This window comes from Bifidobacterium sp. N5G01 (genome assembly GCF_002742425.1).
Taxonomy (GTDB): domain Bacteria; phylum Actinomycetota; class Actinomycetes; order Actinomycetales; family Bifidobacteriaceae; genus Bifidobacterium; species Bifidobacterium hominis.
On record NZ_NJNP01000004.1, the window covers coordinates 1 to 57,671 of the forward strand.

Genomic DNA, 57,671 nt, shown 5'->3' on the forward strand with positions numbered 1-57,671 from the left:
GACTGGCAATCATTGACTATAAAGAAGTAGTACAAATACGCTTTTGAGTTCTCAAACCACCACCACTCACCCACCTCAAGGAACCCCAGCCGGGGAACCACTCGCTGAGCGGCAGCAAGAGATAAACCTACAGCACAACGGCCGGCAACGCAAATCGGACATCCACGAACACCACGAAAACCATTGCAAACACTGGACTCCACCGGCGTGTCGAAAACACGGGAAAAGCAGGCAAGGAACACCATCGCGCGGCAAAAGACCGTCGGAAAAACCTCAAAACACCTCACCGCAAGCCAACACCCGGGCGTGTCGCAACCGCAGTGAGTGAATGAGCGTGGTCGAAGGACAAATACACGACATCCAGCGGGCAAGACATCCAGCGGGGAAACAACACGACTACGCGTGGCACACATTCAGCAGCGTCAATTCGCCCATCCAACTTGCGCTACGGCATCCAACTTGCGTTGCGCCATCCAGCTTGTGTCTTGCCGCCCAACTTGCGAGACACTCCGCCCACCAGCACCTACCGTCTACCAACGCTTGCCGCACCGTTTGCCGCCATTGCCTGGCCTACCGGCCGCGCTCCATGGCCCACGCCCCTCGGCATGCAGCGCACCAAGATGATGCTTCATGGCGACCAGCATGATATGCGCATCTTCCAAGCCAAGATGCCGCTCGCTTTGGGAAGCGTCCAACGCGCCCTGGCGTTTGGCATACGCATCCAACGTGTTATTGCCATACGGATGCTCATCATCGGGAATCGACCCCTCATCCCAACGACGGCTCATCGGCAACGTGTCGATGATCGTAATATTGCCGGCACGATAGCTTTCCGCATATCCGGCGACGTTCAACATAAAAAAGCTGTGCTCGAACCGGGCGTTGTGCGCAACGTACGGCTGCTGTTCAAGCCGTTGCAGCAATCCGACCTGCGCTTCGGGCCATTCGTCAAACAAGCGAAAGTCAGTGCCGGCGCGATCGCGTACATCAATACCAGTAAGGTCGAGGATCAAAGGATTGCCGAGCAGCGCGTTCTGTGCAGGCACTCCGAAGGAAAGACGCGCCTGACCGTACGCGTCGCCGGCCTCGTAATAGCCCTGTTCGTAGCAGTAGCCCGAAGGCTCACCGGCCGGACGCGGCGAGATCATGTTCATGAATTCGAACCCGGCGTCGATGATATACACGCGGGCCGGATCCGTGCCTGTGGTTTCAATATCAATGCCCATCACCGTGTCGAGGTCACGGCCAGGGAGGTAGGCGTCACGCCAATCCGACTTTTTGTAATCCGCCAAACGTCGAGCTTGCGCGGCCTCCGCCGAGTCAGCGGAACTTTCAAAAGAACCAAAAGAACCGACTGCACCCGTGCCAGTAGAGTCACGGTCCCCATAATCGAATACACGCGAACCTCCCGGACTCGTCACCCCGCTCAAGTTCGCGCGCGACATGGCGTAATCGCTGGCACGCTTCTGCTCACGCTCTGCGGCACGCCGTTCGGCACGACCATTGACGATCTGTGAGGTGCGATCCTGAATATCGTCGAGATTCACACGGTTGCCCGCTCCGGCAACAGGCTGTAGCACGGGCACCGTCACCCGTTCCCGGCGTTCTTCGGCAATAGTCCACAAGCCCATCGCAACGCCAATCCGACGCAACATGGCAATTTCGTCACACAACCGACGGTTCGCATATGCGAGCGCGCGAGGCAAACGGTAAGAAGCGATCAAACGGTCGAAATCCGTCATGAAAGCGGTGTTGCATTGCGAGATGATGGATTCGAGACGGTCTCGCACCGTCAGATCCTTTTTCAGCAGATTATGCAGCTGTTGGGCGGATAATGCCGAATCCTGCATGGAATCCGTTATTTCCGGAGTCGGCAAAAGTGCGGTATCGGCGGCGTCCAAAACGGCAATCAGGTCGATGTCTTGGCTTTGCGCGGCTCCAATGCCGTGTTCCAAGTCGAGGGATGCGACCCACTGCCAGTCGATAAGCTGGTTGTCGGCATTTTTCGGCATCGATGCCGACCATTGGTTGATGTCTTGCTTGGCTTCAGTAAGCCAGGAACGGCCCGTCTTTGCTTCGTTCATACTTTGCATGGTAGCCGAGAGGGGGTGCAGTACACGTCGACGCCCACGAAAAACATGCTACTTCTCGGATAGCGCAATCTCCTTTTTTCAAGATTCGAAAGCGTATCTTAAATTCGTTTATTCCGCAGAATTCAATACAGGAAAGAAACTAATGTTGCGAAAAACTATTATGTTCACCAAAAATACCTTGTTTGACTGTGTCCATGCGCGTTGCGCGCGTAGTACGACGTCGCGTACGAAATCGTTTCGCCATGATGATGACGCAGATGGTGCTGGAAATATCACGCGATATAACGCTGCGAAAGATAATCTTGCGAAATGCAAACATGGTTACGTGCATACGTGCGTGTGCCGTGGGGAATACGATGCGTGCGCGCATTACACGGGACATACAAACGATGGCATGACGAAAAAATGATGGCATAACGAAAAAAAGGGAGAGGCTCGTAGGCCTCTCCCCCTTGTTAGGTATTCACGGATTTCCGCAACGATCGGATTTGTAACAACCGGATTCCGTGTTGATTGGATTCCGCAATGCCTTTGCCGCACATTATGCGCTTACAACGGCGCTTACCCCTAAGTTACAGTTCGAATCCGAGTTCGGCTGCGGCTTCGTTAGGAACCGGATCGTCGCACCAGAAATCCTCAAGATTCTCGTTGGTGACGAGGCTGCGGATTTCCGCCTTGTCGATATACAGTTCGCCGCTTAAATGGTCGGTTTCGTGCTGGAAGATGCGGGCTGGCCAACCATGCAGATGCTCCTCATGCTGTTTGCCGTCTTCATCTTGCCAGCGGGCGGTGATGTCAAGCCAGCGCTTGCGTACCGCCTGATAGCCGTCGAAGCTCAGGCAGCCTTCGTAGAAGCTGCGGGTTTCGGTGCCGATCGGCTCATAGCTGGGGTTGATGATGACATGGAACGGGAATTCGGCCGCTTCACGCGGATCATCGTCATCGTCGTCACGCACATGGTCTTCCACCACGGCGAGGGCCAGTCCAAGACCGATCTGGGTTGCGGCGAGGCCCACGCCCGGCGCTTCGATCATGGTGACGCGCATGGTTTCGATGAGTTTGTCGAGCGTTTTGCGGCTCAGCTGGCCTTCGTAGGCCGCGGTCTGCTGGCGCAGTACCGGTTCGCCTGCTTGCACGATGGGGAGCAGTTGTTCCTTGCCGCCGGTTTTTATGAGTTTTTCAACCTCGCGGTTGAGTTCGAGGTTGACTTTCGAATTGCGTCCAAACATGGGTTTCCTTCGCGTATTGGTTCAGGATTTTGGATTGCCGAATGATGTGTATCGGCAGTGTGGTTACAGGGCGAGTTCTTCGGCTACGACTTTGGCGAGACGGTCGCAGACCTCGTCGGCCTGCTGTTGGGTTTCCGCTTCGGCCATGACGCGCACGAGCGGTTCGGTGCCGGATGGGCGCAATAGCACGCGGCCGGTGTCACCGAGCATTTTCTCTTCGCGTTCGACGGCCGCCTGCACTTTGGCATTGGTTTTAGCCGCGAGCTTGTCGACGTTCGGCACGTTGATGAGGGTTTGCGGCAGTTGCGGGAAGTCGGATGCGAGTTCTTTGAGGCTTTTGCCGGAGTTGACCACTTCGTTGCATAGGGTCAATGCTGTGAGGGTGCCGTCGCCGGTGGTGGCGAATTCGCGGTTGATCACGTGTCCGGACTGTTCGCCGCCGAGCGAATAGTCGCCGCGCAGCATTTCTTCAAGCACGTAACGGTCGCCCACGCCGGTTTGCACGGTTTTGATGCCCATGGAACGCAGGGCGAGTTTCAGGCCGAGGTTGCTCATCACGGTTACCACGAGGGTGTCATGGTTGAGCTTGCCCGCGTTCTTCTTGGCGCGTGCGAGAATGCCCATGATTTGATCGCCGTTGACCATGGTGCCGTCTTCGTCCACGGCGAGGCAACGGTCGGCGTCACCGTCGAAGGCCACACCTAGATCGGCGCCGGAAGCCTTGACCATGGCCTGCAGCTGTTCGGGGTGTGTGGATCCGGCGTTCTTGTTGATGTTGTAGCCATCTGGCGAAGCGTTGATTACGATCACGTCTGCTCCGGCGCGGCGCAACGCTTCCGGCGCGACCACGGAGGTGGCGCCGTTGGCGCAGTCAGCCACGACTTTCAATCCTTTCAGCGGTGTCGGCTGGGACTTGTCGGGTCCGATGGGAGCGATGGTGGACACCAGATGGTCGATATACAGGTTGGTTGCGGTTGCCGTGTCGTGGCTGATGCGGCCCACGCCGGCACCGGTCGGGCGTTCCCAATCCTGGCCGAGCACGCTTTCGATTTCGTCTTCTTTGGTGTCAGGCAATTTGAATCCGCCACGTGCGAAGAATTTGATGCCGTTGTCGGGCATGGGATTGTGGGATGCGGAAATCACGGCACCCATTTCCACGTTCAGCACGGAAGTCAGGTATGCGACACCCGGAGTCGGAATAATGCCCGCGTCGATCACGTCGAATCCGCCTGCGGACATGCCTGCGGACAGTGCTGCCGCAAGAAAATCGCCGGAAACGCGAGTATCACGGCCGACCAGTGCACGGCGACGACCGTCGAATTCGCTTTTGCCTTCGTCATCGCCAAGCACACGCACTGCAGCATCGCCCAAATCCAACGCAAGCTGTGCGGTCAAAGCCCTATTCGCCAATCCTCGAACACCGTCTGTTCCGAACATACGTGGCATGAGTCTCAAGTCCTCGCTATCTCAAATTATATTGCCGTGCACCATCGTACTCAACGGGTTCACCATTCAACGAAATAGTCGACAACATGTTGCGATACCTGCATACTGCAACATGGGACCGGCCTTTGTTTGGGATGGCTTGTCTGGAAGCAAACAAGCCCGGACTGGCAGCGAGATAAGTCACGCCGCCAGTCCGGGCTTATGATGCGATATCACAGAGTGATATCAAAAGTAGCTACTAAAAACAGCTACTGCAGTGGTATCAGGAACGGCATCAGAGGGACGCGTTGAAATCGCGCACCTTGAGCGTGCGATGCGACGATTCAACATTGCCGCGCACAATGCGCTGCAACGCGTTGTCGGCGTCCGCATGTGAAGCCAGCCAAGCATCACCGAGCTCCACCAGCGTGGCCGGATCGGCATAGCTCGGGTACAGGCCTTCCAGCAGAGCCTCAGCCATGTGGAAGGTCTTGTTCTTCCAAATCCAGTCGGCAACCTCGAAATACTTGGCCGCATAAGGTTCAGCCAAATCGACACGTGGAGTGGATGCAAAGCCGCGGGCCACGGATTCCAACTGCATGTTGGTCAGCTCGTCGTTGTGCAAAGCCTCGTTCCAAGCCCATTCCTTGGCTTCCGCAATGCCTGCGACCGCACGTGCACCCAATGCGAACTCACGGTTCTCAGTGGTTTCACGCTTGGCAAGTTCCGCGTCGATGTCGCTCTGGCCGATGGCGTTGATCGTGCTCAACGCGTTGATGATGGTCCAACGGAAATTATTGTCGATTTCCAAGCCGTCAAGCTTCACGGAACCATCGAGCAGACCCTTCGCATTTGCTTCGAACGCAGCATCGCCCGGCTCACCATAACCCAGATAGGCGGTGATCAGCTGGAACTGCTCGTCGGAACCGGCTTCGGCATCCTGAGCCAGTTTGAACAGTTCGGCAGCCACATGCTCCACCACTTCGGCACGGTCGGCCGGAGCGGTGTAATGCCATGCGGTGGTGCTGATCTGCGCCAAAGCGTAACGGAACGTGGTGGACTCATGTTCCGTGGCGAGCGCAGCCAAAGAGGTTTCGATGAACTGCTTTGCCGGCAATTCGCCGTCACGAGTCATATCCCAGAAGGCAAGCCAAATCACGGAACGAGCCAACGCATCGTCGAAACGATACAGGTTCTCCGCAGCGAACTTGAGGCTCTTCTCATCGAAGCGCAGCTTCGTGTATGTCAAATCGTCGTCATTCACCAAAATCAGCGACGGGCGTGCCTTGCCGGCAGCCGCTTCGACAATCGTCAGTTCGCCGTCAACATCAAGTTCGAACTGGTCGGTACGCACGATCTTGCCGGTTTCCGGATCCTCATTGTAGAAGCCGACAGCCAAACGATGCGCGCGCAGCACCGGATGCTCAGCCGAAGCGGACTGGCGCAACGCAAGCTGGCGAATCGTACCATCCTCGTTTTCCTCAACTTCGGTGGCGATGGTGTTGATGCCGGACTGTTCAAGCCACTGGGCGCTCCACGCCTTGAGATCGCGTCCGGACGTCAGCTCGAGTTCGGCCAGCAGATCGGCGAGCGTAGCGTTGGAGTACGCATGCTTGTTCAAATAGTTGTTGATGCCCTTGAAGAACTTCTCACGCCCCACATAGAACACGAGCTGCTTCAACACGGAAGCGCCCTTGGCGTAGGTAATGCCGTCGAAGTTGACATACGTGTCGTTCAGATCGTTGATCGGCGCGACGATCGGATGGGTGGTGCTCAGCTGATCCTGGCGAAGTGCCCAGCTCTTTTCACCGGAGCTGAACGTGGCCCAAGCGTCCTTCCATTCCGTGGCTTCGGCAGTGGCAAGGGTGGACGTGAACTCAGCGAAAGACTCGTTAAGCCACAAGTCGTTCCACCACTTCATGGTCACGTAATCACCGAACCACATGTGTGCAAGCTCGTGCAGCACGGTGACGACGCGGCGCTCGGCATACGCGTCGGTGACCTTCGATTCGAACACGTACTGGTCGCGGATGGTGACCATGCCAATGTTCTCCATAGCGCCGGCATTGTATTCCGGCACGTAGATCTGGTCGTACTTGGCGTACGGGTATGGCACGCCCCAAGTCTTCGCATAGAAGGCAAAACCCTTCTTGGTGATGTCGAACAGGTAGTCGACATCCTTGGCGAACGCTTCGGCGAGCGCCTGACGGCAGTACATGGCCATCGGCACGGTGCGGCCGTCTTCGTTGGCGTATTCGGTATGCCATTCGGCGTATGGGCCTGCGCAGATGGCGGTGAGGTAGGAGCTCATGGTCGGCGTGGATTCGAACACCCACAGCTTGGTGGTTTCGGCTTCATGCGTGCCGAGCGTGCCTTCTTCGGTAACGGTTTCGTTGTCGGTTACGGAGGCGGCGGGCATGTTGGAGGTGACGATCCATGACTTGGCTGCGAGCACGGAAAAGTCGAACACGGCCTTGATATCGGGCTGGTCGAACACGGCGTACACGCGGCGAGCATCCGGCACTTCGAACTGGGAATACAGGTAGATGTTGCCGTCGGACGGGTCGACGCTGCGGTGCAGGCCTTCACCAGTGTTGGAATACTGGCACAGCGCCTTGACGGTCACTTCGTTGTGCGCTTCGAGGTTCTTCAGTTCGATACGGCTGTCGGCGAACGCTTCGGCCGGATCGAGAGTTGCGCCGTTGAGCACGATTTCGCTCACTTCGGTGGCGATCAGGTCAAGGAAGCTGGTAGCTCCCGGCTCAGCGTCGAACGTGATGGTGGTTTCGGAACCGAAATTCTTAGCTCCACGGGTCAGATCAAGTTTGACCGTGTAATGAACCGGTGCTGCGATAACGCTTTTGCGTTCTTCCGCTTCGATTCGGGTGAGATTTGCTCCTGGCATGTCACTCCTTTTTTATTGTGAAATTCCTATTTATGGAATAGGAGACGGCGCAACCGGTTGTGCCGGTTACGCCGTCCTTCTTTTGATTATGTAATCAACAATTATTGACGATCTGTCGATATTTCAATATTATTCCAATATTAATTTCACCGAAATCAGCGATATTGCGAAAATATTGACTATCTATCGATTCATCATTGCGCTGCATTCAATCCCATCGCTTCGTCAACATCCTGCGCGATATCGGCAACGACCGGAACGATCATAGGCTTGCGATGCAGCTGACGTGCGACCCAGCTACCCAACGTACGACGCATGATTTGCTGAAGCTTGTACGTATCGTGCGTGCCAGTCATCATCGCATCCTGCAATTGCTCGACGATCTGATGACGGACCTTGTCGAATTCGCTCTCGTCTTCGGCAACCGCGTTGAGATAGATCTTCGGGCCGGCGACAACGTCAGCCGTTTCCGTATCGACAACAACGAAGCTCGACACGAAACCTTCCGTGCCAAGAATACGACGCTTCTCAAGCTCTTCCTCGGTAAGTTCACCAACGGAATCGCCGTCAACGTACACGTAACCGCATGGCACGGAACCGACAACGGCAGCCTGGCCGTGGTACAAATCGACCACATCGCCGTCTTCAGCAAGCACCACGTTCTGCGGATCGACACCCGTCTTAACCGCGATCATGCCGTTCGCCACCAGATGGCGGTTCTCACCATGAATCGGCATGGCGCACTTCGGCTTGACGATGTTGTACATGTACAGCAGTTCGCCCTCATTGCAGTGGCCGGACACATGTACGGCGGCATTGTCTCGATTGACCACGCGGGCACCAAGCTGCACCAGCTTGTTGATGATCTTGTACACGCCATGCTCGTTGCCTGGAATCAGGGAGCTCGCAAGAATGACCGTGTCGAATTCGTTGATGGTGATGTCGCGATGGTTGCCGTCGGCGATGCGGCCAAGTGCGGCCATCGGTTCGCCCTGGGAGCCAGTGCACATGTAGACGAGCTTATCGTCTTGCACGTCATGAGCCTTCTTCAGGTCGATGACCGTGTCTTCAGGAAGCCTCAAGTAGCCTAAATCCGCAGCAATGGACATGTTGCGGACCATGGAACGGCCCACGAACACCACCTTGCGGCCATACTTGTGAGCGGCATCAACAACCTGCTGCACGCGGTGCACATGGCTGGAGAAGCTGGCCACGATGATCTTGCGCGTAGCTTGGGCGAACGCCTGATCAAGCGCTGGACCAATGGTGGTTTCCGGCTTGACAAAGCCCGGAACCTCAGCGTTGGTGGAATCCATCATCAGCAGATCCACGCCCTTTTCACCAAGCTTGCCGAACTCTACCAAATCGGTGATGCGATGGTCGAGCGGCAGCTGATCGAGCTTGATATCGCCGGTATCGATGAGGCTTCCGGCCGGAGTCTGCACAAACACAGCCAGAGCGTCCGGAATGGAATGCGTGACGTTCACAAACTCAAGATTGAACGGACCAACCTTCAGCTTGTCGCGCCCCTTGACCTCAACCAGTCGCGGATTGATGCGATGCTCATTGCACTTGGCTTCAACGAAAGCCAACGTGAGTTTGGAACCGATCAGCGGAATATCAGGGCGAAGCTTCAGCAGGTACGGCACGCCGCCAATATGATCCTCGTGGCCGTGAGTGAGCACCAGAGCCTCGACCTTGTCGAGTCGATCCTTGATGTAATGGAAGTCAGGCAGGATCAAATCAACACCCGGCTGCTCCTCTTCAGGGAAAAGCACACCGCAGTCGATGAGCAGCAGGTGGCCGTTGTATTCGACCACGTTCATGTTGCGGCCGATTTCGCCAAGGCCGCCAAGGGGCACGATACGCATGGAACCCTTGCGGTACTTCGGCGGAGCGATCAACACGTCATCCTGCTGGGGTGCGGTGGTCTGCGGGGCAAGACGGGAATTGCGGCGGCTACCGGCGGAAGAGCTTGCCGCATTGGAATTCTTGGAGTTCCTAGAAGTCCTGGCGCTTTTCACATTCTTGACGTTCTTCACGCTCTTCGTGCCCTTGGAGGAACCGCTGCCATTGCCGCGGGAACCGCCACGGGCGGAACCGGACGCATCGCCAGCGCGAGTGCCACGACCACCGCTACGGCTAGAAGACTTCGTCTTCTTGGAAGTCGTTTCGGCCTTGTTGGGCTTCTCGGAGCTCACAGACTTCGCGGATTTCACATCCGAGGTCTGGGGGTTTTCAGTGCGCTTGGCAGCTTTGCTGCCGCGCTTGTGCGTAGTCACTGTTTTGGTTTCTTCTATAGCCATTTCCTAGTTGGATTTCTATTACTAATTGTCTCCGCCTGTGCGGAAACGAGGAATTCAGTAGGTTTGCCGCATTACGGCAAACGTATTACGGCAAACCGGTAGTCGCAATGCTTGCCGTAATCGTCGAGATTGATCACCATGATTGCTGTAATCGCCATTGCACATCAGTGCTGCAAACATCGCTGCTGCAGGTATGGCAATAATCGCAATCACAGCAAGCCGGAAGCGCGCATGCCATCCTCCGCGCGCTTAATCTCAGCTTCGTCCGGACCGACGTTCGGCAAACGCATCGTCGTGGAATCGAGAATGCCACGCACCTTCAGCGACGCCTTCGCCATAACAGCTTGGAAGCCGCTTCCATTCATCGCTTCGACCAGCGGGGCAAGCTGCACGGCAATGCGCTGCGCCTCATGAATGTCACCGCGATCGAACGCAGCAGCCAAATCACGCATCGGACCGGATGCGGCATGCGCGATCACGGAAATAATGCCGACCGCACCAACCGAAAGGAATGGCAGGAACAGGCCGTCATCGCCCGAATACCAAGTCAAACCGGTTTCCATACGCTTACGCACGGCACCCGCGATATCTCCGGTGGCGTCCTTGACTGCCTTGACATGATCAAGTTCAGACAAACGACGGTATGTTTCCAACTGAATATGCAAACCGGTACGGCCAGGCACATCGTAAACGATAATCGGCTTGTCGGCGGAATCATTGACCGCCTTGTAGTGGCGGAACACGCCCTCCTGCGACGGGCGCGAATAATACGGAGCAACCACAAGCACCGCATCGGCGCCCGCCTCCTGGGTCTGCTCCACCATGCGCACGGTGTGGGCGGTATCGTTGGAACCCGCGCCGGAAATAACGGGAACGCTCACCACATCTTTGACGGCCTGAACCAGCTCGACCTTCTCCTCCATGTGGGTGGTGGGAGACTCGCCCGTGGTGCCATTGACCACAAGGCCATCGGCGCCATCGGCAACAAGCTGCTTCGCAAGCTTCTGCGCGGCCTCGAAATCAACGGAACCGTCGGCCTTCATAGGGGTGACCATGGCCGGAAGAATACGTCCGAAAGGAGCAGGATCAAGAAGATGCATAGTACCGTCAGTCATAGTGTCAACGGTACTTCCCGCCACGGACGCCGAAGCATTCACGTTCGTGACCATACCGCAATATGAACTGCCTCACCGAGACCAAAATCCCCCAGTCACTGGAAGAATCCTCCCGCTGCCAAGCCTCCCACAGTCCAAAAACTCCCAGTCACTGGAAGAATCGGTACGCTCAACAACCTCCCACAGTCCAAAATCGCCCAGTCACTGGAACAATCGGTACGCTTAGCCGCATACTCAGGCGGATTCAATCCAAATGACCTCACGACTTTGCTTTCCTGACCGCACAATACTCCAAACAGTGCGGCCAGAAAGAGGGAAACGTGCGGCCACCAGAACAAACTCAGTCGAGGTATTGGGTGGGGTTCTGCTCGAACTTGGCGGCGCAGCCCGGATTGCAGAAGTAGTAGGCGGTGCCGTTGTATTCGCGGGTTGCAGCGGCAGTGGCCGGATCCACGCTCATGCCGCAGACCGGATCCTTGGCGAGCGCGCTCTGATTGTCGTTGGCAGCATGGCCGCCACAGCAAGAGTGCATGCCTTCCATACTCTCGTGGGCGTTTTCCTTCTTGGCTTTGTGATCACTGAACAGTCCCATGATGAATCCTTTCTGACTGTGGTTGTTGTGATTATTATCGTTCGGGTTCGGCTGACGAACCTGATACGTCTTACGAAGCGCCTTGTCTGGATCGAACAGGCGCAGTCGGCTCGCGTTCGTTACCACGCATAGCGACGAGAATGCCATGGCCGCGCCCGCAATCATCGGATTAAGCATCATGCCGGTGAACGGGTACAGTACGCCCGCCGCAATGGAAATGCCGACGCTGTTATAGCCGAGCGCAAATCCAAGATTTTGCGCGATATTGCGCATGGTGGCGCGGGTCAAGTCGAGCGCATGCACCAAACCCATCAGCGAGCCATTCATCAATGTCACGTCCGCGGACTGGATCGCCACATCCGTGCCCGTTCCAATGGCGAATCCCACATTCGCGCGGGCAAGCGCCGGAGCATCGTTGATACCGTCGCCCACCATCGCCACCGTATAGCCTTGCGCCTGCAGTTTTGCGATTTCGTCCGCCTTGTTTTCCGGTCGCACTCCAGCGATCACATTGCTGACGCCAACTTGATTTGCCACGGCATGTGCCGTCGTTTCGTTGTCTCCGGTGAGCATCACCACGTTGACGCCATGTGATTTCAAGGCTGCGATAGCCTGCTGCGAATCGGCTTTCACCGTATCCGCAACGGCCACGATTCCCGCAAGCTCGCCGTCGATCGCTGCAAGCATCGGCGTTTTCCCCTCCGCCGACAGCCGTTCCATAGTCTCGATAATGTCATCGAGATCCTCATCGCCGACGCTCGGCATGGCCACGTCAAGATCGTCGATCAGATCAGTATTGCCAACAGCGACACTATGTGACGCGACATGCGCAGTGACTCCCTGCCCGGAAATCGCATGGAATTGCGTTGCCTCACCTAACGTAAGATGCTTCTCTTGCGCGCCTGCAACGATCGCGGCGGCAAGAGGATGTTCGGAATCCCGTTCGGCACTAGCTGTGATCGCCAGCAAATCATCTGTCATTTCACGCCATTTTCCAAGCGGAAGCACGTCGGTCAACGACGGTTTGCCAGCGGTGATCGTACCTGTTTTGTCAAGTACGACAGCATTGATTTTGCCACACGTCTCCAGCGCTTCGGCGGAACGAATCAGCACGCCCATTTGCGCGGCGCGACCGGTCGAAACCGTTACGGAAAGCGGTGTGGCAAGACCCAATGCGCACGGGCATGCGATCAGAAGCACCGAAACCGCCGCCACCAGCGCATGCACCACGCGCGGTTCCGGCCCGAACGCAAACCACAATGCGCACGACCATACGGAGATCAGCACCACAATCGGCACGAAAATACCGGAAATCTTATCCGCCATGCGCTGTACCGGAGCTTTGGAACTTTGCGCGGATTGCACCAATCCAATGATCTGCGCGAGCACCGTGTCTTTGCCGACTTTTGTGGCACGATACCGCAACGATCCGGTACCGTTGATCGTGGCACCGGTCACACTGCTGCCAGCCTGCTTCAGCACCGGCATGGATTCGCCGGTGATCATGGATTCGTCGACAGACGATGAACCGGAAATAACCGTGCCGTCAACGGGAAGTTGTTCTCCCGGACGAATCGCAATAATATCTCCGGCCAACACCTGATCGACCGGAATTTCCTCTTCGATTTCATTGCGCACCACGCGAGCGGTTTTCGGCTGCAGTTTCACCAATGCACGCATGGCTTCTCCCGTACCGACGCGGGCGCGCGCTTCAAGCAATTGCCCGACCAGCATCAGCGTGATGACCACACCAACCGCTTCAAAATACGGTTCTCGAGCATTCTCAGGCAGAATCTGAGGCACAAACGTGACCACACACGAGTAAGCAAACGCGAATACCGTACCCAAACTGACCAATGCGTTCATTTCCGGAGAACGGTGAATGATCGCAGCGAAACCGCTACGGAAAATCGGCAGTGCGGCATAGCACATCACCGGCAGCATCAGTATGAACTGCACCCAATTCGGCATCGGATACAGCATCAACATCGTAGAAGCGAATACCGGAATCGTAACGATGGCAGACACAATAAGCCGCGTAATCAATGCTCGCATTTCACGAAATGCGGAAGACTCGTCTGAAGAATTAGCAGAAATAGAAGAAAAATCAGAAGAAGTATCAACGGATTCATGCGATGTTTCATCAACAGCGGTTTGTTGTGATTGCGCAGGAACATGAGATTCTGCATTATTCGGATTTTTTTCCGACGCTGAATGCTCGTCCTGCATTGCAGCATGATGCTTTCCCGGCAGCACACGTAACGTGCCATGCAGCATATTCATACCGCATGCAAAACCGTACTCCCCCGGCTCATCAGGATGAATCGTCAACGTCGTCGTACGGAAAGGAGGCAGCGCAAGGTCTACGCCGAAATCGGAAAACACCACATGCGACGAGCATTCGCCATCTTCCTTGCGATCGAAAATCAATCGCAAAGGCAAGCCAGCCTCGGCTTCGATGACCGCCGGACTGTACCCGCCTTTGACTTCGACGACCGCCTCTTGCACACCGTTGCCGACGCGGGCTCGGAACGCTTTGCGCGGCGCGAAAAAGAACCACAAAACGGCTGCCGTCACAGCCAATGCGACGATGATGGCGATCAGAGCCTGCATGTTTCACCGGTTTCCATATTGCATTCGTTTTCGATTCGGACAGTCACACTGTATACCAGCATTTGAGCTGATTGCCAAGAGTCAGCGCACAGCTTTATTACGTAGGCACAGATGTATTGCGTAGATATAAGACGATACAAATAATCCCCAAATCGCCGATGCTTGGAATAAGCCAACATCAGCCGGTTTGGGGACTATTTACCGTTCAACCGTAAGGATTTACAGGTCGAGGAAGTTGTCGAGGCCGACGGTCACGCCCGGATATGAACCGGTGGCGACCTTGCGTACGGCCAACAGCACGCCCGGCATGAAGGAAATGCGGTCGAAGCTGTCGGCACGAATGGTCAGCTGCTCGCCGTCGTTACCGAACAGGGCTTCCTCATGGGCATTAAGGCCACGTAGACGCACGGCGTGCACATGAATGCCGTCAACCACCTGGCCGCGGGAGCCGCCATCGGTTTCGGTGGCATCCGGAACAGGGCCAAGACCTGCGGCCTTACGAGCTGCGGCAATACCCTGCGCGGTATGGAATGCGGTGCCGGACGGAGCATCTACCTTGTTCGGGTGGTGCAGTTCGATCACTTCGGCGGATTCGAAGTACGGAGCCGCAACCTTGGCGAAATAGTCGGCGAGCACGGCGGAAATGGCGAAGTTCGGCGCAATGAACACGCTCTGGCCTTCGCGAGGCGCGGCAGCGAGCGCGGCACGCACCTGATCGAGCTTCTCTTCGGTCCAACCGGTGGTGCCCACCACCACATCAACGCCTTGCGCCACGAGTGCGAGCACATTGTCAAGAGACACGCTCGGCACGGTGAACTCCACCACCACGTCGGTGTTGTCGGGGGTAATCTGGGCGAGGTCGTCGCCAGCGTCAAGCGCGAGCGCCAGTTCGGTGTCGTCCGCGTTGTTCACAGCGTCGACCACGTGAGAACCCATGCGCCCTTTGGCGCCAACTACAGAAACCTTGATCATTGCAACTCCTTCAAGCGTTCTGGCTGCATCTATCTGCAACAGCTTTCTACGATTCCAACGAATCCAACAATAGAATACAATTGCCCGAACATAATCCTTACGATCATTTTCGGGCAATTTTTGGAATGCTTAATTCGCATAGTATCTATGAATCACAGATCATCTATGAATGTTGCGAAACACTTCGACGCGTGATCACCCAGCCGAGCAGGGCAAACGGAATCGAGGCGAGCACGAAAATCCATGGCAGCATCAGGCTCACGTCGGGCGTGGCGTGATCCAATATGATACCGGTGATCATCGAACCGAATGATGCGCCGACGGTTCCTGCGGTGCTCACCCAGGAAAGACCTTCGGTCAACGACTCTTCAGGAACGGTTTCCTTCATCACGAGGTTGCCCGATGCGAACACCGGCGAAACAGCCAGACCGGTGATAATTTCCATAATGCCCATTACGATCAGATTGCCTTGGCACAGGTGAATTACAAAGAAGCCGACGGTGATCATCGCGAGGAACATGATCATGTAACGCCAACGGGACCCTTTGAGCTCGAGCGTTCCGAAAACCAGCGCGCCCATGCATGAACCGACCGCTAGCATCGCCAGCTGCACGCCGAGCACGGAATCAAGATGCAACGATTTCATGACGGCCGTCATGGACGTGTCGAATGCGGTGAAACTCATGTTGAATATGATGAAAACCAGTAGCAACGGAATCACGCCAGCATAAGTGAATACGCTACGTTTCTTGCGATTGCCACTCGTCTTCAATTGCGCAATGGTCAGCCTGTCGCGCGGTGCGGAACCCGAATCGCCAGTATTGCTGGCATCGCCATCGATAGTCAATCGCACATCAGCATCGTCGGAAGAGGCCGAAACGACCTTGACTTCATGCACGACCGGCGGCTGCGTATCCTTCAATGTGAAGAAAATGGTACCGCCAAGGGCGCAGGCAATCGTTGGCACGAACAATTGCGAAACGGGGTGCACGGAAGCCGCAAGGAACGCTGCGAGAATCGGTCCGAAAATGAATACGATCTCATCGATGGCGGATTCCAGCGCGTATGCGGTGTTCAGCAGTTCGCCGTTGCCGGTGCGGTCGAGCACATACGCCCAGCGCGTACGCACGAGCGCGCCGAACGAGAATTGCGTAAGCCCCATCACCACAGCCAGCGCAAACAGCAGCGGGATCGGCACGCGCACCAATGCGGAGAACGCGAAACCAAGCATGGTGATGATTTGCACGACAAGCACCATCGAACCGACCTTGCGCTGTCCGAGTCGGTCGAACAGTCGCGCGTACAGTGGCGTGACCGCTGCGGTGGCGAGCACATACGCCGCGCTCATCACGCCCGCGATCGTCCAATTGTCGTACAGGTGGTTGAGTGCGAGAATAATGCCGAGGCCCATCATCGACATCGGCAGTCGCGCCAAAGCTCCGGAAGCGCAGAACGCTTTGGTTCCCGAAATGGAGAACAATACGGAATATGGCGACTTCGGGGTTTCGGTTGCGCTGGTGGCAGCCATGATTATCGCTCCTTAACTTTCGTTGCGTCCGGCACGTGTGCCCGCCCACACATGCTGCACGAGGGTAGCGGCGCTCCTCCACAACGCTGCCCGCAGTGCGTTACCCTACGGACAGGCTGGAAAGCGCCGCTTTCAACGATGATCAAGAACAAGCAGGATGCATACACGCATCTCTTGGCGCACCAGCACTAGTCGTTGTCGGATTGTTTCGGAATTCCGTAGCTCAACTCGGCAAGGATCTCTTCTTCTGTTTTATCGGCGGCGTTCAGCTGCCGATTGCCCTCAACAGGCTCACTCAGATAGTAGAGGCAGGCGTCGATAGCATCAAGCGGCACACCTTCCATTGCCGACAGCAGCATCCGATACATATCCAACTGTACTAATTTTTCCTGTATTTCTTCTTTTTTTCTAGGTTTTTTTCCAGTTTTCCAATCGACTATTGTATATTGTTTTGATTGGTCCTTTTCATTGAGACCCCCAAAGAACACCGCGTCAAGCTTGCCATTGACGATGGTGCCCAATTGCGGCACATTGACGACAATCTGCCGCTCCGCCCACGCAGGCTTACGTTGCGCCCATGCCGACGCCGCAAGACGCTGCTGCCAATCGAACAATACATTGTTTTCCATTGCATTTTCCATTGCATTTTCGACCGTATTTTCGACAGTATTTTCGACCACCGCATTATTTTCTTGAGATTGCATCCTATTGTTGCGTTCGATTTCGGCAAGCATCGATGATCTCGATTCAGCTACGCGCATATTTCCGTTGCCTTCGGTACCGTCGACGATGCAATCAATATCCACGTCGGCCATAATGAACCGTTCCGCCCACGCATGGAACTGCGTGCCCAGCTGCGCGGCCGGCGAGGCAACGTTCGGAATCGGACGCACAAGCCCACGCCAGTAGGTGCGGGCGCCACGATCGTTCATCATGCCCGCGCGCGCCTGCAGGGAAGTGACGTTCTGACGGCCGGACGCAAGAATCTTCTCGCCTTGCGCACGCACCGACCGGTCGAACGCATCCTGCGATGCGTCGGCCAGCATGTCGGGCATGAGATTGTCATCATCGACCAGCAGCTGCGCGCAATGCAGCAGCGAACCGGCCGAACCGAGCGCAACGTCATCAGCAACAGCATCCGCCCCCACGCCGGCATCCAAGTCCGCAGCGGTGGCGGCCATCGCATCACGCACCTGATCGGCGGACGAACGCAACATTTCGCAAGTCGCTTCAGTCAAATCGCACGGCCATGGCAGGAATCGCTCACCTTCCAGAGGCTCAAGCGGCGCGTTCCAAGCGTCGCCGACCACTGCATCCTCGAAATCGCAGGCATGCTCGCCCACGAAATATCCGTCTGGCAATGGCGCGCCAATCGAATGCAAGCTGGAAATGCCATTTTCGGAAAAATCATCTCCAGAAAAATCTACCCTCGTGGCGTCCTCAACTTCCGCAATATCGTCCAAATTGCTCGGTTCATTCGCCTTGGAAACGATATTGAGCATGGAGTCATACACTTCCTGCCAGAAATTCGACGGTTTGGCCACTTGTCTGCGCTCACCCACGGCACGCGGATCACGGCTTTCCACATTCGTTTCGCTATAGGTGAGCAACGCCTCATGACGGGCGCGGGTCAACGCCACGTATGCGAGACGACGCTCGTCGGCATGCAACCGGCGGCCATATTCCTCGCTCTGCGTCAAATACAGTCCATCAGGATCGACGCCTTCCATGTCGTCGACATTCATGGTGCGCAGGGTGCCGAACACTTCATCGTCGATGATTTCCGCATCTTCCAAGGCCTCCAAGGCCTCCAGCGGATTCCAGCCGACGAGCGCGTCATGGGGGAATCGCGGCAGAATATCCGCATCCACGCGCACAGGAACAGGCACCGCGGCGGGATTCGTCAGCCACGTTTTGGCGTTTTCATGGTATTCGGGAGGCGTCCATACGCCATCCCGGAAACCATTGAGATGCGTTTCATCAACGGCCACGCTCAGATTGTCGCCCTTGTTACTGGGAAATCCGCCATCGGTCATGCCGACCACGGCCACGGCATCCCATTCAAGCCCCTTCGACTGGTGCACGGTCATCAACACCACGTCGACGAGCATATCGGGGGCCACCGCGTTCTCTTCGGAAGCGTCGCGCAGCGAATCCACCCATGAGATGAACGCGCGCAGACTCGGCACGCCTTGCGATGCGATCTCCTGCATATACGTGTCGACGAGTTTCATCACAGCGTCTATCGGCGACTTGGCGAACGCCACGTGGGAGGCGTCAAGCGTGGCCTCGGCATGATCGGCACGCATATGCCGAGCCAGTAGCATGTCGATGTCAAGATTCAACGCCGTAATAGCTTCGCGAACCACCTCCGGCAGCGGGTGGCCGAGCACGCGCTGTACTTGGCGGAGCATATCCGCGGCACGCAGCACCGCCTGCACTCCCCTGCGGCTCAGCCTGCCATCGATGAGTTGTTCAAGATCGTCGCGCAGCATGAGATCCACCAGAAAAACAGCATTTGGCACTTGGTCGCGGTATTCGCGCACAGTGGAGCGGATTTCAGCATTCGACAGACCAGAGTCGGAAATTGTTTCGCCATTTCCGAAATCACTGGTTTTCCCGGAAGTACCGGAATCACCGGAATTTATAGAATCACCGGAATTCCCGGCTTTCGTAGCATGCGCAGGAACAATTCCCGCCGATACGAGCGCACGATACCGGTACACCGTATTCACTCGCTCCGCCGTGTCCGCAAGCGCCTGCAGATCGTCGGCTTCAACGGCGAATCGTGGCGTCGCCAGCAGTCGCATAAGCGCCGCACTGTCGGTATGGTCGCTGACTACGTGCAGCAGGGCGAACACATCCTGCACTTCCGGACGTTCCAGCAGGACCGCCTGTCCCACGACCAGCGTGGTCAGTCCGGCCTGCTCTAGCGCTTCCGCGTATTTCGGCATGGTTCCTTTGGATCGGAACAGCACCGCTACATGCGGGCGATTGTCTTTCGCACCATGGTCGAGGTCACGCGCAGAGGGCGTATGCAGGGCGATCGCATGTTTGGCGAAGCGCACGACCGCATCGACTTCCTGGCCGAATGTGGCAAATCCGAGCACGCCAACCGTGCCTTCGGGTGCTTCTTCGATGTTGGCGAGCGCAGGCACGTCAACTTCGCGCATCAGCGAGCTGCTGAGGCGTCTGGCTGGCAGGCGCAACGGTTTGGTGAGATTGTTCGCCGCTTCGAGCACCATGCGCGAATTACGCCGCGTCACCGTCAATGCGAACGGTTTTCTGTTGGCATCCATGCCGAAATCGTGTTGCAGCATACGGAATGCGCCCGGACTTGCGCCTCGCCATGCGTAGATCGATTGGAAGGGGTCACCGACCGCGTTGACCGCGCTGCGATGCATATCGTCAGCGTGGAACAGCGCGCTCAGCAGTGCGGCCTGCGTGGTGGAGGTGTCTTGGTATTCGTCGAGAAGCACATGCGAGTAGCGTTTGCGGTACGTTGCGCCGATGGATGGGAATCGGGAGACCAGTTGGAATGCCGCGATGGTGAAATCGCTGAATTCCGCCATATTGCAAGCTTGTTTTTCGGCATGATAATCAAGCACGAGGTCGAGCAGCAAGTTGCGCTGCTTGGCGACGGATGCGAGTCGCGTACTGTTGAATACGCACATGCTGTGCCCGAGTTCGCGGTATTTCTCCAGTTTCTTTTCGTAATCCGCATCGGAATCCTTTTTCAGCCGTTTCGGCGGTTTTGGGGATTTCGGCTGCTCAGTTGGCACGGTTTCGCCGTCAAGCGCCTTATCAACCTGTCTGATGAACGCTTCATCCCAGTCGCGCACACGTTGCACCGCCTCGTCGAAGCTGGTGCAGCCGCTGCCGATCATAGCTCCGGAAATGGCGTTAGACAGGGCGAATACGTTGCCCGCTATGGTGTTGAACGATTTCAGATCACCGTCGAACGCCATGAGATCGACCATATGCTTGTCGAGCACGGTGTGGATGAGCTGCATGGCTCCGGCCTCGCTCAATGGCTGCGTGTTTTGGTCGAAGCCGACAAGCAGTCCGTATTGACGCACAATGGATTGGAAGAAAGCGTCGTACGTGGAGACTTCCGGTTTGAGGAACGTCATATTCGCCGATTTCAGCCCACGTTCACGCTGGTTGCGGCTCACGGCCGCGGACACGCGCGACAGCAGTTCCGAAGCCGCTTTGCGCGTGAAAGTCAGTCCGAGGATTTTTTCGGGGCTCACGCCTTGTTCGATCAGCGTGATGATTCGCCTGGTCATTGTGTAGGTTTTGCCCGATCCAGCACCGGCGACCACCACCACATCCTCATAGGAGGGCGCTTGGATAACGGCGGCCTGCTCCGGACTGTCGGTGAATTTCATGGTTCCGCTCATGCCGTTCTCCTTTCGAATACGGTGTTCTGTTCGCCCGCGCAGGCCGGGCAGACCGCAGTGTTCCTGCAATATTTCATATGTTCCGATGTTGGCCTTGCCGTGATTTCGTTTGCCCTGCTGGCTGCGGCCGCGTAGAAGACCCTGGCGATCATGGTGAGAGACCATACCGCCATGGTGTTTCGCAAGCCGACGAATTCACTCCAATGCTCGTCGCTCACTTCCATCGGTGGAAGCATCTCGTCGAGTCCGTCTTGGAAATCCTTGTCAAGTTTTTTGACGTAGTAGCGCGGCACGAATGCTCCCGTATTTAGGCTTCCGTTCGCGAACAACGACTGCTGCATATGCGATTCGGCGGCGGTGTTGCCATATGGTGCCGGGAATGCATGCTTCGTTACGTGGAACAGCGCGCTTTGCGTGATGTTCGGCGCAGCAGCCACCGCCTGTGCCCCATGCAGACCGCTTCCTTCGGGGAACACGAGTCCCAGCTGGTAGCAGACGAGCTGCAGATCATTGAACAGGCCTTCGCCGTTCGGACTTGCACCGGTTTTGTAGTCGATCAGACGCACTTGCTGCGTGCCGTCCGCCATATCACGACGTTCCACACGGTCGATTCTGCCGGTCAAGCGCACGGTGAGATGTTCGCTCATGCCTGTTTGAGGCCATCCTCCGACCAACGTTCCCATAATGGCGATCAATTCGTTTCGTGAAATCGCATGAATGCCGTCCATCGCATTGTAGGCTGCGAGAATATCGTCGAAATCGAATTTTGCGGTGAATTTCAGTTCAGGTTCTGCTTTCGTGAGTTTTCCAACGCTGAACGCATCATTGTTTTTAATTGGATAATCACCATGATTCGATTGCACGAAATACGTGGCAATGTTACGCAACGCATCTCGCGCCTTTTTATCTTTTTTCAATGCCTGATATCGTTGCGCGGGATCGGTGATACCGTTCAGATCGCCGCGTAGACGCTCATATTCGGCATACATTTGCTCGGTGATCGCGTCGATGTTGTCCATATCGCTGATGGCGGTGTGCTGTTCCGGCATGTCAAGTCCGGCTTCGGTGGCCTTCTGTGCCACCATGTGGATCAGCGAACCGAAACTCGTGGCGGCGCTGCCCATGCGCGGGCCGGAGAAACGGTTTTCAAGCATCCAGCACACCGGGCACGCCCACAGATCGTCCACCGCGGACGGAGACAGGGTTACCACGTCGGATTGCCGTGTCTTGCCATCCTGAATCGTTTTCCGCGCAGCGGACGAAACAGGTTCCTCCACGAACGGCCAACAATCGGGATTAGCCGCCCTAATGCCTCGCGAGGACAGCAATGCCAATGTTGCAGCGGCGTCACGCGCCTTCGGGCTGTCCGGCGGTTCCATCGCAAGCACACTTCGCGCGGCCGCGATCAAACCACGGGGATCGGATTCAAGTCCCGCATAATCGCCCTGACTGCCGATCGCCGCATATTCGCGCCGTTCCATATCGGCGTCTCTATCGCGGTCAAACCATTCCGGCACATATCCGTACAGAAAATCAGATGGCACGTGGTCGTCGTTCAGCACGGCGCTCATCACCGCACGCTCATCGGCACGGGTCAATGCTACCAGGAAGCTTTTCTGCTCGGATGCGAGCACGGCAGCCAATTGCGCATCCCGCTTGCCCGCCGAAGTGGTGACGGTATCGGACAGTTCGCCATGCAACATCACATCGGCGAGTTCCTCACCGCCGAACAATGTGTTGCGTGGCGTAAGATTCGGCCATTGCCCTTGCTGCAAGGACGGCAGAAACACCAGGTTCCAATGCCTTCCCGCCGCGCCCGCGGGCGTGGTCAGCGTCACCGCCTGGTCGATGGGCGCGGTATGCGCCAACGAATCCGCCTCGATGGTCAGCGAGCGCACCTGTTCCATGAACGCTTCGATGGTGTGCGCGGCGAACTCGCCGCTTGATTCGCCGCCGGAAGCGTAGTCGAACAAGCGCATCGCCGCATCAAGTCGGTCGTTTGCGGCACGGCCGGACGCCGAATTTTCCAAGGCTACGCGCTGCCAGATTTCCGCTTTTCCACAGGCACGCCATGCGCAATCCAATACGTATTGCGGTTCGCGCAAAACCAGCTTGCGTTCCGCCTCGCACGTTTTGTCAAGCACCTTCCACAATGACGCGAAAGCCTTGACCTGTGGATCCGAGCCCGTCACGGAGGAGATCGTGTCGATCACACGATCGGTGTTTCCTTCCAGAAGAAGCACGTACAGCGCGTCCATATCGAATACGGGATCATCATGGTCTCCATCATGTTGACCATCGTCGGAAATCGCATGGTATTTCGCCATGTATTCATGCCAATCCGCCATCAAACGCGGCAGCGACGATTGCCGTTCAACGTCCGTCTTCGCCATGTTCGCAGAATCCTGCGCGCGAATCTCATCATCGCCCACAATCTCAGCGAGCGAAGCCAACGCATGCATCGCGGATTCCACGGACGCGAGACGGGCCGGACGCCCTTCATGCCGCTTGTCGCCGCCGACCGTAATCAGTGGGGATGCCATGATCAACGCCACACGTGAGCGAATATAGGACCCGGCCGACTGCGGATCCATGCCCGAAGCCGCAATCGTCCGCTTCTTCAATTCCGCCAATTCGATCAGCGCGAACAGGCCTTGCACGAACGGTTCGTCCTTCAACGGTCGTGTCACGCTCGAATAGCGCACGGGAACGCCGTCGGCACGCAAACGCTCGCCAAACGTGCGTACGGTGGCATTGTCGTGTGCAATCACAGCCATGTCGTTCCATTCGCGGGAACGCTGCAAATGCTCGGTTTTGATCTTCCACACCACGTCGTCGAGCTCTTCGGATGCGGAACGGTACAGAGCTGTTTCCACGCTGCCATCAGCGGGCGTGATGCGAGCATTCGTATTGCCGGACGGCAACGCTTCGATAGGCATCGCGCCCGGTATGTTCCGCATTTTGCCCGGACGCTCAGGCAGGGGCACGTCAGTCGGTTCCATGCTTGCAATCGACAGGCTTACGCGGGTCGCGACAAGCGTCCGATAGTCGTCATGCGCGTTTTGCATGGTTTGCGCACTATCGTTTTCGCATGCAGCATACAGGTTTTCGACGCGCTCCAATCGCGCTCCCATGCGCGCCTGTGCCTCGTTGAACAGATATTCCGGATACGATCCACGGAACGTCTGCACGGCTTCGTCGGGATTGCCCACCAACAGCAGACGCGTCCCGCGATTATGCAAAGCCTCAAGCAGGGCGAAACCAGCCAACGTCGCATCCTGGAAATCGTCGACGATCAGCATGTCTGGAATATCGGCATCCCATATGTCAGGCACGGCCTCGGTAGCGTCGATCATCAGTTGTGACGCATCAAGACGGTATTCGCCGGAATAGGCTGCGCGAATCGCCGCATTGTATTCCTCACGCAGCGCGAAGGCGAGACGCCACTGGGTACGCAGGCGTTCACGACGCGCGTCAAGCTCGCCATTCCTGCTGGCCGCACGGGCGATGAGCATGTCTTCAAGCTCCGGTTTCGCACCGATTTCATTCATGCGCGCAAGCATGTCTCGCAATTGGCTGGCGAATGCGTCGGTGGAATCGTCGGCCACCAGTCCGGACCATTCGGAAACAGCGAAATATACGCGCAGCAGATCGCAGATAGCGCACTCGTCGCCATGCTGCCTATGTTCCACATGTGATGCAAGCACCTTGCGGATGATCACATCCTGCTCGGCGCCGTTCAACAGTTTCGGCAACGGTTTGCCCTGTGCGGATCTTGCGGCCGCCAGCAGGCGGAATGCGATGGCCGACAATGTGGTGACCGGTCGAGCCTGCGAAACCACAGACAATTCACGGATCGCGCGATCGCCCAACATGTCGGCGATCTGTCTGCCGGACACCGTCATCACGGCATTCGCATCACCATACCGCTTCATCGCGGCGATCAGCATGTCCAACGCAAACTCGGTTTTTCCACTGCGTGGCGCTCCCGCAACCAACGTGACGTGAGCCAGATCTTCCAAATCCATCATGCCTCCCAACACTACTAGTCTCATCCTCCCTTACCTGACAGAATCCGGCAATGGGAAAACTTATGCCGGAAGGCTCGATGGCTGCGAAAGGGGCGGAAGACATGGGAACAGCCTCGAACGCCCGTCTTTGCATGCGAATATTCAACCCCTTACTGGTAGGTTTTTGGGTTGGTCTTCGGCTAACATGGCCTTTGGAGAGAGCGGCTGAAAACATACGCACTACGAGGAAAGAGAGCATATGGAAGCCATGGACGGCACTCCCCCTCAAATCCCTGGGTACGCATTCGCCCAGAAGTTGGGTTCAGGTTCCGAAGCGAATGTGTACTTGTACCAGCAGCTTTCCCCCAGCCGTCAGGTGGCCATCAAAGTCAGCAGGGGAACGCTCGACCTGCGCGCGGCGGCAAGATTCCGTTCCGAAGCGAACTTCATGGGCAAGATCTCATCACACCCTTACATTCTTTCGATGTATGAAAGCGGAGTCACCACCACAGGCAACGGCTATACCGTGTTCGAATACGCTCCGGGAGGCAATTACAAGACCTTCCTGGAATCCAACCGTCTCAGCGCAGACCAGATGCTCACCGTCGGCATCAATCTGGCAAGCGCCCTTTTCACGGCGCACCGCGAAGGCATCATCCACCGCGACATCAAGCCCAGCAATATTCTTATCAACGCGCATGGCATGCCCATGCTTTCCGATTTCGGCATCGCGGGAACGATTTACGGGCGCCCCGGCATCGGCTACACCATCGCGTGGGCTCCGCCGGAAGTGCTTGCGAAGAACGGCGGAGGCAACGAATCCTCTGACATCTATTCTCTGGGGGCGACGCTGTTCGCCATGCTGACGGGCCAGTCGCCGTACGAATACGGCTATTCCGCAGCTCTTGGCGCAACCCGAGGCAAAAATCGCGGCGCTCTGCTGCGAAACATCATTCTCACCAATCCGCTGCCCAAGCTCAACAGGCCGGATATTCCCCAGCAAGTGGAGCGGATCCTGCGCAAGGCGTTGAATAAAACTCCGGAGGACCGATATTATTCCGCATACGATTTCGCACGTGATATGCAGCGTGCGCAGCAGGAATTGTATGGCCATGCCACGCCGACCACGGTTGAGGGTGAGCCGCCGTTCCCGCAGAACCTGTACGCACAGTCGCAGGCGAACGTTCAGGTTTCGCCGACTGCCCCAAAGCAGCGCAGCACTTGGGCCAAGCCTCTTGCGATCATTGTTTCGGTGGTCGTCGCGATTGCAGCCGTCGCGCTGGTGTTCACGTATGTGATCATGCCGAATATGGATTCCGCTTCCGACAACAGCAGCGTGCAGATCAAGAATCCAGGAACACGCGATCAGGAGAACGATTCACCGGATTCGGCCATCACCACCGGCAGTGTGCCCAGTGTCGAGAATATGACCGGGTCATATTCCGCCGATGGCAGCAGCGTGCAGTTCACTTGGGTGAACCCCGACCCTCAGGATGGGGATTCGTACGTGTGGTCACTGGTCGGCGATGCCGGCATCGATTCGAACGCCCAGGGAACCACCACCACCGACACTCATATCAGCATCGAACCCGCCGACGGCTCGCAGACCTGCATTCAGGTGAGCCTCATCCGGACCGACCGTCAGATGTCGCAGAATCCTACGATCGCGTGCGCAGCTAAACCATAAGCATCGCAGCATTTCGCAACAGGGTCGGCCGACGGCATTATTCAATCGCAGGCGACGTCGGGAACGAACACAACGACAATCGGAACATTCAGGGAAGAACCGGAAATGGGCAAACGCAAGAACGCAGCCAATCAGTCGGCACAATCGCATGAACGTCAATTGCGCTTCGGATCGATGATGCGCAAACTGCTGTTGCCGTCGGGAAGCAGACGGTGGATCACACCGATCATCATGCTGCTTCTGCTGCTGGGCATCATCGCAGGCGCGTTCATCGTCCGTTCGGTGACGCAACGGCATGTGCAACTTGACGACGGCACCGTGTGGATCACTTCGCTGAAGGACCGCAAGGCCGCACGATTCAATGCGAAAAACAAGGATGTGAACGCTGGAGTCTCATCCGCGGCCTCCCGTTTCGACGTGGCCCAACATAATGGCAGCACCGTGATTTCCGAAGGTACGAAAGCCAGCAGCATCGCGGCTTCCACCATCAGCGAAACCGGCAACACCGCCATCAAAACGGATATCGAAACCATTGTCGGAGGCGACACCGCAGCGTTCATCAATGTCAAAACCGGCAATGTGTGGGTGGGATCCGCTTCCGATGTGAAATCCGTCAATCCAACCACCGACAAGCCGAACATGAAGCTGGGATCCGGTGGAAAAATCGCGGTGACACACGACGGAACCGTATACGGATACCGTGCTTCCGATGGTGCGGTGCTGAGCCTCGACGGGCCGCAGGGCACGAACGAGCAAACAGACACAATCAAAGGCGCACCGCATGCCGAATCGTTCACCGTTATCGACGCAACCCCGGTCGTGGCGGCGAAAAGCACCGTGTACTGGCCGCAGGGAAGCGCAGCCATCAATCTGCAGGGCGACATGACCTTGCAAGCCCCTTCCACGGACGGCAAACAGAACGGATGGGTGGCCGTGGCGACACCACGTGGACTCGCAACGGTGAACCTCAGCACCAAGAAAACCTCTGAAACCCCGAATTCCGGCAAAGGCGAGGCCGCCCAGCCGGTATCCACAGGAGGATGCGTATTCGCCGCATGGGCACAGAAAGCCAACAATTACGCCAAAGCATGCTCCGCCGACGGTTCGGACACGACATTCGATACCCTGACCAACATCAACGCCACTTCGGAACTGATATTCCGCACCAACCATCGTCTGGTCATACTCAACGACGTGGTCAACGGCAACGTCTGGAATCCGCAGGAATCCACCAAAGTCATCAAAATCCAATGGAACAAGGTGGAAACCAAACAGTCGAAGCAGCAGGAACAGAACAACGACAGTGCCAACAACCAGCATAATTTCAGCAAAACCTGCTCGTCACAATCCGGGCAGATCAAAGCGGAAGACGATTTGCTCGGCGCGAGAACGGGATCGCAGCAGATTCTCGACGTGCTTCGCAACGACGAGCAGACCGACTGTTCCGTGCTGCGCATCACCTCGGTAAGCGCCCCGGACGGAGCCAACATCAGCGTCTCACCCGTATATGACGGACGATACCTGCAGCTCGACGCATCCGCGGCAGCCGAGGGATCGGTATCGTTCAGCTATGAGATTTCCGACGGACGCGGGCAGACATCCAACGCCAACGTGAACCTCACCTTGGTCGGAAACGACGACAACGCGCCCCAGCAAACCGATACGCCACCGGAAATCGACGTGGAGCAAGGAGCCACCTACACCACCAACGCTTTGGGCAGCTTCTCCGACCCCGACGGCGATCCGCTCACGCTCGTATCCGCAACCCCTCAGAACACCGACCAGGTGACCGTCTCCACGCGAGCCGACGGGCAGCTCGTATTCAACGCGGGATCCATGTCTTCCGGCAGAGCCAGCATCGAAGTAACCGTTTCCGACGGACAGCAGACCGGCACCGGCATGGTGTATTTCTCAGTGAAACCGGCCAACACGTTGGCCGCGGTGATTGATCCGGTAGTCAAGCAGACCACGCCAGACGCACGCACCACCGTCTCGCTCAAACAATACGTGCACGGCACCTCGGCCGAACCCACGCAGCTGACCGCCGTGGAAACCCCATCCGGCGCATCCACAGCCATGAACGCCACCGACATGTCGTTCACCTTCAGCGCGGCCAACCCCGGCACCTACTACGTGCCCTACACCATCACGCAAGGATCCATTCCCACGACCGGCCTGGCCCGCATCGAAGTACAGGCTGCGACCGGAGACTCCGCCAAACCCATCGCCGCCAACGACGTGGCGCTGCTCGGCGCCGACAACACCGCGATCGTGGAGCCCCTGGCCAACGACGTCGACCCGATGGGCGGCGTATTGTCCGTGACCAACGTGACCGCCGACGCGGCAAGCGGCATCAAAACCGGCGTCGTGAGCAACAAGCGCGTCTACATCACCGCACGACAGGTGCCGACCGAACCCGTGCAAATCAAATACAGTGTAGCCAACGCAGCAGGCACGTCGACCGGCGTGATCGTACTGCAGCCGCCGGCATTGACCACCTCCAACTCCATACCGAAAGCCGACAACATCACCACGCAGGTACGCACCGACGGCATCGTCTCCATCGACGTGCTCGACCACGTTACCTACTCCGACGGCACCACGGTAAACCTGCAAAACGACCTGCAATACGACAAGAGCACGTTCAAAGGACTCGTATTCGTATCAGGCAACACCGTACGATACCAAGCATCCGACCAAACCGGATCCTTCCCCGTAACATACACGGTCAAAGACAATCTCGGCAACGCGGCATCTGCCACAATCACCATCAACGTGCATCAAAAAGACGCCGAAAACAAGGCGGCGCCAACACCATCCGACGTTGAAGCACAGGTTGCGGCAGGGCAGAAAGTCCAAATCCCAATCACCTTGACCGGCATCGACGCCGATGGTGACGACGTGCAGCTGCTCGGCCTTGGCAACAAGGCTCCGACGCTCGGACGCATCAGCGAAGTCGGAGCCACCTACCTGGTATACGAGGCATATGCCGATTCCGCAGGAACCGACACCTTCTCATACGCCGTCGAAGACTGGACCGGACAACGATCCCAAGCGCAAATCCGCGTGGGCGTGTTCACATCCGGCACCGACTCGGGCGTGTACGCACGCGACGACGAAATCACATTGCGCCCCAACACTGCAGCAACCGTACCCGTGGCACAAAACGACATTTCCGGAGACAACACCGACCTGACCGTCAGCAAAGACGTCGAATCGCAAGACATCAGCAATGTGAACGTAGTGGATAATGCGCTCGCCTTCACCACACCGCAGCAGACGGGCACCTATTACGTGGTGTATACGGTCAAAGACAAAGCGGGATTGTCCGACACAGCAACGCTGACGGTGAACGTCGATGGCAACGCCACCATCGAACCGCCGACCGCATACGACTACCGTGTGCCTTCTTCGGCGACGATCGACAAGAAATCGGTCGACGTGGACGTTTCGCAATGGATTGCGAACCCTTCCGGCAGCGCCGACGAACTGCACGTGGCCGTTGATGATTCGGCCACCGACCATGCGCATGTCAAAGGCGGAGACAAGTCCACGACCATTACCGTGGAATTGACGGACGAGGCGCGAGCCGTGCCATACACCGTGATCAACACGACGTATGACATCACGTCCACGGCGTTCATCCAAGTGCCCGCATATGGCGTGTTTCCGCCGGCCCTTCGGCCGAAAGCGCCGGCTTTGAAGGTGAACGCGCGAGAGACGATCACCATCAATATCGCCGATTACGTGCGTGTGGGCGCAGGCAAGACCGCGTATGTGGACGGCGCCGATTCGGTAAGCGCCACGAAAGCCGCGGACGGCGACCTGTATGGGAACGACCAGACGTTGAAGTTCACCGCGCCGAAGGACTACTCCGGCCCTGCATCCATCACTTTCACCGCGGTGGATGGCAAGCGCGACAAGAACGACAAGGTGAAAATCATCAATTCGGCAGTGTTGACGTTGCCGATCACCGTGATCGGGCGCGACGTGCCCGCGCCGACGTTCTCTTCGTCCACCATCGACGTGGTCGCCGGCGAGAGCGCCACCACCATCGACCTGACCGCGTTGACCCATTCGGCGTCCGACCTATACGACGACGAAAAACAGTACACGTATTCGGGTGGCGCTGATTCCGACCAGGTGAGCGCCAAAGTGAGTTCTAACGGCAAACTGACCGTGTCCGCCGACAAAACCACGTCGCCGGGAACCACGGTGAGCGTGCCCATTTCAATCCAATATTCGAAGGGCACGGTGAACGCGGGCGTCACGGTTCGTGTGACGACCTCCAACAGGCCTTTGGCACGCATCAACGCGAAAACCGTGAAGGTCAAGGCGGGAAGCAGCGAGGAAGTGAACCTGCTTGCCGACGCGTACAATCCGTTCCCCGATTCCGCATTGACCGTGACCGGATGTACGTCCGACGGCGCGTCGAAGCTGACCGTGGACTGTCCGTCAAACGGTGTGGTGTCGATCAGCGCAGCTTCCGACATCGGCGCGAGCACCAACAAGGTGATCGTCAACGTGCGTGATGCCACCAATACGAAGGAACGTGAGATAACAGGCACCATCAACGTTTCGGTAATGGACAGGCCGGATGCGCCTCTGCTCTCCCCCATCGCGGGAGACCCGCAGGATGGCGCGGTGAATCTGAGTTGGACGGCCGGTTCTTCGAACGGCAGCCCGATCAGCGAATACAAGGTGACGTGGAACGGCGACGGTTCCGGCGAGAAATCGTGCGGTTCCGTGACCTCCTGCCAGATTACCGGCTTGAAGAACGGCAAGACGTACTCGTTCAAGGTGCAGGCCAAGAATGAGGTCGGCTGGTCGAAGGAGTCGAACAGCGTGGAAGGCACACCTGACAAGCTTCCGGACGCGCCGACCGATGTGAAGGCCGAAGCCGGCAGGAACACCGTCGTTGTCACATGGAAAGCTCCGGAAGGCAATTTCTCCGCCGTCGACGGCTATGAGGTGACGTTAAATGGATCCAATATAGCGAATCCGACGCAAAAGGTTGAAGGTACAAGCTTCACGTTCAAATTCGACGACAATGCGATTACCAATGGCGCATCCTATACCGCCACGGTCAAGGCGCATAACAAAATGAACTGGAGTCAGCCATCCGCCGTATCCAATGCCGTTTCGCCTTGGAGTAAGCCTGACAAACCAACCATCTCCGCAGTGCAGAATGGCGACAAGATTGTGGTGAGCGGGCGGATCAATGACGCCCGTAACTCGAAATACCAGTCGATTACGGTAAGTATCAGAGACGAAGACAGATCCGTAGAGACCAATGCCACGGACTATTCCGTCGAATTCGACATCAAGAACGAGTGGTATTACAAAGAGATTAAGCCAACGATTACCGTGGTCACGGAACGCAGTGGTTCGTCGAGCAGCGAAACATCCGTTTCGCCCTTCACAGCAGTCGACCCTCCAACCAATGTGAAGCTGGAACTCAGCAACAATACATGTGTGGCGACCTGGTCCAAAAAAGGGCGCGTCACAGGCTTTGTTGTAAGGGCCAAGGATTATTACAATGCTGATCTTCACGAGAACAGAGCAGAATGGCCGCTTTCCGGTAACTGGAGCACCTGCGATACGGTAAATGTTCAGCAATACTTCATTGATACGTCACATATCAGCACCCCTGAAACTGCCAACAGCAATACCGTCGGCAACAAAATTAAAGCGGAAATCACTACCATGCCGACCCTTTCCTGGGATGCCAATGACACGAATCTCATCAAGGTCGCCGGCGGATCGGTGAAAACATGGAATCAAATTGGCAGCTACTCTTTCGTATTCACCGGAGGTGGCAAAACATACGAAATCCCTTGGGCCCAAGGTACCAGTCAGTTGAACGCCGAAAAGCTACCAACGGGGGTTGACTACACATGGAAGTTTAAAGTCACCGGTCCAGACCCGGCACTCAACAACGAGGCAGACGGATCAACGATCAAAGACTCCGACCGCTATAACGAACCGACCCCCGATCCTAAGCCTGATTCCAATCCGGACCAGTCGGGATCAGGGCAAAGTGACGCCCCTACGGCTTCATCCGTAGCTCTTTCCACCATCGATGGAAAAAGCAAGCCGTGGGTGAGAGGCCTGGCCTATTACGCCAATCGCTAGCCGGTATGGCAATCTCGACGAACAATCCAATATCGACAACCAATCATCAATACGACCAATAGAAGCAAGCAAGGAGCACCCATGAGCAACGAAAACGATGACGACGCCACCCAGCTGGGTTCCATCGGGCACCATATGAACAAGCCGCAACAGCCTGGCAATCCGCAGATGCGCCCCGCATTCCAAGTTCCAAACCTGCCGACGCATCGGCAGAAGCAAAGCGGCGACGATGAAGACACCGTGCTCAGCGCATACAACGCAACGCCCTCCAGGCCTGCAATGCCTACGGTTCCAACAACGCACCCCATGAAGGCGCAACCGGCACAGCCGGTGCAGATGCAACAACCGTTGCCGCAATCGCAGCCAATTCCGGCAGCGGCACCACGCCAATTCCCGCAGGCCACGACATCGCAAGCCAAGCCCGCGCAGCCAGCCGCAACCTCGTCCATGATGTCCGCACCACAGGCCGACATCACCGAATTCCACAACCAGTTCGCCAAACTGGTCGACAGCGTCTCCCAGGTCGTGGTCGGCAAGGAACAACCGATCCGCCAATGCGCCACCGCCATGATTGTCGGCGGCCACATTCTGCTTGAAGACAACCCCGGAACAGGCAAGACGCAGCTGGCCCGAGGCCTCGCCAACTCCATCGACATGTCGTTCAAGCGCATCCAGTTCACTCCGGATCTACTGCCTTCCGACGTGGTCGGCGTAACCTACTACGACCAAAAAAACGGCGAATTCGAATACCGCGAAGGCCCGATTTTCGCATCCATCGTGCTTGCCGACGAAATCAACCGAGCCTCGCCGAAAACACAGTCCGCGCTGCTCGAGGTCATGGAAGAGCAGAAAGTCACCGTCGACGGCGAAACCCACGCGGTACCGCAGCCTTTCATGGTCATCGCCACCCAGAACCCCATCGAACAGCTCGGCACCTACAAACTACCGGAAGCGCAGATGGATCGTTTCCTCATCAAAACAACCATCGGCTATCCGAGCCATGACGTGAGCGTAAGCATTCTCAAGCAGGTCAACGTCACCGACCGTGCATCCACTGTGCATGCGGTGCTCACCGGCAACGACGTGCTACGCATGCGTGCCATCAGCGAAACCGTTCATCTTGACGACGCGATCCTCGAATACATCGTGCGCTTGGTGGAAGCGACGCGCCACAACGAACGCATCCAAGTCGGATCGTCCATGCGAGGCGCACTCGCGCTGACCCGATGCGCCCGCGTGTGGGCAGCGTCCAACAATCGCGGATATGCGGTACCCGACGATGTGAAGCAGCTGGCGGTCGCCGTGCTCGCGCACCGCATCACGCTCACCGCAGAGGCCACGTTCGCCGGATACACCCCCGAACAGATGATCGAACAGATCCTCGAAAACGTACCTGCACCGACCGTAGGCGCCACCGTCTGAAACGTATACCCGACACAGCTGCACGCGCAGCACGACAGAAGCGCACAACCGCACGAAACGTTCACAAACCCCCGAAAGGTCAAGTATGCGACAATCCAAAACCATGCAACGCAGGAGAACCATGCAACGATCCCTGCGACGCATCAAGCATCGCATCAAACGACTGGTCACCTCATATGTGTCACCACTCGGATGGGCAGTGGCCGGACTCACCATCGCCTCGCTCATAGCGTTCACGATCCTCGGATGGCATGAACTGCTGGCCATGGCGATCATATTCGTCTGCATGATGGTCGCCGCCATCATGCTGTCGCTCGGCAACACGTCGTTCACTGCCACCATAGACGTGTCCAGAAGGCGAGTCACCGTGTCAGACACCGTGAAAGTCGACGTGTGCGTCGACAATCCGGGACACACGCCAACCACATCCGCACGAGGCGACCTGTCCATCGGCGACAATCACGAACGATTCTCCATCCCCATGCTCACCGCTGGCCAATCACACCAAACAACCGTGGAATTCACCGCCGTCTCCCGCGCGATGTTGCCGGTCGGACCGCTTTCCATACGCAAAGGCGACCCATTCGGACTCGTACGGCACGAAAAGAAACTCGCCGACCAAATCAACGTGTTCATCCACCCGCAAACCGTCATGCTGAACACACTCAACGCCGGAATTCCGCGAGACTTCGAAGGTCAGCCCAGCGGCGAAATCGTCGACGACGACCTCGACTTCTACGGACTGCGCGAATACGAGCCGGGCGACGACGTGCGCAACGTGCACTGGCTCAGCTCCGCAAAAACGGGAGCACTGATGATCCGCCAATACGAAGCAACCCGACGTACCAACACCGCATTGACCATCAGCGTGAACCCAGACGACTACCTCAGCTCCGACGAATTCGAACTGGCGGTATCCGTCCACGCATCCATCGGCGTGCAATGCCTGCTCCAAAACCGCCCGGTAACCTCCCATGCGGGAAACGAACACGCCACGCCATGCAACTCCACGGAATTCCTCGACGGATGCAGCGCCATTACCCCCGACATCAACGACAATCCGAACCTCGCACAAACCACCCTCACCCACACCCCCGACTCATCGTTCTACTACATCACCGTCGGCAGGCTCAAAAGCATCGACGAGATCAAACACATAGCGCTCGCGCTCCCCCGATCAGCAACCTGCGTGGTACTGCAAACCGCCATCGGGCAACCACGCGCCATCAAACAATACGCCGACTTCACCCTGGCGACCGTAGGAAACCTAGACGATCTTCCAATGATCATGAGGGTACTGGCATGAGCACCGCAGGATTCAGCAAACACAGCATCAACGCCAATACCGGCGAAACCCGCGCCGACCACACCACCGGATTCGGCAACACCTTCACCGAATCATCCACCGGCACCTTCACGGAAACAGGCACCGGAACAGGCTCATGGGCCGACTCCACACACTCCGCCATCTGGATGTCACGAGACGGCAAATCGCAAGTCCTTCCCTACTTACACCGACCACGCGCCTCGCAATACGCAAGCTTGCTCGTAGCAGCCCTGCTCACCCTCGCCGCAGCCAGCAACCTCATCGACGTCTACGGATCAGCCGCATCCTGGGCCCTCGCCGCCATTCCAGCCACCATCATCGGATCACTCGTGGCGCTCGCAGGCACGGTTCCCGCGCTCCGCCTCTGGTGGCAGATACTGTTCACGGCCGTCGCGCAACTGGTTGTCGGCCCGGTTCTGTTCCTCAACGACACCACCATCACACACTTCATCCCAACCCTGCGTACGCTTACGCAAGGATGGATGCAGACGCTCGGCTCCTTCAAATTCATCCTGTCGGTCGAACCTCCAACCGGCACCACGGACGGCTGTCTGCTTGCAGTATGGACCATCTGCCTGTGGTTCGCGCTGCTCACCGGCATTTTCGCAGTGACGGAAGATGGCAGATTCACCATGATCGCCATCGTTCCCGTCATCGCCAATCTTGCGATCTGCGCATTGCTTGGCTCATCTTCCGGCTATTACCGCATATTCGTCGGCATCGCAATGGCGCTTGTGCTCGTGATTTGGATCAGTGCACGTTGGAAATTACTGGAATTGGGACGTTGGATCAGTTCCGTGGTAATCGTGGTTATTTCCATCGCATTGGCGATCGGAGGATGCCTTGCCGTCGGCCAGGACCGCACCATTCTGCGTGACCATTACGATCCGCCGCTCAGCCCGTACGATTACACAAGCCCGTTGAGCGGCATGCGTTCGTACATCAAAAACAGCAAGGACGATGTGCTCCTCACCGTTCAAAACCTGCCCGCAGGATCGGGCGTGCGGCTAGCGGTCATGGACCGTTTCGACGGCAACGTATGGAACCTGTCCGATTCCGCCAGGTCATCGGACTCCTCCAATTACCATCGCGTCGGCACCTCCATCACCAACAACGCCGAAGGCAAGAAATTCACCGCAACATTCACCGTGAACAAAGGCCTGAGCGACTACTGGCTGCCCATTGCCGGAGCCGCATCGAGCGTGACCTTCGACAACAGCGAAAACGCCGACTCGTTCTATTACAACAGCGACACCATGTCGGCCATCTACCCTTCACGCACCTCCGAAGGCCTCACCTACACGGAAACCGGCATCATGCCAACAGTTCCCACCGACAAACAGATCGTCAAAGCCAATGCAGCCTCCATCAGCCAGCCAAAAGCCGAAGACGTGCCCGATTGTGTGGACAAACTCGCCACAGCCATCGCCGGCGGCCAATCCAAAGGCGGCGAAGCAGCCCAGGCCATCGCCGAAAAACTCAAGGAAGCAGGCTGGTTCTCGCACGGCTTGAGCGGCGATTACCCGTCTACCGCCGGCCACGGCAACTACCGTATCGACCAGCTGCTCGCCGGAACGGCCATGGTCGGAGACAGCGAACAATACGCCTCCGCAATGGCACTCATGGCACGCAGCCTGGGACTTCCAAGCCGAGTGGTGCTTGGATTCCTACCAAAAGATGATGAAGGCGACATCAGCGAAAACCGCACCGAAAAACAAGGGAAAAACACCGTCATCGAATTCACCGGCAACGACGTGACCGCATGGGTGGAAATCAAACTGGACGGCTACGGCTGGGTGGCGTTCTATCCGACGCCAAAGGAAACCAAAGTCCCCGACGAAAACCAGAACCTCACCCCACCGAACCCGCAGAATCTGGTGCGCCAGCCCCCAGTACCCCTCACCGACCCGCTGCGCGACGATAACCAAGCCAAAGGCAGGTCCTCAATCGGCGGAAGCATGGCTGACGAAACGTCAACCAACCTCTTCTGGCAGCATTTCGGCAGAATCGCAAGAAAAGTAGCCATCTACGGAAGCCCCCTGTGGACGCTGCTCATCGTATGCGGCCTCCTGCTCGCCATCAAAGCGATCGCATTGGCACGGTCAAGAAAACACGGCAGCACGCAACAGCGAGTGGCAGCAGGATGGCAATCCGTGGCGGCGCTCGCTCGACAAAGCGGACTTGACATTCAAGGCACGCGCAGCGAACAGGCGGTCTCCATCGCAAGCCAGATGGATATTTCCAGTGAAACGTTGCTTGCCTTGAGCACACAAGCCGATTACGCAACCTTCTCCGGTAATACCGTCAACGAGGAGCATGTGCAGCAGTATTGGCGCGATATTGAGCAGGAACGCCAGTACATGCTCAAGTCATTGCCGACATTGCGCAGATGGCGCGCCAAACTTTCGCTTGCCGACGTTTTCCATTTTCGAGGCAAACGCGGCGCGAGCAACGATTCAGCGAATAACGCAGCGGATACGGCAACCAATATTTCGGATGACAACGATTGAAACGTCAGCAAAATCGGAGATCATGAGGATATCGTCGATTTGCAGGAAGGCACATTGCAGACGTTGCGAACCGTTCAATAACGCGCATGTTCCCGCAATGGCAAGCGTCGATGATTAGATTGCCGCTTTGTTCTCAGCGCATTCAATACAATATTTACAGATCACGAGATAAGGAGACCATGATGGTCGATTTCGATACCGCGGCCGCAGCTGTGCAGGATCCGAACGCAGATCCCGTGCTCTTGGCGAAAATCGCTTACGAAAATCCAGAATTCGGCGCGAATGTGGTTGCCAATCCGCGTGCGTACCCTGGTCTGAAACGTTGGGTCGCCCAATTCGGCGATGAACGCGCACGCCAGCAGCTGGTCGCATTGGGGTGGCCGGTTCCGCAGGAAGGCGTTATGCAGAGGAATACCGAAACCGTTCCGGAACAGGCACAGCAATCCCAAACGCAAGCGCAGTATCAGCAGCCGCGGCAATCGTCGGACGTGCAGCATCAGATGCAATACCAGACGCCGGCAACCGTCCAACACCAGCCTGAATCGTTCATGGAAGCGTCGGCATCGAATATGGCGAACGACGTTTCGACGGAATACGTCGAACCGTACACCAATCCAGCGGATTTGTCGGAAGTGGCCGATTATTCTTCGGCCCAGCCGCAATATGACGCACAGCCGTACGCGGACAACGCCCAGTATGCCATGCAGCTGCAGGAACCGGCCGCGTCGAATAGCGGTTTTACCGCGGAATTGGCCATGACCACGCAAGACAAGATGCTGATGGCCCAGATCGCGAGCGAAGCTCCGGAGCTGCACCCCTTCCTCGCACGCAATCCGAACATCTACCCGGACCTGCTTGACTGGCTTGCCAGTCTCAATGATTCCGCCGTCAACGCGGCCATCCGCCTGCGCCAGTAGCAAATAGCCAGTCAACAAGCGCCAGTCGGCAGGTAGCGAATCGCAATAGTTGAAGAGGGCTGTACGCGCATCCTCACGCGTACAGCCCTCTTCGACTCTCGACATCGTTCATTGTCACACCGTCATTTCAATCATTCCAAACCTTGCGGTTTGACGGCATACTTGGCGATACGCAATAGAACGTCTCAATCAACGCTGCTCGAGCGTAAAGAACTGGTCTCCGATACGAACCGTGCAAGGTGCTTCAAACTTTATCGGCTCGTGCTCGACCTTGGTCTCCTCATTGCCTTGAATAATGTACGTGCCATTAAGCGATCCGTAATCCTCAATCCACAACGTACCATCCTGATCGAAGCTGATCGCCGCATGATTGCGTGAAATCGTGCGCGTCGGATCCTCCAATTTCACGGATTTAGCCCCTTCCGGCACTTCAACGGACGGCTTGCGCCCCAGCAGCACGCCCATGTCGATAATCGCTGCCTGACCGGTCTGATCATTATAAAGCGTGTATTCCAGCTTCGGCTGCTTCATGGTGAATGCCGAAGACAGCACCGTGCCATCCCAATCGATATCATCATCGTTGGCCGGTTCGTCGTTGACCGACTCGTCATTGATTGGTTCCAGCGACATGGAAACCTGCTCTATCGGCTGAGATTGCGCCATTCCCGGTATTGCAGAATCGGCGAAGGAAGGCATTACGGTAGAGTCATCGTCGTACCAGCCTGGTTCAGGCGGCGGCGGATATGGAAGAAAGCTCATACCCTCATTGTAATTTGACGTTTGATTTTGCGACGTTGATATTCGTTCTGCAATACAGGCAGTTTCGTAATATGCCGACTGTTGGCATCATAATCGCAACAATCGTGTTTTTTCGTATTAAAAATGGGGATCAGCTGTTTGAAGCCAATCCCCATTTTTATGTCTATCGGATGATTTCAGACGTTATGTCGTTCCATCATCGCCTTTCGGATCACAGGGTGTCGCCCAAATCCATCTGACCACCATTGTCGTCCAAGAAGTCATCCGGATTGAAGTCGTCGCCAAGCTTCAGATCGCCGAAATCGATGTTGGAGAAGTCGACTTCGGACAGATCCGCATCGCCGAAGGCAGCATCGGACTCGTCGCCACCCAAACCGAAGTTCGGGTAGATGGTGTCGCGAATGGCCTTGTCGGGCTCGACCACGGCGTTACGGTAACGGGCAAGACCGGTACCGGCCGGAATGAGCTTACCGATGATGACGTTCTCCTTGAGACCCTTCAGGTCGTCGACCTTCTGGCTCAGGGCGGCTTCGGTGAGCACGCGGGTGGTCTCCTGGAAGGAAGCCGCGGACAGCCAGGAATCGGTTGCCAGCGAAGCCTTGGTGATGCCCATCAGCTCCGGACGACCGGCGGCAGGCTTGCCGCCTTCCTTCACGGCCTTCATATTGGCGGCCTTGAAGCGGGCCTGATCCACCAGTTCACCCGGAAGCAGGTCGGTATCGCCGGAATCGATCACCGTGATACGACGCAGCATCTGGTGCACGATGACCTCGATGTGCTTGTCGTGGATATCCACGCCCTGGGAGCGGTACACGGTGTGCACTTCCTCCACAATGTTCACTTGGGCGGCACGAGGGCCGAGGATGCGCAGGATCTTCTTAGGATCGACGGAGCCTTCGATCAGCTGGGTGCCAGCTTCGACATGCTCGCCGTCCTTGACCAGCATCGGGGCGCGACGGGTCACCGGGTAGACGATCGGTTCGACGGATTCGTCGTCCGGCTTCAGCATGACCTGACGGCCACGCTCGGTGTCTTCCACCTTGACCACGCCTGCGAACTCCGCGATCGGAGCCTCGCCCTTCGGGGTACGAGCTTCGAAAAGCTCGGTAACACGAGGGAGACCCTGGGTGATATCGGATGCGGAAGCGACGCCGCCGGAGTGGAAGGAACGCAGTGTCAGCTGGGTACCAGGCTCGCCGATGGACTGTGCTGCCACGATGCCAACGGCCTCGCCGACGTCCACCAGCTTGTTGGTGGCCAGAGACCAGCCATAGCACTTGGCGCACACACCGCGCTTGGAATCGCAGGTGAGCACGGAACGGGCCTTGACTTCTTCCACATCATGGGCGACGAGATCGTTGAGCACGTCCATGGACAGCGCGTCGCCGGCCTTGTACAGCACGGTTTCGCCGTCGGCTGGATCGATCACGTCAGCTGCGAGCAGACGGGAGTACGGACCACCGTCGGCAGCCTTGACGAGATGCAGGTTGCCTTCAGCGTCACGCTCGCCGACCTTCATCGTCAGGCCGCGCTTGGTGCCGCAATCCTCTTCGCGCACGATCACGTCCTGGGAGACGTCCACCAGACGACGGGTCAGGTAACCAGACTCTGCGGTACGCAGTGCGGTATCGGCCAGACCCTTACGCGCGCCGTGCTGGGAGATGAAGTATTCCAGCACGGACAGGCCGTCGCGGTAGTTGGACTTCACAGGTCGAGGAATGATCTCGCCCTTCGGGTTGGCCACGAGGCCTCGCATACCTGCGATCTGGTTGATCTGCATCATGTTTCCTCGTGCACCGGACTGCACGATGATAGCCAGATTGTTCTTGGAGTCGAAGTGTTTCTCGACAGCCTCGGAAACCTCACTGGTGCACTTGGTCCACAGGTCGATGAGTTCCTGGCGGCGCTCCTCTTCGGTAAGCATACCGATTTCGTAGTTCTCGTTGACCTTGTCGGCTTCGGCTTCGTACTTCTCGATGAATTCGTCGCGCTCGGACGGCTGGATAACGTCGGAGAACGCGAAGGACACACCGGACCACGGTGCGCGGGTGAAGCCCATATCCTTCAGAGCGTCCAGCGTTGCAGCCACCTGTGCAGTGGAGTAACGGGTTGCGATGTCGTCGACGATCTTGCTCAGACGCTTCTTCGGAGCCTGATCGTTCACGAACGGGTAGTCGACCGGCAGCGTGCTGTTGAACAGGATGCGGCCGTAGGAGGTTGCGAAAAGCACGGAACCATCGTGGAAGCGCTCTTCCTTCACCACCGCCGGGCTGCCCGGTTCAGGATCGATGACTTCGATTTCGCTCGGTTCCCAACCCTTCGGAAGCACGAAGTCTTTCGGAAGGCGGATAAGCACCTTGGCCTGCATGTCGATCTCGTGCTTGTCGAGCGCCATTTCGGCCTCTTCGAGCGAGGAGAACACACGGCCCTGACCCTTGGCTCCGTCGATGACGGTGGTCAGGTAGTACAGACCGAGGATCATGTCCTGGCTCGGCATGGTCACGGTGTGGCCGTCTGCCGGCTTCAGAATGTTGTCGGAAGCCATCATCAGGGAGCGGGCCTCGGCCTGGGCTTCCGCGGACAGCGGCAGGTGGACTGCCATCTGGTCGCCATCGAAGTCGGCGTTGAATGCGGCGCAGGCAAGCGGCGGCAGGTGGATGGCCTTGCCTTCCACCAGGATCGGCTCGAATGCCTGAATGCCCAGACGGTGCAGCGTAGGTGCACGGTTCAGAAGCACCGGATGTTCGGCGATGACCTCTTCGAGCACACCCCACACTTCGGAATCGCCACGGTCCACAAGACGCTTGGCGCTCTTCATGTTCTGCGCGTAGTTGAGGTCCACAAGACGCTTGATGACGAACGGCTTGAACAGCTCGAGGGCCATCGGCTTCGGCAGACCGCACTGGTGCATGCGCAGGGACGGACCGACCACGATCACGGAACGGCCGGAGTAGTCCACACGCTTACCAAGCAGGTTCTGACGGAAACGACCCTGCTTGCCCTTGAGCATGTCACTCAGGGACTTCAGCGGGCGGTTCGAAGCGCCGGTGACCGGGCGTCCACGACGACCGTTGTCGAACAGGGAGTCGACGGCTTCCTGAAGCATGCGCTTTTCGTTGTTGAGCATGATTTCAGGAGCGCCGAGCTCGATCAGTCGCTTCAGACGGTTGTTACGGTTGATCACACGACGATAGAGGTCGTTGAGATCGGAAGTGGCGAAACGGCCACCGTCGAGCTGCACCATCGGGCGCAGATCCGGCGGAATGACCGGGATCACGTCGAGCACCATGGCTTCCGGCTTGTTGCCGGTGGTCAGGAAGGCGTTGACGACCTTCAGACGCTTCAGGGCGCGGGCCTTGCGCTGGCCGGTGCCGGTGTCGATTTCCTCACGCAGCTGCTTGGAAGCGGCCTCAAGATCGAAGTCCTGCAAGCGCTTCTTGATGGCTTCGGCGCCCATGCAGCCTTCGAAGTAGTCGCCGTAGCGGTCTTCCATTTCGCGCCACAGGTCGACGTCGCCTTCCATGTCGCCCGGCTTCAGGTTCTTGAAGCGGTCGAACACGGCGCTCAGACGCTGAATCTGCTCGTCGAAACGGATGCGGATCGCGGCCATTTCACGCTCGGCGCTGTTGCGCAGCTTGGCGCGTGCGGAGCCCTTGGCTTCGCCTTCGGCCTCAAGTTCGGCCAGATCGGATTCGACTTTCTTGGCACGCTCTTCGATTTCCGCGTTGCGACGCTTCTCCAGATTGGCGATGTCGTTGTCGAACTCGTCCTGCAGACCCGGAAGATCCTCGTGACGCTGTTCCTCATCGACGCTGGTAACCATGTAGGCGGCGAAGTAGATGACCTTTTCCAGATCCTTCGGAGCGATGTCCAGCAGGTAGCCCAAACGGGACGGAACACCCTTGAAGAACCAGATGTGGGTCACCGGAGCGGCAAGCTCGATATGGCCCATGCGCTCACGGCGCACACGGCTCTTGGTGACTTCCACACCGCAGCGTTCGCAGACGATGCCCTTGAAGCGCACGCGCTTGTACTTACCGCAGGCGCACTCCCAGTCACGGGTAGGTCCGAAGATCTGTTCGCCGAACAGACCGTCTTTCTCCGGCTTCAGGGTACGGTAGTTAATGGTTTCAGGCTTCTTGACCTCGCCGTGGCTCCAATTACGGATGTCTTCGGCAGTGGCCAGGCCGATCCTCAGTTTGTCAAATGCGTTGACGTCCAGCACTCTATTGTCCTGTCTATCGATTCTTAATGCTTAATCACGTTTCGTCAGGCTGGTCGCGCCACGTTTTCATACGACGCGACCAGCCATGGGATCACTGGAATTCAGGCTCTTCCGCAACCTGGTCAGCCTTGGCGACCGCGTCGGGGCGCGCGCCGATGTTGAAGCCAAGATCGTCGGAGGAAGCAGACGGATCGTCGTCCTCGTCCTTCATGTCGATGGCCACACCTTCCGCGTTGAGCACTTCGACGTTCAGGGACAGGGACTGCATTTCCTTGAGCAGCACCTTGAAGGATTCCGGAATGCCTGCCGGCGGCAGGTTGTCGCCCTTCACAATGGCGCCGTAGACACGCACGCGGCCGTCGACGTCATCGGACTTGGTGGTCATCATCTCGTGCAGCGTGTAGGCGGCACCGTAGGCCTCGAGGGCCCACACTTCCATTTCGCCGAAGCGCTGGCCACCGAACTGGGCCTTGCCACCCAACGGCTGCTGGGTGATCATGGAGTACGGGCCGGTGGAACGTGCGTGGATCTTGTCGTCGACCAGGTGGTGCAGCTTCAGCATGTACATGTAGCCAACGGAAATCGGCTTCGGGTACGGTTCGCCGGTACGACCGTCGAACAGCACGGCCTTGCCGTCGTCTCCGACCAGCTTGTTGCCGTCGCGATCCGGCAAGGTGCAGGAAAGCAGTCCCTTAATGGTTTCCGGACGAACGCCGTCGAACACCGGGGTTGCCACCGGGGTGCCCGGCTCGCCCTTTTCGGCGCCCTGCGGAATGTTCTTCTTCCAAGCGGCTTCGATATCCGGGTCGAGGGAGATGTCCCAGCCGGCATGTGCGATCCAGCCCAAGTGCAGTTCCAGCACCTGGCCGAGGTTCATTCGAGAAGGCACGCCCAGCGGGTTCAGCATGATGTCGACCGGAGTACCATCCGCGAGGAACGGCATATCCTCTTCCGGCAGAATGCGGGAGATAACACCCTTGTTGCCATGTCGGCCGGAGAGCTTGTCGCCCTGGGTGATCTTACGATGCTGCGCAATGTAGACGCGAATCATCTGATTCACGCCGTTCGGCAGCTCGTCGCCGTCTTCTTCGGCGTCTTCGCGGGTGATCTCCTTGACGTCGATCACCGTACCGGTCTCGCCGTGAGGCACACGCAGCGAGGTGTCACGAACTTCGCGGCTCTTCTCACCGAAGATGGCGCGCAGCAGACGCTCTTCCGGAGTCAGCTCGGTTTCGCCCTTCGGGGTGACCTTACCCACCAGAATGTCGCCGGCTTCGACTTCGGCGCCGATGCGGATAATGCCACGCTCGTCGAGGTTGGCCACCGCGTCTTCGCCGACGTTCGGCAGATCACGGGTGATCTCCTCGGCACCCAGCTTGGTTTCGCGGGCGTCGATCTCGTATTCCTCGATGTGGATGGAGCTCAGGGTGTCGTCCTGCACGAGACGCTGGGAGATGATCACAGCATCCTCGTAGTTATAGCCGTTCCACGGCATGAAGGCGATGAGCAGGTTCTTGCCCAGAGCCATTTCACCCTTCTGGGTTGCCGGGCCGTCGGCCAGCACGGTGCCGGCTTCCACACGTTCGCCGTCGTGGATCAGCGGCACCTGGTTGTAACAGGTGGTCTGGTTGGAACGGCGGAACTTGGCCAGCTTGTAGGAGCTGGTGGTGCCATCGTCGTTCATTACACGGATGATATCGGCGGAAACATAGGTCACCACGCCCGGCTTCTCAGCCAGAATCACATCACCGGAATCAACGGCTGCACGCCATTCGGCACCGGTGCCCACCAGCGGGCGCTCGGATTCGATCAGCGGCACGGCCTGGCGCTGCATGTTGGTACCCATCAGTGCTCGGTGGCCCTCATCGTGTTCCAGGAACGGAATCAGGGATGCGCCGACGGAAACCATCTGGCGCGGGGAAACGTCCATGTAGTCAACGGAGCTGACCGGCACATCGACCGCTTCTTCCTCACCGACTCGGGCAAGGGCCTGCTTCTTGACGAAGTTGCCGTTCTCGTCGAGCTCCTGGTTGGCCTGTGCGATGACGTGCTCGGCATCGCGGTCTGCGGTCATGTATTCGACCTCGTCAGTCACATGGCCGTTGACGACCTTACGGTACGGGGTCTCGATGAAGCCGAACGGGTTGATGCGGCCGAAGGTTGCCAGAGAGCCGATAAGACCGATGTTCGGGCCTTCAGGAGACTCGATCGGGCACATACGACCGAAGTGGGACGGGTGCACGTCTCGCACTTCCATGGATGCACGGTCGCGGGACAGACCGCCAGGACCCAGAGCGGACAGACGACGCTTGTTGGTCACACCTGCCAGCGGGTTGTTCTGATCCATGAACTGCGACAGCTGGGAGGTTCCGAAGAACTCCTTGATGGTGGCGTTCACAGGGCGGATGTTGATCAGGGACTGCGGGGTGATGGCCTCCGGATCCTGAGTGGTCATACGCTCGCGGACCACGCGCTCCATACGGCTCAGACCAGTGCGCAGCTGGTTCTGGATCAGCTCGCCGACCTGACGGATACGACGGTTGCCGAAGTGGTCGATATCGTCGACGTCCACGCGCAGATCCACATCCTGACCATCACGCTTGCCCGGGAACTTGGTGTCGCCGGCATGCAGAGTGACCAGATACTTGATAGTAGAGATGATGTCTTCGCGAGACAGGCTGCGATCGTTGATATCCTTCTCCAAGCCAAGCTTGCGGTTGATCTTGTAACGGCCGACGCGGGCCAGATCGTAACGCTTGGTGTTGAAGTAGAAGGAATCCAGCAGATTGCGGCCAGCTTCCGGCGTCGGGGTGTCGGCCGGGCGGATCTTGCGGTACAGATCGGTCAGAGCCTCGTCCTGGGTCTGCACGGTCTCCTTGGCGAGCGCGTCCATGACCAGCGGGTAATCCTTGAAGGCGTCGGCGATCTCGTCCTTGGTCATGCCGATGGCCATGAGGAACACGATGGCGGACTGCTTGCGCTTACGATCCACACGCACGCCGAGCACATCACGCTTGTCGATCTCGAACTCGAGCCATGCGCCACGGCTCGGAATGATCTTCGCGCCGAAGACTTCCTTGTCGGAAGTACGATCCTGGCTACGGTCGAAGTACACGCCCGGGGAACGCACCAGCTGAGACACGATCACTCGCTCGGTACCGCCGATGATGAAGGTGCCGTGCGGGGTCTGCAGCGGGAAATCGCCCATGAACACGGTCTGGGATTTGATTTCGCCGGTGTCGCCGTTCTCGAACTCAGCGTTCACGTACAGCGGAGCAGAGTAGGTGTAATCCTTCTCCTTGCACTCCTGCACGGTGTGGCGCGGTTCCTCGAAATATGGATCGGAGAAGGTCAGGCTCATGGTCTGAGCGAAGTTCTCGATCGGGGAGATCTCCTGAAAGACCTCGTCAAGACCAGAGGTGTGGGACACGGTGTTGGTGCCGTTCTCCAAATCCTCCTCGACACGCTTCTGCCAGCGCTCGTTGCCGATGAGCCAGTCAAAGCTGTCAGTCTGTACACCCAACAGGTAGGGTACATCAATGGGCTCGCGGATGGAGCCGAAATTCACACGGTCCGACGCCTTGTGCAGATCAATATCGTGCTGGTCGGCGCGTGCGATGATGGTGGTGGTGTTCGTCGTAGCCTCAGCCAATGGACGTTCCTTATCGCTCGCTAAATCGTTTCGATATGTTTCCCCGGAAGCGCTCCCATTGGCCACCATATGCCTAGTACGCGGGCGCTTCTTCTTTGTCAGCGTGCCCGCTATATGACACGCATGTACGCAAAGTCATAAGAATAACATATCCTGTAGATTTTTATTCGACAGTTATGCCGACCGGATCGGACTTGGCTTTGGGATGCCCTTCAAGTGAAAGCTGCGCCGAATACACGCCCCGATCCACCTTCGGTAGGGTGGATTCCTCCACACACTCACTGCCGGTACGCGTTCCCGGCCAAGTAATCGTCTGCTTGACCTCGTCGCCCTTCGCCAACAGACGATAATCAGCATCCACAGGACACACATTCGACTTCCAAATCACATCATCGCCCGATTTGATCGTCAACACAACGTTGGAAGCCGATATATCAACCAAACAGCCGACCTTGCTGGAACCGTCATATTTGATATCCGTCGTAAAATCCATCGAACCGCCCACGCCGAAACTCGACGCCGCAGGAGTCAACGAAAGCGCAACATTCGTCGCGCTGCAATCCGGCACCCCGCTTTTCTTCTTCTTCGTCGGGGACGGCACTTCCTTACGGGAAATCGCATACACATCCGCATGATGAATCTCCCGATTCACCGCAACAATCCCCCTAGACAGGGAATACAGGCAAAACACCAGAAAAGAGACCAGCACCACCACCGCAATACCGAAGACAATGCGACGACGACGAAATATCGTCTGCTGTTTTTTCGAACGCTTCTTGCCGGATTTCGAGAACGTCTTCTGTGCCATGATTCCACAGTCTAGCGTGCGCGCATCCAAAGAACATCGGCACCCGCCTTTTCATACCGGAAGACGCACAGCCGCATTCGGCAGGATCTCAATAAGACCATCCTCATCCAACGACGCGATACAACGGTCAAGTTGGATATGATCATTCCACAATCGTTCAAGCGACTTACGATCGACGGCAATCTCACCTTCCGGCAGATTACGCAACGCATTCAGCACCAGCCCACGCACCTGACGATCCGTACCCTGAAAACGCTGACGCGGCCTTGTACGACGCTCCCCCAATCCCGGTCGTCCATCACGCAAAAACACACACAGCGAAGAAACTGGACACACCTCACACAACGGCGATTTCGCCGCACACACAATCGCACCCAATTCCATAACCGACTGATTCCACACCACCGAAGAACGGTCGAACCGCCTGCATTTCGACACACCATCCTGTGGCAACACTTGCCTCGCCAACGCACGCTCAGCAGGACTCGCCGCACCGCCAAGCGACTCCACACCAAGGAAAACCCGCGAAAGCACCCTGCGAATATTCGTATCTACCACCGCGATGCGCTCGCCGAATGCGAAACTCATCACTGCGCTGGCCGTGTAATCGCCGATCCCCGGCAGAGCCAACAGCTTATCGTATGTTCGCGGCAGCTCATTGCCATAGTCGGAAGCGACCACACGAGCGCATTCCTGCAAGCGCAACGCGCGCCGAGGGTACCCAAGCCTGCCCCAGGCAGTGATCACATCAGATTTCGCCGCACCTGCAAGCGCAGCCGCATCAGGCCAACGCTCCATCCAATCGTTCCAATACGGCACCACACGGCTCATCTGCGTCTGCTGGCTCATCACCTCGGAAACAAGCACACCCCATGGCGTGGCACGGCCGAATCGCCACGGCAGATCACGCGCCGAGGCATGCCACCATTCGGCGAGCGCGACCGCCACAGCTTCGGCGTTTTCGATTTCAGCATTATTCCCATTCGTGTCGTTCATCGTACCTATTCTTGCATTCATGACGAACGAAGAGCATACCAATGACGCGCAAGGCGCAAACGCAGCGGAAGCCAAAGTCGAGAAAATGTTCGAATACGGCTACCGCAAATCGAATTACGGCCCGGACGAACTCGTGACCGATGCGCACGGCAATCCGATTTCCGTAGTCGACGCGATGCTGTCGGCCGAAGACGCGGCAAAAGCCGAAACCTCCACGCCCCACCTGTGCTACTACTCCCCCCGAATTCCAGGCAACACCGGTTCGGCAATCCGCCTGTGCGCAGTGACCGGCACGATCCTGCATTTGGTGGAGCCGCTTGGATTCAATCTGCGCGATACGAAGCTGCGCCGCGCCGGATTGGATTATCACGACATGGCGCACGTGGTATTACACCCGAATTTTGAAAACCTAGTGGAATCCATGCCGAATTCTCGCATCATCGCGTTCACCGCACATGCCACCAAACTGTATACCGACATCGAATACAAACCGACCGACATTCTGCTGTTCGGCCCGGAGCCGGGCAATATTCCCGATCCGATGGATATTATGGCCGGGCCGCACGTGACCGAACAGGTGCGATTGCCAATGCGCCCAAGCCTGCGCTCCCTGAACCTCACCAACTGCGCGTCCATTGCCATCTATGAAGCTTGGCGCCAGCTAGGCTTCGCCGGCGGCCAGTGATTCCTCCCCTGCCTGCCAACTTCTAGGTTTTTCAATAATTTTGCTTTTGTATAGCAAGTTCCGCTGGAGAGGCGGCGGGGTCTATTCCCGACACGCTCCAGGCCGCTCAGGCCAAGTCTTTACGGTCTGAAACAGACCCCGCCGCCTCTCCAGCTGCGCTGAGTTCAACTTAAGTAAGTTTTCTTTTCTTTTATGCAAGACGCAACGAGATGTACGAAAGCGAGCAGAAGAGCGGGATATTCTGTTCGAGACCGTAAGCTTGGCCAAACGGCCTTGAGTGTGTCGCGAATAGAATATCCCGCTCTTCTGCGACCTCCCCATTACAGCAGCTTATGCACCCAACGCAAGCACAGATCGCAAGAATGAATCGCACGCGACAAGCATGCATCGGGAAGAGGGAAGGGAGGGGCTAGTTTTTGAAGCTGTGGATTGGGGCAGGGATGCGACCGCCTCGAGTCACGAAAGCTTCGCAGCTGGTCTGGTTGACTGGAATGATCGGCGCATATCCCATCAGGCCGCCGAAGTTGGCCATCTCCCCTACGCCTTTGCCTTCAACCGGAATCACGCGCACAGCCGTGGTCTTCTGGTTGACCATGCCGATCGCGGCCTCATCGGCGATGATGCCGGAAATGGTGGATGCGGTGGTGTCTCCCGGAATGGCGATCATGTCAAGTCCGACGGAGCACACGCAGGTCATGGCTTCAAGCTTTTCGATCTTCAGGCAGCCATTGGTTGCCGCATCGATCATGTTCTTGTCTTCGGAGACAGGGATGAACGCGCCGGACAGTCCGCCGACGTAGGAGGACGCCATGATGCCGCCCTTCTTCACCTGATCGTTGAGCATGGCGAGCGCCGCGGTGGTGCCCGGTGCACCAACCTGTTCGAGGCCGATCTTCTCAAGCACTTCGCCGACGGAGTCGCCTACGGCCGGGGTCGGTGCGAGGGAAAGGTCGATGATGCCGAATGGAATGCCGAGGCGACGGGATGCCTCCTGTGCCACCAGCTGGCCGACGCGCGTAATCTTGAACGCAGTGCGCTTGATGGTTTCGCACAGGAATTCGAAGTCCTTGCCCTTGGCTTCGTCGAGCGCGCGGGAAACCACGCCGGGGCCGGAAACGCCGACGTTGATGACCGCGTCGCCTTCGGTTACGCCATGGAAGCCACCTGCCATGAACGGGTTGTCGTCGGGGGCATTGCAGAATGCCACGAATTTCACGCATCCGTAGGAATCGTTATCTGCGGTGGCATGTGCGATGTCTTTGATGATGTGGCCGAGCAGTTCGACGGAGTTCATGTCGATGCCGGTCTTAGTGGATCCCACGTTGACGGACGAGCAGACAATGTCGGTTTCGCTCAGCGCCTTCGGCAGGGAGCGGATGAGCAGCTCTTCAGCAGGGGTCATGGACTTGGATACGAGAGCGGAGTAGCCGCCGATCAGGTCGACGCCGACCTTCTTCGCCGCCTTGTCAAGCGCATGCGCGATTTTCACGAAATCATCCGACGTTTTGCACGAGCTTGCGCCGACCAAGGAAATTGGGGTGACAGTGATGCGCTTGTTGACGATCGGAATGCCGTAGTCGCGTTCGATGGCTTTGCCGGTGGATACGAGATCCTTGGCGTACGTGGTGATTTTGTTGTAGATGTTGTCGCAGACTTCGTCGACGCTGTCGGCCGCGCAGTCCAGCAGGCTGATGCCCATGGTGATGGTGCGTACGTCGAGCTTCTCCTGCTCGATCATCTTGTTGGTCTCGTGGACCTCCATGATATTCAGCATGATGTGTTCCTTCGCTCCTTACCGATGAACCCTGATGGATCAGACGCGGTGCATCTTGGTGAAGATCTCTTCACGCTGGCAGCGGATGCGCACGCCGATCTCTTCGCCGAGCTTGTCGAGATCGTCCACGACCTCGCCGAATTCCTTGTCGGTGTTGGAATAGTCCACAATCATCATCATGTTGAAGAAACCGTCGATGATGGTCTGGGAAATGTCAAGCACGTTGACCTGATGTTCGGAAAGGTATGTGCAGACGCGTGCGATAATGCCGACAGTATCCTGGCCGACGACGGTGATGATTGCCTTGTTCATGGAACTCCCTAAACGTGAGGTGTGAATATCCAGTTACCGTCTCGGCAAATTGCCGGACGTGTGCTCAAGTATAGGAAAGACACGTGCCAAAACACGTGCCTTTCGTCTATTTGCCTTACATACTGAGATGACTGTCGGATATCACCTGCCTCTGCAGCAGCTGTATGTCACCGCCAGATGCCGTCAAGCACACGCACATCCACGCAATCGACCTTGCCGTCAGCAACAAAACGGAACTCGCCATCGCCGTCCGCACCTTGGAACAGCATGCTGCCGGCCGCTTCGCCGTTGTTAAGGAAGACTTCCACCACATTACGGTCGAAGAAGATTTCGACGCGACGAACATCGGCGATGCCGCTATCGAAATCGATGTCGTCCACGACTGTTCCCTTCGTGACCAGTCGGGTCACGCCGTCGCGACGCTGCAGCTGCAATTCAGTCGAATCACCATTGGCGGGATTGGTACCGGTCGCGATGAGCATTGTGAAATCGTCATCGTCGGCCAGATGCATGTCCGTGTAATACGCGTTGTTCGGCACAATAAAGAAGGTCCCGTTTTCGTCTGCATGCGCTTCCAAACGATCGCCTAGCAGCTGCTCGTACGCTTCTTTGACAGGACGGCTGGTCAAGCGGCCGTCACGCACGTGCAGTTCACGTGGCAGCGACATCATGCCGTTGGCGATGCACGGCTTTTCCACACGCATCGCGGGAAAGTCGGTATACCAGCCGAACACGATACGACGCCCGTCGTCGGCAAAGCTTTGCGTGGCATAGTAGCCGGTACCGAAATCACACCAATCACTGTTCTCTACCTGCAAACGTGGACCTTCGGCGGTGTCCTTGAGATCACCAACATACCAACGCACCTGCTGGAAACGACCTTGCTTGTCACGGTAGTGCATCAACGCGCCGATGGCGACTGTCTTGCCGTCGAGCTGGAACAGGTCAGGACATTCGTAGGTACGCGATAGCTGGTGGCCGAAATCGGCGAGCACCGGTCCTTCATACTGCCACGTCACGTTGCGCTTGAGTGGTTTCTTCGCGGAGAAGAGCGCCATGGCAGGCACCGTGTCCATATTGGGCTTGTCGGTGCCGGGCCTGCCTTGCGGACCGCATGTGAACCAGCCGTCTGTACCCTGTACGCTGATGCCAGGCGCCGCGGAGGACACAGCATCAGTATCGAATTCGGAGACCGGCAGATTCGTGGCGGTCACCATGTAAGCGCGTTCCGGATTGATAGCCTCGCCAGACATGCCGGTTTCCACCTTCGGATCACGGAAATCGAAGCCAAAACCATCGTTAACGCGCAACGCGACCGGAGATTCGACACTCACATGCACGCCATCCTCACACAAGCAGGTGGTCTGGTATTCAGTAACAGACGATTCGTCTCCGCGAGTCTCCAGGTGCCGGGTTAGATACAGGCGAATAGCGGCCGCATCATCACCCTTGCAGGGATTGTCACACGCATCCACCGTCACCGCGGATCCGGAGAACGCGCCACCAACGATGCGTTCGTCGATATGCAGCTCCGGCTGCGGTTCGAGGAAGATTGGCAGATGCGTCCAATGCACCAGATCGCGGCTCACCGCATGCCCCCAGTGCATATTGTCCCAGCCAAAACCATACGGATTGAATTGGTAGAACAGATGGTAGCGTCCTTGGAAACGACACAGGCCGTTAGGATCATTCATCCAGCGAGCGAATGGCTCGAAATGCGCCGCAGGGCGAGCGAAGCGATCATAGATCTGCTCCAGCGTCGGCTGCGTATCCCATTCATTGTCGTACGGATTCATGCTGATGAAACGCACGCCTTCATCAAGGAGATTCTCACACTCGGACAAGTAGGCGAACCGTACGGTCAGTCGGTGCGCACTCACCGTAATACGCACGTTCGTCGGCACCGGAATCAAGAAATGGTGACGACGCTCGGCCACCGGCATGGCATGGCTGGCGATTTGATGGCCGTCCCCGTCTGTAATGGTGACGGCAGCGTCATCGCCGCATCTTTCGGCGAACAATTCCAGCAGACGGTAGCCGCCGGTTTCGATGGCAACGGAATAGTTGTCAGGCATAATGATCTCCTCCACAGCGCCACATGATCGGATAGCACGTGGCTACGCATTGAAAAACAGATAATTAGAAAAACAAATACGGAAAGAAACGTCCGTCACGACACGATGGAATCGCGTTCGATGATGCGGCAGCGCAATGCTGTTTTGCTGCCATCACGTTGCCTCTGCACCGCCATGCTACGATCGGACTCAAGATCGGCTACGGCCTTGTCGCCGTCAAGTATGGCGACAAGTTGCCGAACCGCTTCAAAACCCATCTCATAATGGGGTAGTTCCAGCGTAGTCAGTGATGGTTTGATCACATTAGTGATGAACGGCTGGTTATCGATGCTGATCACCGACACGTCAGCGCCGATGCGCACTCCGCGTTCGCGTGCGGCTTCGTAGATGAAAGTGGCGCGCACATCGTTGAAACAAAAGATGCCGTCCGGCTTGATTTCGTCGAACACCCGCGCCGCTTCATCGTCCGCGTTAGTAAATTCCGATACTTCGACAACCAAAGCGTCATCGAATGGAATGCCCGCTTCCGCAAGCGCACGTCGGTAACCAGTCAGACGTTGCTCTTGCGCGACGATGGAGGTTGCGGAACCGTAGTAGACGATGCGTCTGCATCCAGCTTGGATCAGACGGTTGGTGGCGTCATACCCCGCCAGTTCATCATCGGGGTAGACCGAGGGAACTCGCCCCGCTGCATCCTCACTGTCCACCACTACGGTCGGGCTACCTTCCAAGACTTCGGGAATGTCCACTTTGCGGTGGAACATCATGGCGTATAGGAAGCCATCCACGTTGTATCGGAGCAGGGCGGATATTTCTTGGTTCTCAAGTTCGGCGTCATTATTGGTGTTCGTGGTAAGCAGTATGTATCCGAGCTTGCTCGCGGCATCCTGCGCACCTTCGAGTACCTTGCTCGCGTACGGGGTCGTGGCGATCTCATCGGTCACAAATCCCAGAGTATTGGATTTGCTGGTACGTAGGGTGCGCGCCACAGAATTGGGCTTGTACCCCATGCTCTTGGCAGTCGCACGGATTTTCTGCGCAACCGCCTTGCTGACGCGATTGTGATCCTTGTTGTTCATAACCAAAGACACAGTGCATACGGAAACACCCGCTTCCTTAGCTATGTCTTTGATGGATACCAATCGTTTGGACCTGTTCACTCGTTGCCTTACTGACGACTGCACCATTTTATCACCCCCTTTTTTGCGAACATGTCACGATGTCTGGTTTCGGGCGTGGCCCGTGCTCTGTTCCATGCGGTCATGAATGTCCATTCCAGGCAGACGGCCGAATGAATAAATAATCCAGGCTGTGCAGAACATCGGCAGCGACAAGCCGAACACCATGAGAATTCCAGGCCATTGCACCCATACAAGCACGGTAAGAATCAGCAGTCCGACCTGCAGAAGGCTGCACAACGGGCGTGCCACAATCATCGCCAGTGTTGTACGAACAATCCAGACGGGGCTCTCTTCATAGTTCGCGCGCACCACCCAAACCAAGGACGAGAACACTGCCAAAACTACGATGATGAGCAGCAGCACGCCGGAAACCATGATGTCGAAATCGCCGCGAGCATGCCAGTTCATTACGTAGTAGTCGACGATGACCACGGCCCAGAGAATAATCAAAGGCCAACCGAAAAGATTCGCGCGCTTGACTTCGCTTTTCCAGAAGCCGTGGAACGTCTTCCAAACTTCCTTGGCCCGCATTGAACGGTCCTCAGAAAGCACCCACGCACGGAACGTAGCCTGCGCAGCCGCGAACGAGGGGAGAAATCCCAGCACGACGGCTCCCATCAGAGTGTGCGCGAGTATAGCCACGTTGACCACGAAAATCGCGACTAGCAGACGGCAGAACCGCTCGTAGGCCACAGAGAAGCGGGCAAGCATAGCGAATCCTTTCTATCGGCTGGCTTTTAGATTGGTTGTTTCTTGTCGGATTGCGTTTGACTCACCCCTTGACCGCGCCGAGCATCACACCCTTGTTGAAGTACTTCTGCAAGAACGGATAGAGCACAAGCAGAGGCAGAGTAGAGACGATGATGATGCCGAACTTGATCTGATCGGCGGCCTGCTGCTGCGCAGCCGCGTTAACATTGGTTCCAGTACCCTGCGCCACCAACAGCAACTGCTGCAACACCACCTGCAATGGCTGCTTCTTGTCGTCGGTGATGTAGATAAGGCCCGTCATGAAGTCGTTCCAATGGCCGACAAAGTAGTACAGACCAATTACAGCCAGAATCGCGGAGCTTAACGGCAGCACAATCTTGAAGAAGTAGCCAAAATAGCTCAGCCCGTCGATTTGGGCCGCGTCGAAGAGCTCTTCGGGGATAGAGGTTTCGAAGAAGGAGCGGGCCACGATCACGTTGTACACGGAAACCGCGCCAGGCAGGATGAACACCCACATGCTGTTGTTGATGCCGAGGCTCTTGTACAGCAGGTAGTTCGGAATCAGGCCGCCGGCGATGAACATGGTCACGGTGAACAGGAACATGATCACGCGTCGCGGCTTGAACTCGCGACGGGATAGCGCGAAAGCGCAGGGAATGGTCACTGCCATGTTGACCGCGGTGCCGACCACCGAATAGATGATGGTGTTGAGATAGCCCTGCCAGATGCGCTGGTTGGCGAACACCTTAGCATAGCCAGCGAAGGTCACACCCTTGGGTAGCAGCAGCACTTCACCGCCGGCCACGGCGTTCGGATTTGAAAATGATGCAATGACCACGAACCACAGCGGATAGAGCACCGCCACAATGGTCAGGAGCAGCAGCACATTGATGACGCCCGACACCGCCAGGTCACCCGGCTTCTGCTTCTGGCGCACGTGCTTGTTCCAGGGAATGTCGTTCTTGTTCTGGGTAACAGCCTCAATTGTTGCAGACATGATAAAACCCTTCTAGAAAATGCTCGTATCGGAAACGCGCTTGGCGATTGCATTCGCGGTGATCAGGAAGATGAAGTTGACCAAGGTGTTGAACAGGCCAATTGCCGTCGAATACGAGTATTGGCCATTGATAATACCGATTTTGTAGGTGTATGTGGCGATGACTTCGGTGGCCGGCATGTTCAGCGAATTCTGCATCAGATAGATCTTGTCGAAGCCCACGTTGAGCACGGAGCCCATGTTCATGATGAGCAGGATCGCACATGTCGGCATGATCGCAGGAATATCGACGTAGCGAATCAACTGC

30 protein-coding genes (1 of these 30 running past the window's edge) are annotated in these 57,671 nt (G+C 57.1%); 7 read left to right on the top strand and 23 right to left on the bottom strand.

Features of this window, described 5'->3' with window-relative positions:
* Nucleotides 1–530 precede the first annotated feature (530 nt).
* From CE168_RS06680 to CE168_RS06735, 11 genes are all read right to left on the bottom strand, one after another.
* Nucleotides 531–2,093, bottom strand: coding sequence for a DNA polymerase III subunit epsilon (locus tag CE168_RS06680; RefSeq protein WP_099571682.1), 1,563 nt, complete (start codon nt 2,091–2,093; stop codon nt 531–533).
* 572 nt (nt 2,094–2,665) lie between these two features.
* Nucleotides 2,666–3,322, bottom strand: a complete 657-nt coding sequence (locus CE168_RS06690; protein WP_099571684.1) for a peptide deformylase — start codon at nt 3,320–3,322, stop codon at nt 2,666–2,668.
* Nucleotides 3,323–3,385: 63 nt separating this feature from the next.
* Nucleotides 3,386–4,768, bottom strand: coding sequence for a phosphoglucosamine mutase (glmM, locus tag CE168_RS06695; RefSeq protein ID WP_039199130.1), 1,383 nt, complete (start codon nt 4,766–4,768; stop codon nt 3,386–3,388).
* 274 nt (nt 4,769–5,042) lie between these two features.
* Nucleotides 5,043–7,652, bottom strand: a complete 2,610-nt coding sequence (gene pepN, locus CE168_RS06700; protein ID WP_099571686.1) for an aminopeptidase N — start codon at nt 7,650–7,652, stop codon at nt 5,043–5,045.
* A 194-nt stretch (nt 7,653–7,846) separates the two neighbouring features.
* Nucleotides 7,847–9,676, bottom strand: a complete 1,830-nt coding sequence (locus CE168_RS06705) for a ribonuclease J (RefSeq protein WP_307976250.1) — start codon at nt 9,674–9,676, stop codon at nt 7,847–7,849.
* A gap of 491 nt (nt 9,677–10,167) precedes the next feature.
* Entirely contained in the window at nt 10,168–11,073 is a 906-nt protein-coding gene (gene dapA / locus CE168_RS06710; RefSeq protein ID WP_099571805.1) for a 4-hydroxy-tetrahydrodipicolinate synthase, read from the bottom strand.
* 340 nt (nt 11,074–11,413) lie between these two features.
* The gene (locus CE168_RS06715) at nt 11,414–14,278 is read right to left on the bottom strand and encodes a heavy metal translocating P-type ATPase (RefSeq protein WP_099571689.1); all 2,865 of its coding nucleotides are present in this window, start codon (nt 14,276–14,278) and stop codon (nt 11,414–11,416) included.
* Nucleotides 14,279–14,497: 219 nt separating this feature from the next.
* A complete protein-coding gene (gene dapB, locus CE168_RS06720; protein ID WP_099571691.1) occupies nt 14,498–15,250 on the bottom strand; it encodes a 4-hydroxy-tetrahydrodipicolinate reductase in 753 nt (250 codons plus the stop codon).
* Between the two features lie 163 nt (nt 15,251–15,413).
* Nucleotides 15,414–16,778 carry an MFS transporter gene (locus tag CE168_RS06725; protein ID WP_099571692.1) on the bottom strand — a complete coding sequence of 455 codons (1,365 nt, stop codon included), beginning with the start codon at nt 16,776–16,778 and terminating at the stop codon, nt 15,414–15,416.
* 188 nt (nt 16,779–16,966) lie between these two features.
* The gene (locus tag CE168_RS06730; protein ID WP_099571694.1) at nt 16,967–21,181 is read right to left on the bottom strand and encodes an ATP-dependent DNA helicase; all 4,215 of its coding nucleotides are present in this window, start codon (nt 21,179–21,181) and stop codon (nt 16,967–16,969) included.
* A complete protein-coding gene (locus tag CE168_RS06735) occupies nt 21,178–25,212 on the bottom strand; it encodes a PD-(D/E)XK nuclease family protein (protein WP_099571695.1) in 4,035 nt (1,344 codons plus the stop codon). The genes CE168_RS06730 and CE168_RS06735 overlap by 4 nt, the downstream gene beginning before the upstream one ends.
* A 238-nt stretch (nt 25,213–25,450) precedes the next feature.
* Between CE168_RS06735 and CE168_RS06740 the strand changes: the two genes are divergently transcribed.
* The 6 genes from CE168_RS06740 (at nt 25,451) to CE168_RS06765 (ending at nt 39,189) form a co-directional block, all read left to right on the top strand.
* Nucleotides 25,451–26,878, top strand: coding sequence for a serine/threonine-protein kinase (locus tag CE168_RS06740; RefSeq protein WP_099571697.1), 1,428 nt, complete (start codon nt 25,451–25,453; stop codon nt 26,876–26,878).
* Between the two features lie 105 nt (nt 26,879–26,983).
* A complete protein-coding gene (locus CE168_RS06745) occupies nt 26,984–33,013 on the top strand; it encodes an Ig-like domain-containing protein (protein ID WP_099571698.1) in 6,030 nt (2,009 codons plus the stop codon).
* 81 nt (nt 33,014–33,094) lie between these two features.
* The gene (locus tag CE168_RS06750; protein WP_099571699.1) at nt 33,095–34,435 is read left to right on the top strand and encodes an AAA family ATPase; all 1,341 of its coding nucleotides are present in this window, start codon (nt 33,095–33,097) and stop codon (nt 34,433–34,435) included.
* An 85-nt stretch (nt 34,436–34,520) separates the two neighbouring features.
* The gene (locus CE168_RS06755) at nt 34,521–35,741 is read left to right on the top strand and encodes a DUF58 domain-containing protein (RefSeq protein WP_099571700.1); all 1,221 of its coding nucleotides are present in this window, start codon (nt 34,521–34,523) and stop codon (nt 35,739–35,741) included.
* Entirely contained in the window at nt 35,738–38,272 is a 2,535-nt protein-coding gene (locus tag CE168_RS06760; protein WP_099571701.1) for a DUF3488 and transglutaminase-like domain-containing protein, read from the top strand. Before CE168_RS06755 ends, CE168_RS06760 begins: the two co-directional genes overlap by 4 nt.
* 182 nt (nt 38,273–38,454) lie before the next feature.
* Nucleotides 38,455–39,189, top strand: coding sequence for a variant leucine-rich repeat-containing protein (locus tag CE168_RS06765; protein WP_442861946.1), 735 nt, complete (start codon nt 38,455–38,457; stop codon nt 39,187–39,189).
* A 189-nt stretch (nt 39,190–39,378) separates the two neighbouring features.
* Here CE168_RS06765 and CE168_RS06770 read toward each other — a convergent pair whose 3' ends face one another.
* The 5 genes from CE168_RS06770 to CE168_RS06790 all read right to left on the bottom strand — a co-directional run bounded on the left by CE168_RS06770 (nt 39,379) and on the right by CE168_RS06790 (nt 49,629).
* Complete coding sequence (locus CE168_RS06770; RefSeq protein WP_099571703.1) at nt 39,379–39,948, bottom strand: FHA domain-containing protein; 570 nt, start codon at nt 39,946–39,948, stop codon at nt 39,379–39,381.
* Nucleotides 39,949–40,159: 211 nt separating this feature from the next.
* Nucleotides 40,160–44,173, bottom strand: a complete 4,014-nt coding sequence (locus CE168_RS06775; protein ID WP_099571704.1) for a DNA-directed RNA polymerase subunit beta' — start codon at nt 44,171–44,173, stop codon at nt 40,160–40,162.
* 91 nt (nt 44,174–44,264) lie between these two features.
* On the bottom strand, nt 44,265–47,825 hold the full coding sequence (gene rpoB, locus CE168_RS06780) for a DNA-directed RNA polymerase subunit beta (protein WP_039199145.1): 3,561 nt from the start codon (nt 47,823–47,825) through the stop codon (nt 44,265–44,267).
* A 163-nt stretch (nt 47,826–47,988) separates the two neighbouring features.
* The gene (locus tag CE168_RS06785) at nt 47,989–48,633 is read right to left on the bottom strand and encodes a hypothetical protein (protein WP_099571705.1); all 645 of its coding nucleotides are present in this window, start codon (nt 48,631–48,633) and stop codon (nt 47,989–47,991) included.
* Nucleotides 48,634–48,684: 51 nt separating this feature from the next.
* Nucleotides 48,685–49,629, bottom strand: a complete 945-nt coding sequence (locus CE168_RS06790) for an A/G-specific adenine glycosylase (RefSeq protein WP_180753741.1) — start codon at nt 49,627–49,629, stop codon at nt 48,685–48,687.
* 19 nt (nt 49,630–49,648) lie between these two features.
* Here CE168_RS06790 and CE168_RS06795 point away from each other — a divergent pair, with 19 nt between their 5' ends.
* Nucleotides 49,649–50,314 carry a tRNA (cytidine(34)-2'-O)-methyltransferase gene (locus tag CE168_RS06795; RefSeq protein ID WP_081995912.1) on the top strand — a complete coding sequence of 222 codons (666 nt, stop codon included), beginning with the start codon at nt 49,649–49,651 and terminating at the stop codon, nt 50,312–50,314.
* A 409-nt stretch (nt 50,315–50,723) separates the two neighbouring features.
* Here the strand turns inward: CE168_RS06795 and CE168_RS06800 are convergent, their stop codons facing one another.
* The 7 genes from CE168_RS06800 to CE168_RS06830 form a co-directional block, all read right to left on the bottom strand.
* A complete protein-coding gene (locus CE168_RS06800) occupies nt 50,724–52,088 on the bottom strand; it encodes a PFL family protein (RefSeq protein WP_004221323.1) in 1,365 nt (454 codons plus the stop codon).
* Between the two features lie 39 nt (nt 52,089–52,127).
* Nucleotides 52,128–52,400, bottom strand: a complete 273-nt coding sequence (locus CE168_RS06805; protein WP_004221322.1) for an ACT domain-containing protein — start codon at nt 52,398–52,400, stop codon at nt 52,128–52,130.
* A 167-nt stretch (nt 52,401–52,567) separates the two neighbouring features.
* Nucleotides 52,568–54,475 (bottom strand): glycoside hydrolase family 32 protein, encoded by a 1,908-nt coding sequence (locus CE168_RS06810; protein ID WP_039199148.1) that lies wholly within the window; start codon nt 54,473–54,475, stop codon nt 52,568–52,570.
* A 95-nt stretch (nt 54,476–54,570) separates the two neighbouring features.
* Nucleotides 54,571–55,662 (bottom strand): LacI family DNA-binding transcriptional regulator, encoded by a 1,092-nt coding sequence (locus CE168_RS06815; RefSeq protein WP_039199149.1) that lies wholly within the window; start codon nt 55,660–55,662, stop codon nt 54,571–54,573.
* A gap of 27 nt (nt 55,663–55,689) precedes the next feature.
* Nucleotides 55,690–56,367 (bottom strand): YesL family protein, encoded by a 678-nt coding sequence (locus tag CE168_RS06820; RefSeq protein WP_039199150.1) that lies wholly within the window; start codon nt 56,365–56,367, stop codon nt 55,690–55,692.
* Nucleotides 56,368–56,428: 61 nt separating this feature from the next.
* On the bottom strand, nt 56,429–57,364 hold the full coding sequence (locus tag CE168_RS06825) for a carbohydrate ABC transporter permease (protein WP_039199151.1): 936 nt from the start codon (nt 57,362–57,364) through the stop codon (nt 56,429–56,431).
* A gap of 12 nt (nt 57,365–57,376) precedes the next feature.
* Nucleotides 57,377–57,671, bottom strand: the 3' end of a protein-coding gene (locus tag CE168_RS06830; RefSeq protein WP_012578329.1) for an ABC transporter permease. The gene runs 677 nt beyond the window's last position; the window shows 295 of its 972 coding nt (coding positions 678–972); its start codon lies off the right edge, out of view — the gene reads right to left on this strand; the stop codon is at nt 57,377–57,379.

Coding starts and splice junctions, on each gene's coding strand:
- CE168_RS06690 (WP_099571684.1), bottom strand. CDS start 3,322: ATGTTTGGACGCAATTCGAAAGTCAACCTCGAACTCAACCGCGAGGTT.
- CE168_RS06750 (WP_099571699.1), top strand. CDS start 33,095: ATGAGCAACGAAAACGATGACGACGCCACCCAGCTGGGTTCCATCGGG.
- CE168_RS06725 (WP_099571692.1), bottom strand. CDS start 16,778: ATGGCTGCCACCAGCGCAACCGAAACCCCGAAGTCGCCATATTCCGTA.
- CE168_RS06760 (WP_099571701.1), top strand. CDS start 35,738: ATGAGCACCGCAGGATTCAGCAAACACAGCATCAACGCCAATACCGGC.
- CE168_RS06755 (WP_099571700.1), top strand. CDS start 34,521: ATGCGACAATCCAAAACCATGCAACGCAGGAGAACCATGCAACGATCC.
- CE168_RS06770 (WP_099571703.1), bottom strand. CDS start 39,948: ATGAGCTTTCTTCCATATCCGCCGCCGCCTGAACCAGGCTGGTACGAC.
- CE168_RS06815 (WP_039199149.1), bottom strand. CDS start 55,662: ATGGTGCAGTCGTCAGTAAGGCAACGAGTGAACAGGTCCAAACGATTG.
- CE168_RS06680 (WP_099571682.1), bottom strand. CDS start 2,093: ATGCAAAGTATGAACGAAGCAAAGACGGGCCGTTCCTGGCTTACTGAA.
- CE168_RS06785 (WP_099571705.1), bottom strand. CDS start 48,633: ATGGCACAGAAGACGTTCTCGAAATCCGGCAAGAAGCGTTCGAAAAAA.
- CE168_RS06735 (WP_099571695.1), bottom strand. CDS start 25,212: ATGATGGATTTGGAAGATCTGGCTCACGTCACGTTGGTTGCGGGAGCG.
- dapA (WP_099571805.1), bottom strand. CDS start 11,073: ATGACTGACGGTACTATGCATCTTCTTGATCCTGCTCCTTTCGGACGT.
- CE168_RS06765 (WP_442861946.1), top strand. CDS start 38,455: ATGGTCGATTTCGATACCGCGGCCGCAGCTGTGCAGGATCCGAACGCA.
- CE168_RS06745 (WP_099571698.1), top strand. CDS start 26,984: ATGGGCAAACGCAAGAACGCAGCCAATCAGTCGGCACAATCGCATGAA.
- CE168_RS06800 (WP_004221323.1), bottom strand. CDS start 52,088: ATGCTGAATATCATGGAGGTCCACGAGACCAACAAGATGATCGAGCAG.
- CE168_RS06715 (WP_099571689.1), bottom strand. CDS start 14,278: ATGCAGGCTCTGATCGCCATCATCGTCGCATTGGCTGTGACGGCAGCC.
- pepN (WP_099571686.1), bottom strand. CDS start 7,652: ATGCCAGGAGCAAATCTCACCCGAATCGAAGCGGAAGAACGCAAAAGC.
- glmM (WP_039199130.1), bottom strand. CDS start 4,768: ATGCCACGTATGTTCGGAACAGACGGTGTTCGAGGATTGGCGAATAGG.
- dapB (WP_099571691.1), bottom strand. CDS start 15,250: ATGATCAAGGTTTCTGTAGTTGGCGCCAAAGGGCGCATGGGTTCTCAC.
- CE168_RS06740 (WP_099571697.1), top strand. CDS start 25,451: ATGGAAGCCATGGACGGCACTCCCCCTCAAATCCCTGGGTACGCATTC.
- CE168_RS06790 (WP_180753741.1), bottom strand. CDS start 49,629: ATGAACGACACGAATGGGAATAATGCTGAAATCGAAAACGCCGAAGCT.
- CE168_RS06820 (WP_039199150.1), bottom strand. CDS start 56,367: ATGCTTGCCCGCTTCTCTGTGGCCTACGAGCGGTTCTGCCGTCTGCTA.
- CE168_RS06730 (WP_099571694.1), bottom strand. CDS start 21,181: ATGAGCGGAACCATGAAATTCACCGACAGTCCGGAGCAGGCCGCCGTT.
- CE168_RS06795 (WP_081995912.1), top strand. CDS start 49,649: ATGACGAACGAAGAGCATACCAATGACGCGCAAGGCGCAAACGCAGCG.
- CE168_RS06805 (WP_004221322.1), bottom strand. CDS start 52,400: ATGAACAAGGCAATCATCACCGTCGTCGGCCAGGATACTGTCGGCATT.
- CE168_RS06825 (WP_039199151.1), bottom strand. CDS start 57,364: ATGTCTGCAACAATTGAGGCTGTTACCCAGAACAAGAACGACATTCCC.
- CE168_RS06810 (WP_039199148.1), bottom strand. CDS start 54,475: ATGCCTGACAACTATTCCGTTGCCATCGAAACCGGCGGCTACCGTCTG.